At 58.5% G+C, this 44,270-nt stretch carries 36 protein-coding genes, 2 pseudogenes and 1 riboswitch (1 of these 39 only partly in view); of the genes and pseudogenes, 22 read left to right on the top strand and 16 right to left on the bottom strand.

Translation table 11 applies throughout. The annotated features are described in order from the left end of the window. Nucleotides 1–426 precede the first annotated feature (426 nt). The 8 genes from pnuC (at nucleotide 427) to ACZRMH_RS11530 (ending at nucleotide 6,657) form a co-directional block, all read left to right on the top strand. On the top strand, nucleotides 427–990 hold the full coding sequence (gene pnuC, locus ACZRMH_RS11565) for a nicotinamide riboside transporter PnuC (protein ID WP_464013482.1): 564 nt from the start codon (nucleotides 427–429) through the stop codon (nucleotides 988–990). After that, a complete protein-coding gene (locus tag ACZRMH_RS11560) occupies nucleotides 987–1,541 on the top strand; it encodes an AAA family ATPase (protein ID WP_464013481.1) in 555 nt (184 codons plus the stop codon). Before pnuC ends, ACZRMH_RS11560 begins: the two co-directional genes overlap by 4 nt. Nucleotides 1,542–1,902: 361 nt before the next feature. Further along, nucleotides 1,903–2,343: a hypothetical protein gene (locus ACZRMH_RS11555; protein ID WP_464013480.1), complete on the top strand. Its 441-nt coding sequence runs from the start codon at nucleotides 1,903–1,905 to the stop codon at nucleotides 2,341–2,343. Nucleotide 2,344: 1 nt separating this feature from the next. Continuing rightward, the gene (locus ACZRMH_RS11550) at nucleotides 2,345–2,920 is read left to right on the top strand and encodes an adhesin (protein ID WP_464013479.1); all 576 of its coding nucleotides are present in this window, start codon (nucleotides 2,345–2,347) and stop codon (nucleotides 2,918–2,920) included. A gap of 70 nt (nucleotides 2,921–2,990) precedes the next feature. Then, on the top strand, nucleotides 2,991–3,791 hold the full coding sequence (locus ACZRMH_RS11545) for a heme utilization protein (RefSeq protein WP_464013478.1): 801 nt from the start codon (nucleotides 2,991–2,993) through the stop codon (nucleotides 3,789–3,791). Nucleotides 3,792–3,854: 63 nt separating this feature from the next. Continuing rightward, a complete protein-coding gene (locus ACZRMH_RS11540; RefSeq protein ID WP_464013477.1) occupies nucleotides 3,855–4,535 on the top strand; it encodes a C39 family peptidase in 681 nt (226 codons plus the stop codon). Nucleotides 4,536–4,580: 45 nt separating this feature from the next. Next, the gene (locus tag ACZRMH_RS11535; RefSeq protein WP_464013476.1) at nucleotides 4,581–5,321 is read left to right on the top strand and encodes a hypothetical protein; all 741 of its coding nucleotides are present in this window, start codon (nucleotides 4,581–4,583) and stop codon (nucleotides 5,319–5,321) included. A 46-nt stretch (nucleotides 5,322–5,367) separates the two neighbouring features. Next, nucleotides 5,368–6,657, top strand: a complete 1,290-nt coding sequence (locus tag ACZRMH_RS11530; protein ID WP_464013475.1) for a hypothetical protein — start codon at nucleotides 5,368–5,370, stop codon at nucleotides 6,655–6,657. A gap of 47 nt (nucleotides 6,658–6,704) precedes the next feature. Here the strand turns inward: ACZRMH_RS11530 and ACZRMH_RS11525 are convergent, their stop codons facing one another. Then, nucleotides 6,705–8,030: a sigma-54 dependent transcriptional regulator gene (locus tag ACZRMH_RS11525; protein ID WP_464013474.1), complete on the bottom strand. Its 1,326-nt coding sequence runs from the start codon at nucleotides 8,028–8,030 to the stop codon at nucleotides 6,705–6,707. Nucleotides 8,031–8,363: 333 nt separating this feature from the next. On the opposite strand from ACZRMH_RS11525, the gene ACZRMH_RS11520 reads away from it, so the two are divergent. Beyond that, entirely contained in the window at nucleotides 8,364–8,630 is a 267-nt protein-coding gene (locus tag ACZRMH_RS11520) for a hypothetical protein (protein ID WP_464013473.1), read from the top strand. 119 nt (nucleotides 8,631–8,749) lie between these two features. Here the strand turns inward: ACZRMH_RS11520 and ACZRMH_RS11515 are convergent, their stop codons facing one another. From ACZRMH_RS11515 to cobW, 4 genes are all read right to left on the bottom strand, one after another. Then, nucleotides 8,750–9,316, bottom strand: coding sequence for a vWA domain-containing protein (locus tag ACZRMH_RS11515; RefSeq protein ID WP_464013472.1), 567 nt, complete (start codon nucleotides 9,314–9,316; stop codon nucleotides 8,750–8,752). Between the two features lie 98 nt (nucleotides 9,317–9,414). Next, a complete protein-coding gene (locus ACZRMH_RS11510; protein ID WP_464013471.1) occupies nucleotides 9,415–10,422 on the bottom strand; it encodes an ATP-binding protein in 1,008 nt (335 codons plus the stop codon). A gap of 92 nt (nucleotides 10,423–10,514) precedes the next feature. Beyond that, on the bottom strand, nucleotides 10,515–14,285 hold the full coding sequence (gene cobN / locus ACZRMH_RS11505) for a cobaltochelatase subunit CobN (protein WP_464013470.1): 3,771 nt from the start codon (nucleotides 14,283–14,285) through the stop codon (nucleotides 10,515–10,517). Nucleotides 14,286–14,288: 3 nt separating this feature from the next. Then, nucleotides 14,289–15,359 carry a cobalamin biosynthesis protein CobW gene (cobW, locus tag ACZRMH_RS11500; RefSeq protein ID WP_464013483.1) on the bottom strand — a complete coding sequence of 357 codons (1,071 nt, stop codon included), beginning with the start codon at nucleotides 15,357–15,359 and terminating at the stop codon, nucleotides 14,289–14,291. 94 nt (nucleotides 15,360–15,453) lie between these two features. Then, a riboswitch (cobalamin riboswitch) is annotated at nucleotides 15,454–15,633 on the bottom strand. Nucleotides 15,634–15,832: 199 nt separating this feature from the next. Between cobW and ACZRMH_RS11495 the strand changes: the two genes are divergently transcribed. Further along, entirely contained in the window at nucleotides 15,833–17,131 is a 1,299-nt protein-coding gene (locus ACZRMH_RS11495) for a glycosyltransferase (RefSeq protein ID WP_464013469.1), read from the top strand. A gap of 32 nt (nucleotides 17,132–17,163) precedes the next feature. Here ACZRMH_RS11495 and cobF read toward each other — a convergent pair whose 3' ends face one another. Beyond that, nucleotides 17,164–17,913: a precorrin-6A synthase (deacetylating) gene (gene cobF, locus ACZRMH_RS11490; RefSeq protein WP_464013468.1), complete on the bottom strand. Its 750-nt coding sequence runs from the start codon at nucleotides 17,911–17,913 to the stop codon at nucleotides 17,164–17,166. 80 nt (nucleotides 17,914–17,993) lie between these two features. Between cobF and ACZRMH_RS11485 the strand changes: the two genes are divergently transcribed. The 8 genes from ACZRMH_RS11485 (at nucleotide 17,994) to ACZRMH_RS11450 (ending at nucleotide 27,445) form a co-directional block, all read left to right on the top strand. Then, nucleotides 17,994–18,929 (top strand): AraC family transcriptional regulator, encoded by a 936-nt coding sequence (locus tag ACZRMH_RS11485; RefSeq protein ID WP_464013467.1) that lies wholly within the window; start codon nucleotides 17,994–17,996, stop codon nucleotides 18,927–18,929. 141 nt (nucleotides 18,930–19,070) lie between these two features. Next, entirely contained in the window at nucleotides 19,071–20,381 is a 1,311-nt protein-coding gene (locus ACZRMH_RS11480; RefSeq protein ID WP_464013466.1) for an ABC transporter substrate-binding protein, read from the top strand. A 149-nt stretch (nucleotides 20,382–20,530) separates the two neighbouring features. After that, entirely contained in the window at nucleotides 20,531–21,457 is a 927-nt protein-coding gene (locus ACZRMH_RS11475; RefSeq protein ID WP_464013465.1) for a carbohydrate ABC transporter permease, read from the top strand. Nucleotides 21,458–21,465: 8 nt separating this feature from the next. Beyond that, nucleotides 21,466–22,296, top strand: a complete 831-nt coding sequence (locus ACZRMH_RS11470) for a carbohydrate ABC transporter permease (protein ID WP_464013464.1) — start codon at nucleotides 21,466–21,468, stop codon at nucleotides 22,294–22,296. A gap of 22 nt (nucleotides 22,297–22,318) precedes the next feature. Continuing rightward, nucleotides 22,319–23,422 carry an ABC transporter ATP-binding protein gene (locus ACZRMH_RS11465; RefSeq protein WP_464013463.1) on the top strand — a complete coding sequence of 368 codons (1,104 nt, stop codon included), beginning with the start codon at nucleotides 22,319–22,321 and terminating at the stop codon, nucleotides 23,420–23,422. An 18-nt stretch (nucleotides 23,423–23,440) separates the two neighbouring features. Continuing rightward, the gene (locus tag ACZRMH_RS11460; protein WP_464013462.1) at nucleotides 23,441–24,922 is read left to right on the top strand and encodes a mannitol dehydrogenase family protein; all 1,482 of its coding nucleotides are present in this window, start codon (nucleotides 23,441–23,443) and stop codon (nucleotides 24,920–24,922) included. 106 nt (nucleotides 24,923–25,028) lie between these two features. Then, nucleotides 25,029–26,501, top strand: a complete 1,473-nt coding sequence (gene xylB / locus ACZRMH_RS11455; protein ID WP_464013461.1) for a xylulokinase — start codon at nucleotides 25,029–25,031, stop codon at nucleotides 26,499–26,501. A 5-nt stretch (nucleotides 26,502–26,506) separates the two neighbouring features. Continuing rightward, nucleotides 26,507–27,445: a carbohydrate kinase family protein gene (locus ACZRMH_RS11450; protein WP_464013460.1), complete on the top strand. Its 939-nt coding sequence runs from the start codon at nucleotides 26,507–26,509 to the stop codon at nucleotides 27,443–27,445. Nucleotides 27,446–27,738: 293 nt separating this feature from the next. On the opposite strand, the gene ACZRMH_RS11445 is transcribed toward ACZRMH_RS11450, so the two are convergent. Continuing rightward, a complete protein-coding gene (locus ACZRMH_RS11445) occupies nucleotides 27,739–29,040 on the bottom strand; it encodes an OprD family porin (RefSeq protein ID WP_464013459.1) in 1,302 nt (433 codons plus the stop codon). 165 nt (nucleotides 29,041–29,205) lie between these two features. Between ACZRMH_RS11445 and ACZRMH_RS11440 the strand changes: the two are divergent. After that, nucleotides 29,206–30,057, top strand: a pseudogene (locus ACZRMH_RS11440) (sensor histidine kinase); the annotation flags it as partial. Nucleotides 30,058–30,128: 71 nt separating this feature from the next. Continuing rightward, nucleotides 30,129–30,404, top strand: a complete 276-nt coding sequence (locus tag ACZRMH_RS11435) for a peptidylprolyl isomerase (RefSeq protein WP_083369510.1) — start codon at nucleotides 30,129–30,131, stop codon at nucleotides 30,402–30,404. 293 nt (nucleotides 30,405–30,697) lie between these two features. Here ACZRMH_RS11435 and ACZRMH_RS11430 read toward each other — a convergent pair whose 3' ends face one another. The 6 genes from ACZRMH_RS11430 to ACZRMH_RS11405 all read right to left on the bottom strand — a co-directional run bounded on the left by ACZRMH_RS11430 (nucleotide 30,698) and on the right by ACZRMH_RS11405 (nucleotide 39,233). Continuing rightward, the gene (locus ACZRMH_RS11430; protein ID WP_464013458.1) at nucleotides 30,698–31,909 is read right to left on the bottom strand and encodes an amino acid deaminase; all 1,212 of its coding nucleotides are present in this window, start codon (nucleotides 31,907–31,909) and stop codon (nucleotides 30,698–30,700) included. Nucleotides 31,910–31,920: 11 nt separating this feature from the next. After that, on the bottom strand, nucleotides 31,921–32,310 hold the full coding sequence (locus ACZRMH_RS11425; RefSeq protein ID WP_464013457.1) for a RidA family protein: 390 nt from the start codon (nucleotides 32,308–32,310) through the stop codon (nucleotides 31,921–31,923). Between the two features lie 70 nt (nucleotides 32,311–32,380). Next, nucleotides 32,381–34,633, bottom strand: coding sequence for an ATP-dependent DNA helicase (locus ACZRMH_RS11420; protein WP_464013456.1), 2,253 nt, complete (start codon nucleotides 34,631–34,633; stop codon nucleotides 32,381–32,383). Next, nucleotides 34,630–36,279 (bottom strand): VRR-NUC domain-containing protein, encoded by a 1,650-nt coding sequence (locus tag ACZRMH_RS11415; protein WP_464013455.1) that lies wholly within the window; start codon nucleotides 36,277–36,279, stop codon nucleotides 34,630–34,632. The genes ACZRMH_RS11420 and ACZRMH_RS11415 overlap by 4 nt, the downstream gene beginning before the upstream one ends. Nucleotides 36,280–36,420: 141 nt before the next feature. Then, nucleotides 36,421–37,860: a hypothetical protein gene (locus ACZRMH_RS11410; protein WP_464013454.1), complete on the bottom strand. Its 1,440-nt coding sequence runs from the start codon at nucleotides 37,858–37,860 to the stop codon at nucleotides 36,421–36,423. 350 nt (nucleotides 37,861–38,210) lie between these two features. Next, complete coding sequence (locus ACZRMH_RS11405) at nucleotides 38,211–39,233, bottom strand: zinc-dependent alcohol dehydrogenase family protein (protein ID WP_464013453.1); 1,023 nt, start codon at nucleotides 39,231–39,233, stop codon at nucleotides 38,211–38,213. Nucleotides 39,234–39,510: 277 nt separating this feature from the next. Here ACZRMH_RS11405 and ACZRMH_RS11400 point away from each other — a divergent pair, with 277 nt between their 5' ends. After that, nucleotides 39,511–40,425 (top strand): LysR family transcriptional regulator, encoded by a 915-nt coding sequence (locus tag ACZRMH_RS11400; RefSeq protein ID WP_464013452.1) that lies wholly within the window; start codon nucleotides 39,511–39,513, stop codon nucleotides 40,423–40,425. Between the two features lie 153 nt (nucleotides 40,426–40,578). Then, nucleotides 40,579–41,847 carry a tyrosine-type recombinase/integrase gene (locus tag ACZRMH_RS11395; RefSeq protein WP_102879468.1) on the top strand — a complete coding sequence of 423 codons (1,269 nt, stop codon included), beginning with the start codon at nucleotides 40,579–40,581 and terminating at the stop codon, nucleotides 41,845–41,847. A gap of 168 nt (nucleotides 41,848–42,015) precedes the next feature. Here the strand turns inward: ACZRMH_RS11395 and ACZRMH_RS11390 are convergent. From ACZRMH_RS11390 to ACZRMH_RS11380, 3 genes and pseudogenes are all read right to left on the bottom strand, one after another. Continuing rightward, nucleotides 42,016–42,573: pseudogene (locus ACZRMH_RS11390) on the bottom strand (zinc-binding alcohol dehydrogenase family protein); the annotation flags it as partial. Between the two features lie 135 nt (nucleotides 42,574–42,708). After that, nucleotides 42,709–43,773 carry an NADPH dehydrogenase NamA gene (namA, locus tag ACZRMH_RS11385; RefSeq protein WP_102879470.1) on the bottom strand — a complete coding sequence of 355 codons (1,065 nt, stop codon included), beginning with the start codon at nucleotides 43,771–43,773 and terminating at the stop codon, nucleotides 42,709–42,711. A 140-nt stretch (nucleotides 43,774–43,913) separates the two neighbouring features. Continuing rightward, nucleotides 43,914–44,270, bottom strand: partial view of a winged helix-turn-helix transcriptional regulator gene (locus ACZRMH_RS11380; protein ID WP_102879471.1) — the 3' portion only. The gene runs 66 nt beyond the window's last position; the window shows 357 of its 423 coding nt (coding positions 67–423); its start codon lies off the right edge, out of view; it ends in the stop codon at nucleotides 43,914–43,916.

Here is a 44,270-nt window from a genome sequence, read left to right as displayed (position 1 = left end):
CACCGCCTGCATCGCGAGCAAGCTCGCTCCCACAATGTTCCCTGCCAAGTTTGAATTTTGTAGATGCCACAAAACCTGTGGGAGCAGGCTTGCCTGCGATAGCATAACTGCGGTGCTTCAGGCAAACCGCACTGCCTGCATCGCGAGCAAGCCCGCTCCCACACTGTTCCCTGCCAAGTTTGAATTTTGTAGGTGCCACAAAACCTGTGGGAGCAGGCTTGCCTGCGATGGCAGCAACGCGGTGCTTCAGGCAAACCTCACTGCCTGTATCGCGAGCAAGCTCGCTCCCACAATGTTCCCTGCCAAGTTTGAATTTTGTGGGTGCCACAACAGCCGGCCTCCCATGTGTTGAAGTGCAGTCATGCAGGCGAAACATTGCGCCTGCAGGTACAATCCCCGCCCTTCTCCCTATTCCAAGGAATCCCAATGTCAGGGCTTGAACTGTTTGCCGCCGCGCTCGGCGTTATCGCCGTCTGGTTGACAGTCAAACAAAACCCCTGGTGCTGGCCCATTGGCCTGGTGATGGTGCTGCTCTACAGCTGGATCTTTTTCGAGATCAAACTGTATTCAGGCATGCTGCTGCAGGTGTTTTTTGCCCTTCTGCAAGTCTATGGCTGGTGGCAGTGGACTCGCGCCGGCACGCAGCACGAAGGCCGCGTAGTCACCCGCCTGAGTACCTCGCAAGTGCTTGCGGGCCTTGCTCTGGGGGCCTTGGGCAGCACAGCCCTGGGTGCCGCCATGGCCCACTGGACCGATTCCAGCTTCCCCTGGTCCGATGCCACGCTGACCGCTTTCAGCCTGGTCGCGCAATTGTGGATGGCGCAAAAACGCCTGCAATGCTGGGCGCTGTGGTGTGTGATCGATGTGCTCTATATCGGTTTTTTTGCCTGGCAGGACCTGTACTTCACCGCCGGTCTCTACGCGTTGTTTACCCTGATAGCCATCCAGGGCTGGCGTGACTGGCGCCGTGACCCGGCGCTGCGCACATGAAAGTGGTCGTACTGGCAGGGCCGGAGTCGAGCGGCAAGAGCTGGCTCGCAGCGTTACTGCAACAGCGTTTTGGTGGCATTCTGGTGGGCGAATACGTGCGCCACTTTATCGAGCAGAATCCTCGCGACACGTGTTTGGCGGACATTCCGGACATCGCCCGCGGCCAGCTGCAATGGGAAGATGAGGCACGTGCCAAACAACCCGAATTGCTGATTCTGGACACCCACCTGCTGAGCAATATCCTCTGGAGCCAGACCCTGTTTGGCGACTGCCCGCACTGGCTGGAAGCTGAACTGCTCAAGCGTCACTACGACCTGCATTTGCTGCTGTCCCCCGACGATGTGGAGTGGACCGCTGATGGCCAGCGCTGCCAGCCCTCGCTGGCTGAACGCCAGGTTTTTTTTGCCGCCAGCCAGCAATGGCTCACAGACCATCAACAACCCGTACAAGTCATAACAGGCGATTGGCAAGCGCGACAACAGCAAGCCTGTGCCGCAGTCGAACAATTAATCAGCTCTCGGGAAACTTATTCAGCAAGTGTTAGTCAGTAAGTTGTATTGCTCACAATAAAAGCTATCCAACATGCCACTTAATGGTTTCAGCTTTTGGCATATGTCCGTTGCTGATACATGAAAATTTCGTGAACCCGCTAAAGCTGCGGCCTGAAGCACGAATTGCGCAAATGTAAAGGTAATGAGACAGGCTATTTTTCCACGCCAGAAACAGTCAATACCTTATTCCACAAGAGGTTGCCCTGCGCCCGGCAATCTCAAATTCGTTACACTTGCCCCGCCACTAAACAGTCGACCGGCTGTGCACTGTTGTTTTCTAACATTAAATAAATAGTGGCACAGCCCATGCTCTCTCCTTAACACGCTGACCAGGTTCAGCGTAAACAAAGGGGACTCGGTCATGGGGCACTTTTATCGTGGTAATCATCACCTGCTGATGGCTTGCAGCCTGGGCGCCTTGATGAGTCTGTGCACTGTTGTACAGGCCGCTGGCAATGGTGAAATAGTGCTTACCCGTACCGTGCAACCCCATGCGGTAGGTAACCCGCCGATGCATCCCGATCCCGACCCGTTAACCGCCAATGCCAGCCCCTTGGTACAAGTTATGGGCGCGACCCGCGAACTGAGCGATGGTGATTTTGCCAGCGTCAGCAGTGGTGCCGCGATCACCCGCTCAATCATGCCCACTGGCAACACACTACCCGGTCTTAATACCAGCAACGGCTTGCCCGGCATGAGCAATGGCCATGACGGCGGTAGCGGCAGCAGCATTTCCGGCACGATTGGCAATAGCATCAGCCAGGGCATGCGCCCGCTCTCTGCTCTGAGTCAGGGGAAATAAGATGACGGCCTCTCGCCTGCCTGTGCTGATTGCCGCGCTCATTGCCACGTCGAGCGTACTCGCGGCCTCCGATAACAACGCCACGATCAACGACTCGGGTGCCAATTATCATGGCAACGTCTCCCTTAACCAGGCATCCGGCGACCAGCAACAACAAGTCAATATCCGCGCAATTGCCATCGGCACCGAGGCCCGCGCTGCTACCGCAGTCACCCAGAAACTCAATACACCCGCCGACCCCTCGCTCAATGCCAGGGCAACGATTGGCGGCAACTCATTCAGTAATGGCAGCGGCGTGATCGGTATCAACCAGTCCGCCGGGGCCAACAACCAGATGGTCAATGCAGTGCGGATCGGCATCAGTGCCCAGCCGCAAGGCATCGACGACAGCGCCCTGTCCCAGCAGAACGTGGCGTTGCTTCCAGACTCGGGAACCGCATCCCCCGCCAGCGGCAGTCGCCAGATTACTACCAGTGATCAGGCCTTCACCGGCAGCCGAGGGGTGGTGCAGTTGAACCAGAGTGCAGGGGTGGGGAACCGCATGGCTAACACCCTGAATATCCGGGTTGCTGACTGACCCGGAAACAACGAAGTGCAATTAGAAAGTGCCAACACTTAACTCAACTAATGAAGCACGGAGTATTACCATGAAACCGTCAATCGCTCTGAAGCCTCTGGCTTTCGCTCTGGCAACACTGGTGGCCGTATCTGCACACGCGACCCAACCTGGCAATAACAACAATAATAACAATAACAACACCCCACCGGCCTACACACTGGACCCTAATGCCGCCGCAGCCGCTGTTGTTATTGATGTGCAAAACAGTCACAACAACAAAGTGACCAACAAGGCAGTCGAGAACAACGCAACCATCAAAGACTCGATCAAGGGCTCTGAAGGCAACATGGGCGCCAACGCCGCCGCAGGCTCGGGCAACCAGCAAGACAATGCCGTAGCGATCGCCACTTCAGACGAAAGCTTTGTCTTCGGCACGGCCGCGTCTCTGACCAGCGCCACCCAGACCAACAGTCACAATGACTCGCACAACTATGGCGCACAAAACAATGCCACGATCAAAAGCTCCGCCAACGGCAGCGCGGGCAACGTCGGTATAAACGTGGCCTCGGGCGAGTTCAACCAACAGAAAAACAACCTGGCCATTGCCGTTTCCAACGGCCGTATTGCCAGTGCCGGTGCCACTGCCTCACAAACCTCGAACAACCTGTCAGTGATCAACGAGGCCGGTGCGTCTTACCTGAGCAATGTGAATACCTGGTCCCAAGGATCCAACTGGAACAACAACAAAACCCCGGTCGTAAACAACGCCACCATGGACCATTCGTTCAATGGCTATTCGGGTAATGGCGGCGCCAACATTGCGGCCGGTACTGGCAACCAGCAAAGCAATTCGCTGTCCATCGCTGCCGGCTGCAAAGTCTGCATGTAGTAGCGACGCTAAAGGAGGGTCTCGTTTACGAGACCCTTTTTCCTTATTCAAGGCGTATCAATCATGCGTATTGTCGCCCTCACCCTTATGCTCGGCTTGAGTGCCATGGCCCAGGCCGCACAAATGCCAATCGCTGCCATGCCTGGCGGCAATCTGGTGTTCAAGCAAGTACAGAGCATTCGTGAACGACGCTTTGCGGATATCGTTGAGCAAAAAACCGATTTCAGTTGTGGTGCGGCGGCACTTGCCACTGTGCTGCGTCAGGCCTACTGGCTGGATGTCAACGAAGACCAGATCATCAAGGGCATGTTGCAAAACGCCGACCAGGATCTGGTGCGTACCCAGGGCTTTTCAATGCTCGACATGAAGCGCTACGTCGAAAGCATCGGCATGCGCGCCCGGGGCTACCGGATTCCGCCTGAAAGCCTGGAGAGCGTGAATATTCCTGTTGTGGTGCTGCTGGACATCCGTGGCTACAAACACTTTGTGGTGCTGCAACGTGCACAGAAGGACTGGGTGTATATCGGTGACCCGGTTCTTGGCCACAAGCGCTACTCCCATGCAGATTTCCTCAAAGGCTGGAATGGCATTGTGTTTGCCATCATTGGTCCTGGCTACGACAAGACCAACGCGCTACTGACGCCCCCTGCTCCGCTGACCGCAAAAAACCAGCTCGACGGGTTCAGCCCGGTCAAGGACGCAGAACTCATGGATTTCGGGTTTATCCAAAGCGACTTTTTTTAGGTGCGCCAATCATGACTACGGGGCCCGACGCTCCTGGAGCCGTACATGAAAACTCCCTTTTGGCTGATTGCCGCATGCCTTGCGGCCAGCCTGCCCGCCCAGGCGGCATCGACCTTTAAGCCGGTCGAATTGAAAGACACGGAAATGGCCGAGCTGCGGGGCCGTTATGTGATGCCCGGGCGAATCATCAGTTTCGGTATCGTGATGAACAGTACCTGGACCAGCAGCAATGGCGGCGTTGTCGGCGCCAGTACGTCCATGTATGTGCAAAACACCATTGAGCCCAAGTTTTACGTCTCCACCTACAGCTCTGCCGGTAACGGCCCGCCGGGCTCTGCCGGCACCGGCTCGGTTACCGGTGGCGCAGGGCTGACCACCGGCCAGGGCGTCACCCAGAGCGTGCGGGCTGCGGGTGACAACAACAGCGCCTACAACAATGTCGATATCAATGTCAGCGAGGCCAATCTGGCGCCAGTGGTTAATCAACAAGGCGTTTTACTGACAGCCAATTCCCCCGTCACCCAGGCTGGCGGCGCAGGCAATCTGACCGTCTCTGCCAGCGGTGGCGGTATCCAACTGGCGATCCAGGCCAACAACAATCAGGGCAGTTCATTACAGCAAATTGCTCAGGGTGGTGTATTGCAAAGTACAACATTGTTGGGCGGCGGCAATAGGGTCAATAACATGACCCAACTCAATGTAGTGCTGCGTAACAACATGCCAAGCCCCGGTGCCCTCGACTGTAATCTCAGCCAGTTAAAAGGCCTTCGCAATATGGGATATTGAACTAGGCTCTGGTCTTACGACTTGGCTTAACGGGACGGTTTATTTCATGCATCGATCGTTTACCTTTCGCGCAGCTGTATGCATGAGCGCTTGCTTTCCATCAGCCCTGCTTTATGCAGCACCTGATGCAGACGTCGCTCTACTAAAACAAGAACTTATGGAGCTACGCCAGCGTTACGATCAACAGCAAAAAGCCTTGGCAGTACTTGAACAACGGGTTCGTGAAGTTGAAGACCAGCCAGCTACGCCCCAACCAAGACGCTTGGCAAAATCGCCGTCTGATATGAAAGGCAACCAGAATATTGCGGCCGCCGGTACTGGTGCTACCGCTGCTGGCGGCAGCTCGTACGGCGCCGCGCTCAAGGAGGATTCCGCTCCCGCCCAGAGCGTGGTCAACCTTTACGATGAAGCCAGCGGCTTTTTTGGCGGTGGCAAGTTCAGCCTGGAAACGGGTATTACCTATTCGCGCTACGACACCCGCCAACTGATCCTCAACGGCTTTCTGGCCCTGGATTCGATTTTTCTGGGCAACCTCAACCTGGACCGGATCAAGGCCGACAACTGGACCCTGGACCTGACGGGGCGCTATAACCTGGATAACCGCTGGCAGTTCGACGTCAACGTTCCAGTTGTATATCGCGAATCGACTTACCAGTCCGGCGGTGCCAACGGCGGTGATGCACAAGCCGCTTCGGAGCAAACAGTCACCCGCGACCCGACCATAGGCGACGTCAATTTCGGCGTGGCCTATAAGTTCCTCGACGAGTCGGTTAACACCCCGGATGCAGTGTTCAGCGTGCGGGTCAAGGCTCCCACCGGCAAGGACCCGTTCGGCATCAAGCTGGTCAGATCTACTGAAAACACCAACCTGTTTGCCCCTGAAGACCTGCCCACCGGTAACGGCGTATGGTCGATCAGCCCGGCCATTTCCCTGGTCAAGACCTTCGACCCCGCTGTTCTGTTCGCCAGCCTGTCGTATACCCACAACCTCGAAGAGTCATTCGACGACATCAGCTCCACGCAAAACCTCAAGCAGCCGGGCAAGGTCAAACTGGGTGACAGCTTCCAGATTGGCGCGGGTGTGGCCTTTGCCCTCAACGAAAAAATGAGTATGTCGTTTTCCGTGTCTGACCTGATTCAGAAAAAGAGCAAGCTCAAGGAAGATGGCGGCGACTGGCAAACAGTCACGACCAGTGATGCCAACGCCGGTTACTTCAACATCGGCATGACCGTAGCGGCAACTGACAACCTGACCATAGTGCCCAACCTGTCGATTGGCCTGACCGACGATGCGCCGGACTTCACCTTCAGCCTGAAATTCCCGTACTACTTCTGAACATCAAAAAGCCCGCTGCGTTTAAAGCGCTGCGGGCTTTTTGTTGCTCAGCGGATGTGATGCTTGTGCAGTAACCGGTAAAACGTCGGTCGTGAAACTCCCAGTACCTTGGCTGCCATGCTCAGGTTGTCGCTGTGGCGGTTCAATACCTCGCAAAGCGCCTGGCGTTCGGCACGGTCCTTGTATTCCTCCAGGGTGTTTATGGTACCGACAAACAATGGGCGCAACTCCAGGCCCAGATCATGTGCTTCGATCTGTCGCCCTTCGGCCAATACCAGCCCCCGGCGTACGCGGTTGGCCAGCTCACGCACATTGCCAGGCCAGTCATGATTGCCCATGGCAATCAATGCCTCGTCACTGAACGTACGCGGGCGACGGCCGGTTTCCAGACTATAGAAACGGGCAAAGTGACTGGCCAGCATGGCCAGGTCGCCATGACGCTCGCGCAAGGGTGAAGTTGTAACTTGCAACACGTTGAGCCGGTAGTACAAATCCTCGCGAAAAGTCCCGTTGGCAACTGCGGCCTCCAGATCGACATGAGTCGCCGCCAGTACCCGCACGTCAATGGCGATCGGCTGGTTGCCGCCGACCCTCTCGATATGTTTTTCCTGCAAAAAACGCAGCAGACTGGCTTGCAGCTCCAACGGCAGATCGCCGATCTCATCCAGAAACAGCGTACCGCCATTGGCTGCCTCAATACGTCCAACCCTGCGTTGATGGGCGCCGGTAAAGGAGCCCTTCTCATGGCCAAACAGTTCTGACTGGATCAAGTGATCCGGTATGGAGCCGCAATTGATAGCGATAAAGGGTTTGCCGTTGCGCTGGGATTGACGATGCAGCGTACGGGCGACCAGTTCCTTGCCCGTACCGCTTTCGCCCCGTATCAGGATAGGCGACTCGGTAGGCGCAAATTTGCTCACAATCATGCGCAGGTCGCGCATCGACCGGCTTTCGCCCAGCAGTTGATCTTCTTGTACCTCGAGCGGGGTTGCAACCTGGCCCCGCAAACACGCCATGCCAAACGCTCTGCCTAGCGTGACCTGGACCCGAGAGACATCAAAGGGCAAGGTGTGAAAGTCAAAAAACCACTCGCAGACAAAATCCCCCACGTTCCTCATTTGCAGAACATCAGGGGTCAGCGCCGCGATCCATTCGGTGCCGCTGCGGCTGATCATGTCTTTTACAGCTTCGGGTCGCTGCAGATGAAAAGGTTGCAGCCTGAACAGGCCAACGTCGCAAGAACGGTCGATAACAGTTGCCAATGTACAACTGTCTACCGCCCAACCTATGGTGCGCAGGCCGGGCAGCAACTCATGACAATCCTCGCAGGGATCAACCACCAGCAGACGTCGGGGAGAGGACAATGCAAGCATGACTGTTCCTTGGCGCCAGGAAAACATAAAACAGCTTAAAAAACAGTCCCTTGTTCTACTTACGCGTAACCTTAGCAAGCCAAAGGGCGCTTTCTGGATCGTTTCTTTATAAGGCTAATAGCCAATAAAACTGTACAGACTCAATCGATCAATAAAGGCCATCAGTACACGCACTGAAAATTGATCTGGATCAGTCATATAAAAAAACTTTTATAAAAATGACGAAAGTGTGTGACCTGAAGCCGGTCTGAAGTCATCAGTACAAGTAAGCAACCGAACGGTAAGCCCAGCCGACGGTTAATCACTTGATGGGCATACTGGAGAGAAAACCCTATGAACGCCCCGCTCCGTTTCAACGAAGCTCTTTTGATTGCCGGCCACGCCTTTGAACCTTTTCAATGCGTTGCCTGGGCTGCACAGGATGGTCACGGCGAATTGAGCCTGACTGTTATCGACCGCACCAATACCCGTATCGGCCGCAAACAGATCCCGCGCAGCGCCTGCGCAGACGCCGCGCAGCTTGAAAGCCTGCTGGCCCAGGCCCGTGCCGAGATCAGCAGAGAAGGTTACAAGCTGCAACCTTGGGTTATGCCAGCGTAATCTGCCGCACACCTAACATGTGGGAGCGGGCTTGCTGGCGATAGCATCAACGCGGCTATCCTGACTGAACCAGTTGCCTGCATCGCGAGCAAGCCCGCTTCCACAGTTGTTTTCAGTGCTTATGCGGGCTGCAAGCCATCAATATGCAGATACTCTGCTTTCAGCTCTGCCGCCATCTGGCGTGAGCGCCCCAGACGAATCGGGCCCCTCTCGATATCGATCAACAGCCCCGGGCAATCAATGGCGGGCAATGCAGACCAGGCTTTTAAACGGCCATCGGTCAACAGTAAAAAACGCTGCTGTTCTTCAGGAAACTGCTTGCGCCGCCTGCCTAGCCAGTTGGCAACTTCCTGCAATGCCTCCAGCAACGGCGTACCGCCACCAGCCCCCAGGCTCTGCAACCAGTCATTCAAGGCACCAGACGCCTTTGAACCACTGACCTGCCACTGCGGTGCAAGCCCGCTGGCCTTCATCACAGCCACCCGCGCACGCTGGCGATAGGCATCCTCGAACAGCTGGGCCAACAGCCCCTTGGCGTCACTCAGCGCCTGATGGCGACAGGTTGAAGCGGACGCATCCACCACCACCAGCCATAGCTCTTGCGCTGCACTTTGCCGGGTTTTCCAGGCCAGATCGGCGCGCAGGCGAGGACGGCCACCGAGCAGGGTTTGTACCCAGTCGACCATCCCGCTGTCGGCACTGTGGCTAGCGCCTTGCTTGCCCGCCGAGATGTTGCCTGTCCGGGGTCTGGCATCCGCCCCTGCTACAGAGCGGGGGGGGATGCCTAGGGCTTTTTTGGCCAGCTCGGCACTTCACGACGTGCGCCCATGGGCTGCGCTTGCGCAGGCAATTCGCCCCACTGACCCTGGCCGGATTGAGGCGAAGCGCTGCTGGCTTGAGGTGGCGACGGCGGTTGCTCAGGGGTTGGCGCCTGGGCTTTTTGCTCGCGACGACGATGACGCAAGGCAAACTCGGCCACCGCATCGATATCTTCCAGACTGATCGCCGTCACCCCACGCCATGCCGCGTGAGCCCGCGCAGCGCGAAGCCAGACCAGGTCGGCGCGCATGCCGTCTACTGCTGCGGCAAAACAGCGCTCGGTTACCACAGCCAGGGACTGATCATCCAGTGCGATGCTGCCGAGCCGTTCACGGGCCTGCTGACAGCGTTCGCGCAAGGCCGTTTGCGCTTGTTCCCATTGTGCGCAAAAACCCTGCGGGTCAGCGTCAAAGGCCAGGCGACGACGGATGATTTCGCCGCGCTCTGCAGGTTGCGGCTGGCCGCTCAGAACCACGTTCAGGCCAAAACGGTCAAGCAGCTGTGGGCGCAATTCGCCCTCTTCCGGGTTCATGGTGCCAATCAGTACAAAGCGTGCAGCATGGCGATGGGAGATGCCATCGCGCTCGACCACATTGGTACCGCTGGCCGCCACATCCAGCAGCACGTCCACCAGATGGTCGGCGAGCAGGTTCACTTCGTCCACATACAACACGCCGCCATCGGCCTTGGCCAGCACGCCGGGGGAAAACTGTGCCTTGCCCTGGCCCAGTGCTGCGTCGAGGTCGAGGGTGCCGATCAACCGCTCTTCAGTGGCGCCCAGGGGCAAGGTGACAAACTGGCCACTGGCGAGCAGATCGGCAAGACCGCGAGCCAGGGTGGATTTGGCCATGCCGCGCGGGCCTTCGATCAACACGCCGCCTATTTTCGGATCGATAGCCGTCAGGCACAGGGCTAGTTTCAATAAATCCGCGCCGACTACCGCCGATAACGGAAAATGCGGGGTGTCAGTCATGTTTTCGGGTTCCAAATCTTAGAATGTTGATAGAGCTCAAAGAGCCCCTCACCCTGGCCCTCCGGGAGAGGGCTGGGGTTAGGGTCGCTTTGTTACTCTTCTTCTATATCCAGCAGCAGGTTTTCCAGCGCCGCTTGATACTCCCCAGGTTCACTCCACAGCCCGCGTTGCTGAGCTTCAAGCAAACGCTCGGTCATATCGCGCAAGGCGTGCGGGTTGTGCTCGCGGACAAACTCGCGGGTATCCGGGTCCAGTAAATAGGCATCGGCCAGCAACGCGTACTGGTGGTCGTCAATCAAATGGGTAGTCGCATCAAAGGCAAACAGGTTGTCCAGGGTCGCGGCCATTTCGAACGCGCCTTTATAGCCGTGACGCTTGACCCCGTCGATCCATTTCGGATTGGCCGCCCGCGAGCGTATCACCCGGTTCAACTCTTCCTTGAGAGTGCGGATCTTCGGCAAATCCGGCTGACTGTGGTCACCGTGATAGCTGGCTGCAGCCTCCCCGCGCAAACTCTCTACCGCAGCCAGCATGCCGCCCTGGAACTGGTAATAGTCATTGGAGTCGAGCAGGTCGTGCTCGCGATTATCCTGGTTTTGCACCACCGCCTGCATCTGCCCCAACCGCCGGGCAAATTCACCGCGCGCCGCAGTACCTTCATCGGCGCCGCCATAGGCATAACCGCCCCAGTTCAGATACACCTCGGCCAGATCATCGCGGCTTTCCCACAAACGACCATCAATCGCGTTCTGCACCCCGGCGCCGTAAGCACCGGGCTTGGCACCGAATACACGCCAGCCGGCCTGTCGCGCCGCCAACTCGGGCGCAAGGCCGTCGCGCTCAAGCTGTTCGCGCTCGGCACGAACCTTGGCCGCCAGCGGGTTCAGATCATCCGGCTCATCCAGCGCCGCCACGGCTTGCACAGCGGCATCGAACAAACGGATCAGATTGGCAAAGGCATCACGGAAAAACCCCGACACGCGCAAGGTCACGTCCACTCGCGGGCGGTCCAGCAGGCTGACCGGGAGGATTTCAAAGTCATCCACTCGCTGGCTGCCGGTGGCCCACACCGGACGCACACCCATCAGGGCCATGGCCTGGGCGATATCATCACCGCCGGTGCGCATGGTCGCTGTGCCCCACACCGACAGGCCCAACTGGCGCAGATGGTCGCCGTGATCCTGCAAATGCCGTTCAAGGATCAAATTGGCCGACTGAAAACCGATCCGCCAGGCCGTGGTAGTGGGCAGGTTGCGCACATCCACGGAAAAGAAATTGCGCCCGGTGGGCAGTACATCCAGTCGCCCGCGGCTCGGAGCGCCACTGGGACCGGCCGGGACAAAACGCCCGGCAAGGGCATCAAGCAGACCCTGCATTTCGGCCGGGCCGCAGGCATCCAGACGCGGTGCGACCACTTCCAGCAACGCATCGAAAATCGACCGGACCTCAGCCCATTGCTCTGCATCAGACAATTGCAGCGTGCCCGCCAGTGCTTGTTCGATCAGTTGCGCAGCGTACAATTCAAGACGCTCACGGGTATCCCCCGCCGTGCGCCAAAGCTCATCACTGACACCTTGCAGTGCAGCAGGCCGACGCGCTGTCCAGGGTTCGGCCAAGGCACAGTCCAGAGGGTCAAACCCCAGCTCAAAGGCCTTGGCCAACGCCCGCAGCACGCTCGATTGCGCACCACGGCCATCGCCACGGGGGATACGCAGCAAGGCGAGCAAGGTGTCGATACGCAGGCGCCCGGCAGGCGACTCGCCAAAAATATGCAGTCCGTCGCGGATTTGCGACTCTTTCAGATCACACAGATAAGTGTCCAGGCGCGGCAACCAGATCGCCGCATCCGCATCGCTGTCGAGGTTGTCGTCCAGTTGCAGCTCACGGTCGATATGGGTATCGCGCACCAGCTTGAGAATATCGCGCTGCAACTCCCGGGCACGGCGCGGATCAAGCAACTGCGCTTCGTAATACTCGTCGGCCAGCAGTTCCAGATTGCGCAACGGGCCGTAGGTTTCAGCGCGCGTCAGCGGCGGCATCAAGTGATCGATGATCACCGCCTGGGTACGCCGCTTGGCCTGGGCGCCCTCGCCCGGATCGTTGACGATAAAGGGGTAGACGTTAGGCATGGGGCCCAGGATTGCGTCCGGCCAGCAGTTCTCCGATAACCCCACGCCCTTGCCCGGCAGCCACTCCAGATTGCCGTGTTTGCCCACATGCACCAGCGCATGGGCGCCGTAGGTGTGACGTAACCAGAAGTAGAACGCCAGATAAGCATGGGGCGGCACCAGGTCCGGGTCGTGGTACACGGCACTGGCATCCACCTGATACCCCCGCGCCGGTTGAATGCCGACAAAGGTCAGGCCAAATCGCAGCCCGGCGATCATCAACCGGCCGCTGCGAAACATCGGATCGTTTTGCGGCTCGCCCCAACGCTCGGTCACCGCCCGGCGATTGGCTTCGGGCAAGGCATTGAACATCGCCAGGTATTCATCCAGCGCCAGGCTTTGCATGCACGGGCGCAGGTCGAGGCTGTCGAGGTCATTGCTGACCCCGCCCAACAGGGCTTGAATCAGCGCTGTGCCGGATTCTGGCTGCTCGCAGTCCACGGGATAACCCTCAGCCTGCAAGGCGCGCAAAATATTCAGCGCCGCTGCCGGGGTATCCAGCCCTACACCGTTGCCGATCCGGCCATCGCGGGTCGGGTAGTTGGCCAGAATCAGCGCAATACGCTTTTGCGGGTTGGCCACCCGGCCCAACTCGACCCAACGCCGCGCCAGTTCTGCGACAAAATCCATGCGCTCGGGATGGGCGCGATAGCACACCACATCCGACTGACTGCGTTCACTGCGCCAGGCCAGATCCTTGAAGCTGATCGGGCGGCTGATAATGCGCCCGTCGAGTTCCGGCAAGGCGATATGCATGGCCAGGTCGCGGGGGCCCAGGCCCTGTTCACTGGCTTGCCAGCCGGGTTCGTTGTCCTGCGCGCAGATAGCCTGGATTACCGGGATATTGCGACGGAACGGGCGCAGATGCGGGGCTTCGGGGCTGGACTGGGCAAAGCCGGTGGTGTTGAGAATAACCCCGGCATCAACCTCGTCGAGCAAGTCCTGCACCACCGTCAGGCAACCCGGTTCCTTGAGGCTGGCCACGGCAATCGGCAACGGATTAAGACCCGCGGTCTGCATGCGCTGGCAGAACACATCGACAAACGCAGTGTTGGCCGCCTGCAAATGCGAGCGATAGAACAACAGTGCGGCAACCGCCTGTGCGGGCTGCCAGTCGGCCTGCCAGTGCTTGAGTTCGGCGCTGGAATGCTGCGGGTGATAAATAGCGGTGCGCGGCAGGGTTTGCGGCTCGTCCCAGCCATAGTCGCGGCCCAGCCATTGACTGGCCAGGCAACGATAAAGCTGCAAGGCGTTATGCCGCCCGCCCTGACGCAAAAAGTGCCACAGGCGCTCGCCCTGTTCGGCGGGCACTGTGCTCAACGCACTCAATTCCGGGTCCGGGCGATCATCGCCCGGCACCATAATCAACGTCACACCACGTTCGGCAAGTTGTACCAGCCGTTCGATGCCGTAACGCCAATAGCCAATACCGCCGTGTAATGACAGCAGGATCACCTTGGCGTGTTGCAGCACCTCGTCGATATACAAATCCACCGAACCGTGGTTTTGCACCTGCATCGGGTTGGCCAGACGCAGGCTTGGATAATCTTCAGGCAACTGCTGCGCCGCTTCGGCCAGCAGTGCCAGGCTTGAATCTCCGCTGCACAGGATCACCAGCTCGGCGGGGGTCTGGCCCAAATCGGCTATGTTGTCGTCCGATACAAAACCACCGGGCTGGGTCCTGAGCAAATGCATGGCTTATACGCTCAACGCTGTGCGCAAGGTGGACTCGAGCAGTGCCGCGTCCAGGTCCTGGCCGATCAGCACCAGTTTGGTGGTGCGTGCTTCGTCGCGGCCCCAGGCGCGGTCGAAGTGCTTGTCAAAGCGTGTGCCCACACCCTGGATCAGCAAGCGCATCGGCTTGCCCGGGATCGCGGCAAAGCCTTTGACCCGCAGGATGCCGTGCTTGACCACCAGTTGGGTCAGGGCGTCCATCAAAACGCGCTCTTCACCCTCAGGCAGCTCGATGGAGATCGAGTCAAAGGCATCATGGTCGTGATCGTCATGGTCATCATCGCCATCGTGGTGATGGTCATGGTGGCTGTGGCGGCCATCGATATGGTCTTCCGAGCCTGCGCCCAGCCCCAGCAATACGTCCAACGGCAGGCGGCCGCTGCTGGCTTCGATGATCTTCACCGCGGGCGGCAGTTCTTCAGCCACTTCAGCACGCACTTTGGCCAGGTCTTCAGGGCTGATCAGGTCAGCCTTGTTGAGAATCACCAGGTCGGCACTGGCCAGTTGGTCAGCAAACAGCTCGTGCAGTGGTGACTCGTGATCCAGGTTCGGGTCGAGCTTGCGCTGGGCATCCACCTGATCCGGGAATGCAGCAAAGGTGCCGGCCGCTACGGCCGGGCTATCGACCACAGTAATCACTGCGTCAACGGTGCAGGCGCTGCGGATTTCCGGCCACTGGAAAGCTTGCACCAGCGGTTTTGGCAGGGCCAGGCCCGAGGTTTCGATGAGGATATGGTCGATATCGCCACGACGGGCTACCAGTTCACGCATCACCGGGAAGAACTCTTCCTGCACGGTGCAGCACAGGCAGCCGTTGGCCAGCTCATAGACGCGGCCGTTGGCTTCTTCTTCGGTGCAACCAATGCTGCACTGCTTGAGGATTTCGCCGTCGATGCCCAGCTCGCCGAATTCATTGACGATCACCGCGATGCGGCGACCCTGGGCGTTGTCGAGCATATGCCGCAGCAAGGTGGTTTTGCCCGAACCGAGAAAGCCGGTAACGATAGTGACGGGGGTTTTGGCCAGTGTTTTCATCGGATGCCCTTTGGCAAAGCGGCGGGCATACGGGACGACGACCACAGGCAGAGCGCGGCCAGTCTTCGCCACCGGATCACCCCGCCCGGTTGAAGTAAGAATCTGTCACGAGGCAGGTCTCCTGGCTTACGGGTGATAACTACCCCGCGCCTTCCCGCCTATGGGCAGTGGCATTGCAGGGTCAAGAACCGTTTACAGTTGCGGGGGCAGCCGCGGCATACCGCGTTCCCTTCTTAGCTTCGCGTAGCGAAGAACCTCGAAGGCGCAAGGCTACGCAGTGCTTTGTTACAGGTCAATGCACAGCTGTGACACATCGACTGTGGGAGCGGGCTTGCTCGCGATGGCATCGACGCCGTTTGCCTGAAAACCGCGTCGCCTGAATCGCGAGCAAGCCCGCTCCCACAAAGGATTTTCTTTCCTGTTGTGGTTTAATTGCGGCCTTTTTTCCGCCGCCTTGCTTCAAGGATCTGCCCATGCCCACTACTGCCCCGACCCGCGTCCTGATTATTGGCTACGTGTGGCCCGAACCACGCTCCTCGGCGGCGGGCGGGCATATGATGCAAATCATCGAGGGTTTCTTGCAGCAAGGCTGGCAGATTACCTTCAGCAGCCCGGCCGGGATCGGTGAGCACAAGGCTGATCTGGCGACGCTGGGCATTGATGAGGTGACTATCGAGCTTAATAACAGCAGCTTCGATACCTTTATCAGCGAACTGGCCCCGGATATCGTGCTGTTTGACCGCTTCATGATGGAAGAGCAGTTCGGCTGGCGCGTCGAGAAGCATTGCCCGCAAGCCTTGCGCGTACTGGAAACCTCCGACCTGCAAAGCCTGCGCGACGCCCGCCAGCAACAGCTCAAGGCGCGGCTCAAGCACAGCAGCGAGCAGGACGACTTCAGCAGCCTGTTTGCCCCGGCGCAGCGCGAAACCTTTGAACAGATGGCCGATGCCGATCTGGCACAGCGGGAAATCGCCGCGATCTATCGCAGCGATCTCAACCTGATGATTTCCGAATACGAAATCGATTTGCTGGTCGAGCAGTTCAATGTGCCCAAGGCCATGCTGCACTGGTGCCCGCTGATGGTCGACAGCGTGCCCGCCGAGTTCGTGCCTTATGAACAGCGCCAGCACTTTCTGAGCATCGGCAACTTTCGCCATGCCCCCAACTGGGACGCGGTGCTATGGATGAAAACCCATATCTGGCCGCTGATCCGTCAGCAGCTGCCCGCAGCCCAGTTGCATATCTACGGTGCCTACACTCCGCCCAAGGCCACCGCGCTGCATAACCCGGCGCAGGGCTTTCATGTACTCAACTGGGCCGAAGACGCGCTAGCAGTAATGAGCAATGCGCGTATCTGCATGGCGCCGCTGCGCTTTGGTGCCGGGATCAAGGGCAAGATCGCCGATGCCATGCTCTGCGGCACCCCCAACGTCACCACTCCGGTGGGCGCCGAAGGCATGCACGGCGATATGCCGTGGGCCGGTGCCATCGAGCAGAGCGCCAGTGCGATTGCCGCGGCGGCGGTGGAGCTGTATCGCAACCCTGAAGCCTGGCACCAGGCCCAGCGCAATGGCCAGGCGCTGCTGGAAGCGCGTTACCTGCAAGGGGTACATGGTCCGGCGCTGGTACAACGCATCGAAGCCTGCCGCGCCGACCTTGAGCAGCATCGGCGCAACAACTTCACCGGGGCGATGCTGCGTCACCACCAGCACAAAAGCACTCAATATATGTCGCAGTGGATCGAGGCCAAGAACCGCACAAACGCCATTTGAAAACACCTGTTTGCCCTCTGTGGGAGCGGGCATTAACCTGTGCGTCTCAACAAATAGGTATCCATGATCCAGCCCTTGCGCTGGCGGGCTGCTTCACGCACCTGCTTGATCTGCTCGCAAACGTCGACCAGCTTGCCAGCAATCAGAATCTCGTCCGCAGTGCCGATATACGCGCCCCAGTAAATATCCAGCCCCTCATCAACAAAAGCCTGGAATGCACAATGGGCATCAAGCATCACCACCACATTGTCCAGATCCTCGGCCACCAGGCGCCGCCCCGTGGTGATCCGAATCGGCTGGCCGATATCGTTAAGCGGCACCCGATGACCCGCCGCCAGCGCCTGCACGCTGCTGATACCGGGGATCACCTGATAGTCGAAGCCCGTGCAACCATTGGCCCGTACCCGCTGCAGAATGCGCAGGGTGCTGTCATACAGCCCAGGCTCGCCCCACAATAGAAATGCCCCGCACTCGCCTTCCGCCAGTTCGTTTTCAATCAAGTGCGTAAACACCTCGGCCCGCTGCTCATGCCAGTTCTCAACCCCTGAAGTGTAAGAAGGATTCGAACTGTCGCGTTTCGGGTCGCTGACCTGCACCACGCGATAGCCCGGTTCGCGAATATAGCGCTCGCAGATTTCCAGACGCAGGCGTACCAGGTCTTCAGTGGTCTGGCCCTTGTCCAGCACAAAAAATACCGAGGCCCGGTTCAGCGCATTGATCGCCTGCACGGTGATGTGTTCGGGGTCTCCCGCGCCCATCCCTATCAACAACAGTGTTTTCATCGCGTTTTATCCTTGGCTGGCAGGAACCCTGAGAAGACGGCATCATCGGCGCAACAAGAAAAACTGAAACGGTTAACCCCATGACTCGACTCGCCAGAGCAACAGACCCGTCTTATGAGCTGATGGACGACCACAATGGCCTGTCGATCATTTATCGCCAGCATGGCTTCCCCTGCCACCTGGTGCGTTGGCACTTCCACAAGGAATACGAACTGCACCTGATCGTGGCCAGCAGCGGCAAAGTCTTTGTCGGCGACTATATCGGCAATTTCTACCCCGAGACATTGTTCCTTACCGGTCCCAACCTGCCCCACAACTGGATCAGCCAGATTGCCGAGGGCGAAGTGGTGAGCACCCGCGACATGCTGGTGAACTTTACTGATGAACTGCTCGAAGGTGCCGCCTCGGCATTTATCGAGCTCAAAACCCTGACGCCCATGCTGGAGCGAGCCCGCTACGGCATCGAGTTCCGCAACAAGGCCACCATCCGCAAGGCCGTGGACTTGATGCAGAGCATAGCCGGCGCCTCCGGCATTACCCGCCTGGGGCACTTTCTGATCCTGCTGGAGCTGCTGGCCGAGTGTGAGGACTATCAACTGCTGTCGGGCGTAACCGCCGGGCAACTGGCTGACGAGCAGACCATCGACCGCACCAACCGGGCCGTGGACTATATCTTCAGCCACTACGCCCGCGAGCTGCCACTTGATGAAGTGGCCGAGCATATGGGCATGAAACCCACCTACTTTTCCCGAGTGTTCAAGCAGGCCACCGGGCGCTGCTTTAGCGAATTCGTCAATCGCTTGCGTATCAGCAAGTCCTGCGAGCTGCTGGCCGACGGTGAGAAACCCGTGACCGACGTGTGTTTCGAGTCGGGTTTCAACAATATCTCCAACTTCAACCGCCGTTTTCAGCAGCTCAAAGGCATGACCCCGTCACACTATCGGCGTCTGGCGGTGCAGCGTTTGACCGAGCAAAACCAGGCGGGGCCGGGTGATCGCCTGCGCAGTGCAAAATAGTATCGGTTTGAGTGTGGCCAGTGATTTGTCACAACGGTGATTGAGGGCTGTAATCGGCCCAGGCGCTTGCCCCCGGGCGAGCCGCTATAAAAACAATAACCGTCCTTCAAAAGCCGTCTGGCCGATGAAGTGGAGTGCTCAATGAATATTCCTGTCAAAGCGTTATGTGTCGCCACGTGCATGACCCTCAGCGGCTTGAGCCTGGGCGCCCAGACCCTGACCATTGCCACGGTCAACAACAGCGACATGATCCGCATGCAAAAGCTGGCGAAAACCTTCGAGAGCGAGCACCCCGAGATCAAGCTCAACTGGGTGGTGCTGGAAGAAAACGTGCTGCGCCAGCGTCTGACCACCGACATTGCCACCCAGGGCGGGCAGTTCGATGTGCTGACCATCGGCATGTACGAAGCCGCACTCTGGGGCGCCAAGGGCTGGCTTGAGCCCATGACCGACCTGCCCGCCAGCTACGCCCTCGATGATGTTTTGCCCTCGGTACGCGACGGCCTGTCGGTCAAGGGCACGCTCTACGCCCTGCCGTTTTATGCCGAAAGCTCGATGACCTACTACCGTACCGACCTGTTCAAAGACGCGGGCCTGACCATGCCCGAACACCCGACCTGGGAGCAAATCGCCGGGTTCGCCAAAACCCTCAACAAACCTGCCCAGGAACAATACGGCATCTGCCTGCGCGGCAAGGCTGGCTGGGGTGAAAACATGGCGCTGGTCAGCACCATCGCCAACGCCTACGGAGCCCGCTGGTTCAATGAACAATGGCAACCGGAGTTCACCGGGCCGGAGTGGAAAGACGCCCTGAACTTTTATGTCAACACCATGAAAGAGTCCGGCCCGCCTGGAGCAACCAGCAACGGTTTCAATGAAAACCTGGCGCTGTTCAACAGCGGTAAATGCGCAATCTGGGTCGACGCCAGTGTCGCCGGTTCGTTTGTCACCGACAGCAGCCAGAGCAAAGTGGCCGATCACGTCGGCTTCACCTTCGCGCCCCATGCCGTGACCGATAAAGGCAGTGCCTGGCTCTATTCCTGGGCACTGGCCATTCCCACCAGTTCCAAAGCCAAGGAGGCGGCCAAAACCTTCAGTACCTGGGCGACATCCAAAGAATACGGCGCTTTGGTAGCGGCAAAAGACGGCATTGCCAATGTACCGCCAGGCACCCGTGCCTCGACCTATACCGACGCCTATTTGCAGGCTGCCCCCTTTGCCCGGGTCACCCTTGAATCCCTGAAGGTCGCCAACCCGCAGGAGCCCACCCTCAAACCCGTGCCCTATGTGGGCATCCAGTTGGTCACCATCCCCGAGTTCCAGGCGGTGGGCACCCAGGTCGGCAAACTGTTCAGTGCCGCGCTGATTGGCCAGACCACGGTGGACCAGGCGCTGGCCGCGGCCCAGCAAACCACCGAGCGCGAAATGAAACGGGCGGGTTATCCCAAATAACACGACCAACTGATCCCGTGTGGGAGCGGGCTTGCTCGCGATACAGGCGACGCGGTTCGACTGAAAGACCGCGTCGCCTGTATCGCGAGCAAGCCCGCTGCCACACGGGATCAGTTGCTCCCATATAAAGCAATTCAGGTGTGTTCACCATGACAACTTCGACTGTTATTGCAGCGCTCGACGCCCCGCCAACGGCGCAGCGAGCGCGCCTGTTCAACCCCGGCTGGTTTCTGGTCACGCCCTCCGTGGCGCTCCTGCTGCTGTGGATGATCGTACCGCTGGGCATGACCCTGTACTTCTCGCTGATCCGCTACAACTTGCTCTACCCCGGTGAAAATCAGTTTATCGGGCTGGAGAACTTCACCTATTTCCTCACCGACTCGGGCTTCTTGCCCGGAGCAACCAATACCCTGCTGCTGGTGGGCAGCGTGCTGCTGATCAGCGTGGTACTCGGCGTGCTGATCAGCGCATTGCTGGAAGCCAGTGAGTTTATGGGCCGCGGCATCGTGCGGGTGCTGTTGATCTCGCCGTTTTTCATCATGCCCACGGTGGGCGCACTGATCTGGAAAAACCTGATTTTCCACCCGGTGTCAGGCGTTCTGGCCGCCGTCTGGAAGCTGTTCGGCGCCCAGCCGGTGGACTGGCTGGCGCACTACCCGCTGTTGTCGATCATCATCATTGTGTCGTGGCAATGGCTGCCCTTCGCGATTCTGATCCTGATGACCGCCATGCAGTCCCTCGACCAGGAACAAAAAGAAGCCGCCCGCCTCGACGGTGCCGGGCCCATTTCGATTTTCTGGCACTTGACCCTGCCCCATCTGGCCCGCCCGATTGCCGTGGTGGTGATGATCGAAACCATCTTTCTGCTCTCGGTGTTTGCCGAAATCTTCACCACCACCAACGGTGGCCCCGGCTATGCGTCGACCAACCTGGCGTACCTGATCTACAACCAGGCCCTGGTGCAATTCGACGTGGGCATGGCCTCGGCCGGTGGCCTGATCGCGGTGGTCATCGCCAATATTGCCGCCATCATCCTGGTGCGCATGCTCGGCAAAAACCTGACAGACAAAGCCTGAGGCCCGCCATGACTCTTCAACAATCCCGCCGCCTGCAAAGCCTGCTGCTCGGCACCCTGGCCTGGGCCATCGCGATCCTGATTTTCTTTCCGATCTTCTGGATGGTGCTCACCAGCTTTAAAACCGAGCTGGATGCGTTTGCCACACCGCCGCAATTTATCTTTACCCCAACCCTGGAGAATTACCTGCATATCGAGGAGCGCAGCGGTTACTTCCACTTTGCCTGGAACTCGGTGGTGATCTCGTTTACCGCCACCGCCCTGTGCATGCTGATCGCAATCCCTGCCGCCTATTCGATGGCGTTCTATGAGACCAAGCGCACCAAGGGCACGCTGCTGTGGATGCTGTCCACCAAGATGCTGCCGCCGGTGGGCGTGCTGATGCCAATCTATCTGCTGGCCAAGTCCTTCGGCCTGCTGGATACCCGTACCGCGCTGATCATTATCTACACCCTGATCAATCTGCCGATTGTGGTGTGGATGATTTACACCTACTTCAAGGATATCCCCAAGGACATCCTCGAAGCCGCCCGCCTGGACGGTGCCACCCTGTGGCAAGAGGTGGTGCGTGTGCTGCTGCCTATCAGCAAGGGCGGCCTGGCCTCGACCCTGCTGCTGTCATTGATCCTGTGCTGGAACGAAGCATTCTGGTCGCTGAACCTGACGTCCTCCAGTGCAGCGCCGCTGACCGCATTGATCGCATCCTACTCAAGCCCCGAAGGCCTGTTCTGGGCCAAGTTATCCGCTGTTTCGACCCTGGCCTGCGCACCCATCCTGATTTTCGGCTGGATCAGCCAGAAGCAACTGGTACGCGGTTTGTCTTTCGGCGCGGTTAAATAAAAACAATGACTGGAGGCCCATCATGGCCAACCTGAAAATCAAGAATCTGCAAAAGGGTTTCGAAGGCTTTTCCATCATCAAGGGTATTGACCTTGAAGTGCATGACCGCGAGTTCGTGGTGTTTGTCGGGCCTTCGGGCTGCGGCAAATCTACCCTGCTGCGCCTGATTGCCGGGCTGGAAGAAGTGACTGACGGCACCATCGAGCTGGACGGTCGCGATATCACTGAAGTCAGCCCGGCCAAGCGTGACCTGGCGATGGTGTTCCAGACCTATGCTCTGTACCCGCATATGAGTGTGCGCAAAAACATGTCGTTTGCCCTCGACCTGGCGGGTGTACCCAAGGCCGAAGTGGAGAAAAAGGTCAACGAAGCCGCGCGCATCCTGGAACTGGCGCCCTTGCTTGAGCGCAAGCCCAAGCACTTGTCCGGTGGCCAGCGTCAGCGCGTGGCGATTGGCCGGGCGATTGTGCGTAACCCGAAAATCTTCCTGTTCGACGAGCCGCTGTCCAACCTTGATGCCGCCCTGCGGGTGCAGATGCGCCTGGAACTGGCGCGTCTGCATCAGGAACTGCAAGCGACGATGATTTACGTGACCCACGATCAGGTCGAAGCCATGACCCTGGCCGATAAGGTGGTGGTGCTCAATGGCGGCAAAATCGAACAGGTCGGCTCGCCGCTGGATCTGTACCACCAGCCGGCCAACCTGTTTGTTGCGGGTTTCCTCGGCACACCGAAGATGGGTTTTTTGAAAGGCCGGATCAACCGCCTCGACGGCCAGGGCTGCGAGGTCGAACTGGACGCCGGTACCCGCATCCAGCTACCCCTGAGCGGTGCCTCGCTGAGCCTGGGCAGCCCGGTCACCCTGGGCATCCGCCCGGAGCACCTGAACCTGGCCAAACCCGGCGACTGCACCCTGACCGTGACCGCCGATGTCGGCGAACGCCTGGGCAGCGACACCTACTGCCACGTCAATACCGCCAGCGGCGAACCGCTGACCATGCGCGTGCGTGGCGATATGGCCAGCCGCTACGGCGAGCAGTTGCACCTGCACCTGGACAGTGAACATTGCCATTTATTCGATGCTGACGGCCTGGCCCTGACCCGACCATTGCGCGCAGCTGCCTGAACCCACGAGATTGCCCCCATGAAACTCAATCGCCGAAACCTCGACAATCTCACCCACCAAGTGGCCAAGCCGACCTATCTTGCCAGCGATACGCAACAGGGCATTGCCCATATCGGCGTGGGCGGCTTTCATCGCGCCCACCAGGCGTATTACACCGATGCCCTGATGAATCGCGGCCGCGATCTGGACTGGAGCATCTGCGGTATCGGCCTGCGCGCCGAGGACCGCAAGGTACGCGACGATCTGGCCGACCAGGATTACCTCTATACCCTGTTCGAACTGGGCGACAGCGCAGACACGCAAAGCCGCATTATCGGCGCCATCAGCGACATGCTGCTGGCCGAGGACGGGGTTGGCGCACTGATCGACAAGCTGGCCAGCCCGGCCATTCGCATCGTCTCGCTGACCATCACCGAAGGCGGCTATTGCATAGACGACAGCAGTGGCGAGTTTATGCTCGGGTTGCCGCAAATCCAGCACGACCTGGCTCACCCCGAAGCACCGACTACCGTATTTGGCGTGCTCTGCGCGGCGCTGGCTCAACGCCGGGCCAATGGCACCCGGGCCTTTACCCTAATGTCCTGCGATAACCTGCCGCACAATGGCGCCGTGGCGCGCAAGGCCCTGCTGGCTTTTGCCGCGCTGAGCGATGCTGATTTACATGACTGGATCGCAGCCAATGTCAGCTTCCCCAATGCCATGGTCGACCGCATCACGCCCATGACCAGCAATGCCCATCGCCTGCAACTGCACGATCAACTGGGTATCGACGATGCCTGGCCAGTGGTGTGCGAGCCGTTTGTCCAGTGGGTGCTGGAAGACAAGTTCAGCGATGGCCGCCCGGCCTGGGAGACCGTCGGCGTGCAGCTTACCGACGACGTGACGCCCTATGAAGAAATGAAAATCAAACTGCTCAATGGCAGCCATCTGGCCCTGACTTACCTGGGCTTTCTCAAGGGCTATCGTTTTGTCCACGAAACCATGAACGATCCGCTGTTTGTGGCCTATATGCGCGCCTATATGGACCTGGACGTCACCCCGCAACTGGCGCCGGTGCCCGGCATTGACCTTGGGGCCTACAAAAATACCCTGGTGCAGCGTTTCTCCAACCAGGCCATTGCCGACCAGTTGGAGCGCGTGTGTTCGGATGGTTCTTCGAAGTTTCCCAAGTTCACCATCCCCACCATCAACCGGCTGATCAGCGAGGGTGGCGAGTTGAAGCGTGCCGCGCTGGTGGTGGCGGCATGGGCGTTGTACCTCAAGGGTGTTGATGAAAATGGGCAGACTTATGCCATCCCCGACCCGCGGGCCGAGTTTTGTCAGGCGCTGGTGGCGGATGATGCGCTGATCGTGCAGCGGCTGTTGGGCGTGGAAGAAATCTTTGGCAGCACGATCCCCCGGTCAGCGGAGTTTGTCGCGGCGTTTGAGTGGTGCCTGAACAGCTTGCGTGAGGTGGGGGTGAGTAAAACCCTCGAGCAAGTGCTAGCCCGTGTCGCCTGAATCGCGAGCAAGCCCTCTCCCACAGGTGCAGCGCTGTCTTTGTGGGAGCGGGCTTGCTCGCGATGGCAGCACCGCTCGTTACCTGATTTAACCGAGGCTTCCAATAATGTACCTAGGCATCGATTGCGGCACCCAGGGTACCAAGGCCCTGATTCTCGACAGCGAGTCCGGCCAGACACTGGGGCTGGGCGCCGCACCCCATACCCTGATTCAGGGTGAACACGGGCGCCGCGAGCAAGACACCGGGCAATGGCTGCACGCGCTGCAAGAGGCCACCCGCCAGGCCCTGACTCAAGCCGGAGTCAGCGGCCAGCAGATTCGAGGTATCGGCGTCAGCGGCCAGCAACACGGGCTGGTACTGCTGGACCAGCACGGCGAAGTACTGCGCCCGGCCAAGCTGTGGTGCGATACCGAGTCCTCGCCTGAAAACCTCCAGCTGCTGGCATGGCTGGGAGGCGAAGCCGGCTCCCTGGAGCGGCTGGGGCTGGTGATTGCGCCAGGTTACACCGTCTCCAAGCTGCTCTGGACGAAAAACCATCATCCCGAAATCTTCGAGCAAATCGCCCATATCCTGCTGCCCCATGACTACTTGAATTACTGGCTGACGGGCCGCTGTTGCAGCGAATACAGCGATGCTTCGGGCACCGGTTACTTCAATGTGCGCACCCGCCAGTGGGATTTTGATGTTCTGCGCCATATCGATCCTGAAGGCCGCCTTGAGCGCGCATTGCCCACATTGATCGAGTCCCGTCAGCCCGTCGGCAGCCTGCGCCCGGAAATTGCCCGCCTGCTGGGCCTCAACCCGGCGGCAGTCGTGTCCAGCGGTGGCGGCGACAATATGCTGGGCGCCATCGGCACCGGCAATATCGAATCCGGGATCATCACCATGAGCCTGGGGTCATCGGGCACCGTGTATGCCTTTGACCCGCAACCCCAGGCCAGTCAGGACCCGGCGGTGGCCAATTTCTGTTCCTCCAGCGGCGGCTGGCTGCCGCTGATCTGCACCCTCAACCTGACCAATGTCACCGGTGCCGTACGCGAATTGCTCGGGCTGGAACTGAGCGAATTCAATCAATTGGCCGAAACTGCAGCCATTGGCGCTGCCGGAGTCAGCCTGCTGCCCTTTCTCAATGGCGAGCGGGTCCCCTCCCTGCCCAATGCCAGCGGCAGTTTTCAGGGGCTGACCCTGACCAATATGACCCGGGCCAATCTGTGCCGCGCCGCCCTCGAAGGCACCACCTATGGCTTGCGTTATGGCCTCGACCTGCTGCGCCGCAACGGCTTGCAAAGCCGAACCATACGATTGGTGGGTGGGGGCTCGAAAAGCCCGCTGTGGCGCCAGATGGTCGCCGATATCATGGCCACCCCGGTGGTGTGTACCGAGCAAAGCGAAGCGGCGGCACTGGGTGCGGCCATCCAGGCGGCATGGTGTACTGGCCCGCAAACCCTGGCCGAACTGTGCCGACGTTGCGTGCGCCTTGACCCGGCTGGCGAAACCCGACCCGACGCCGATAACGTAATAGCCTACGAACACTTTTATCAACGCTACCGACAACAGGTCGCGGCCCTGAGCGAGTAATTGTTATGTACCTGATATGCGGCGAAGCGCTGTTTGATTTTTTTGCGCAAGCGGACAGCAGTGCAACAGCGAACAAAGTAGAATTCAAAGCCATTGCCGGCGGCTCACCGTTTAACGTGGCCGTTGGCTTGCAGCGTCTGGGCATCGACACCGCACTGTTTGCCGGGCTCTCCACGGACTATCTGGGTCAGCGTCTCAAGCAGGTGCTGCTGGACGAAGGCATCAGCAGCCGCTACCTGCTGGAAATGGCCGCGCCGACCACCCTGGCCATGGTCGCCCTGGATGCCAACGGCTCGCCCGCCTACAGCTTTCGCGGCGCAGGCTGCGCCGACCGGCAATTGCAGCCCCATCACTTGCCCCAACTGGGTGATGACGTACGGGGATTGCATGTGGGGTCTTTTTCGCTGGTGGTGCAGCCGATCGGCGACACCCTGCTGGCTCTGGTCAAGCGTGAAAGCGGGCGGCGCCTGATCAGCCTCGATCCCAATGTGCGCCTTAACCCCGAGCCGGATATTGAAGTGTGGCGCCAGAGGATCAACGAACTGATCCCCTATGCCGATATGATCAAGGTCAGTGATGAAGACCTTGAACTGCTCTACCCGGGGCAAGACCCGCAGCAGATTGCCAGTTCATGGCTGGGCCAGCGTTGCCAGCTGGTGTTTCTGACCCGTGGCAGCCAGGGTGCCAGCGTGTTCAGCCGCGAACATGGCCAGCGCACAGCCCCGGCCAGCAGGGTCAAGGTCGCGGACACCGTGGGTGCGGGCGATACCTTCCAGGCCGCGTTGATTGCCTGGCTGACCGAGCATGAGCTGGATTCGTTCGAAGGGTTGCGACAGCTGAGCGCAGCGCAGCTGGACGCCATGCTCGACTTCGCCACCCGCGCTGCGGCCCTGACCTGCAGCAAAACCGGCCCTGACTTGCCGTATCGCGCGCAGTTGAATTGAACAACGCCCGCTTCCACAAATGATCTTGCAAATACCGGACTGGGGAACACCACAAAACCTGTGGAAGCTGGCTTGCCTGCGATGCAGATGACACGGTCTGTCAGGCAAGCCGAGGAGATGCCATCGCGAGCAAGCCCGCTCCCACATGGCCCCTGCAAGCTTCAAGTTTTGTGTACGCCGCAAAACCTGTGGGAGCTGGCTTGCCTGCGATGCAGATGACACGGTCTATCAGGCAAGCCGAGGAGATGCCATCGCAAGCAAGCCCGCTCCCACAGGAGGCTCCTGTTTGTTGTTTACCAGATCGACAGGTTATAGCTGACGATCAAACGGGTTTCGTCCACGTCACGGGCGAACTGGGCGTAGTTGGTGCGATAGGTAGCATTACGCAAGCGCAGGCTGACGTCCTTGAACGTACCGCTCTGCACGATGTATTTCAGCTCGCTGTCGCGCTCCCACTCTTTACCTTCTTCGCTGCTGCCGACCACCTTGATATGGTCGCCATTGACATAACGGGTCAGGAACGACAGGCCGTCAATGCCAATGGCTTTGAAGTCATAGTCGTAACGCAACTGCCAGGAACGCTCCTGGGCATTGGCAAAGTCGTTGACCTGCAGATAGTTGACCAGATACGGGTTGCTGCCATCCAGGTACGGCATCGACGTCTCGCCGTTCATGCGCTGCCAGCCGGCGCTGACTTTATGCCCGCCCAGCGAGTAGCCGAGCATGGCGCCCAAGGCACGGTTGTCGATAGTGGTAGCCTTGGCCGAACCTGCATCATCACTTTTGAGCAAGCGCACATCGGCCGAAAGCACACCCGGGCCAACCGGCTGACTGGCCAGTAAACCGACGAACTGCTGACGATAGATATCCTGCAGTTCTGCGTAGTGATATTGCGCGGTCAGGCGATCATTAACCTTGTAGTCCAACCCGTACATAGTGAAATGATCGGCGGTGATATTGCAGCCATAGCGCTTGTTCTTGCAGTTCAGGCGCAGGTCCTGAGAGTCAGTGGAGTCCCGGGCGGTATAGCGATCAAGGCGCGAGGCGATGAACTTGAGGTCCTTGATTTCCTGGGACACCAGCATGGCGCCATTGAACATGTTCGGCAGCAGACGGCCATCGTTATACTTGAGCAACGGCAGGTCAGGCAGCAGCGCGCCATACTTGAGCACGGTCTGCGACACGCGCATCTTGGCGGTCAGGCCGAACTTGGCATACTGATCCTTGGAACGACGGGGATCGCTGCCGGTCGAAGGCAACAGACCGCTGTTGCTGTCGGCGGGGCTGGAGTCCAGTTTCACACCCAGCATGCCCAATGCATCGAGACCAAAGCCGACAGTACCTTCGGTGTAACCCGATTGCACATTGAGGATAAAGCCCTGCGCGGTTTCCTCACGCTTGGAGGCGCCCTGGGGGCTGGAGCTGCTGCCATCGCGAAAATCGCGATTGAAGTACACCGTACGCGCTTCCAGTTTGGCGCTGCTGTCTTCAATAAAACCGCCAGCCTGTGACGGCGCGGCAAAGCCAGCACACACTGCCAGCGCGCCCAAGCGTGTTACCCGGCTCTGCGCCAACCATGAAAAAGGAACAACCATGTACAAGCTCCAGCAACCAAGCAAAAAAAGGGGCGCAATTGTACGAAAGGCTAAGCTTGCGCCTCATTGGACCTTAGTCGCACTGTAGAATTTGCCGATTCACTTTCAGGACATACCATGGCAATCAAGAGTTCAAGGCGGCGCCAACGCCTGCAGGCCAGCGCCACCGAGCAAGCCCTGCTTGAGCTGAACGAAACCCTTGAGGAGCGTGTAGCCGAGCGCACCCGGGAATTGGCCGAGGCCAACCTGCAACTGCAGCGTGAAATGCTGGAGCGTGAACGCGCCGAAGAGGCCCTGCGGCATGCGCAGAAAATGGAAGCCGTGGGCCAGTTGACCGGCGGTATTGCCCACGATTTCAATAATATGCTGACGGGAATCATTGCCAGCCTGGACTTGATGAAGCGTTATATCGCCGCGGGTCGCATTGATGAAGTGGAGCGCTTCACCGATGCTGCCGTCAACTCTGCGCAGCGCGCTGCGGCGCTGACCAACCGTTTGCTGACCTTCTCCCGGCGCCAGTCACTGGACCGCAAACCGCTGGACCCCAACCAACTGGTCAGGTCGCTGCAAGCGCTGTTCAGCAGCACCAAGGGCGTACATATCGACCTGATCCTGGAACTGGGCCAGAACATCTGGCCGGTCAACACCGACACCGGCCAGCTTGAAAGCGCCCTGCTCAACCTGATGATCAACGCCCGGGATGCGATGCCCGACGGCGGCACGCTGGTGGTCAAGACTGCCAATCACTACCTTGATGCCAGCGACCTCGGTACTCTGGAGTCGGTCAGTTCGGGGGACTATGTGATGCTTGAGGTCAGTGACAACGGCACCGGCATGAGCCCGCAGATTCTGGCCAAGGCCTTTGACCCCTTTTTCACCACCAAGCCGGTGGGTCAGGGGACGGGGCTTGGGCTGTCGATGATTTACGGCTTTGCCCAGCAGTCTGGCGGCCATGTCAGTATCAGCAGCAAGAGTGGCTGTGGCACCCGTGTATGCCTGTACCTGCCGCGCCATCATCACCTCAAGGTCAAAACTCAGGCATAATCCGCGCCCGCGCACTATGCCCCACAGTTCCAAGGTAAAGACTCATGAAAGCTCAAGCACGCCATATCCTGGTGAAAACCGCCGAAGAGGCCGAATCACTCAAGCAACGCATCGCCAAGGGCGAAGCCTTCGATGTGCTGGCGAAAAAATTCTCCACCTGCCCTTCGGGCAAGCGCGGCGGAGACCTGGGGGAAGTGCGGCCGGGGCAGATGGTCGGCATTATCGACCAGATCATCTTTAAAAAACCGTTGCGGGTGGTGCATGGCCCGGTCAAGAGCAAGTTCGGCTATCACCTGGTGCAGGTGTTTTACCGCGACTGAATACCGCAGCTCCCACAATTGACTTGTCGGGATCAGATCTGGCGGCCACTGCAATTCCTGTGGGAGCTGGCTTGCCTGCGATGGGTCACCTCGGTTTGCCTGGCAGACTTCACCGCCTGCATCGCGGGCAAGCCCGCTCCCACAATAGTCCCTGCAATGCTCCGGTTTTGTGTTCAGCGCAAACTTGTGGGAGCTGGCTTGCCTGCGATGCAAGCACCACGGTATGTCAGGCATATTATGCTGATCCCATCGCGAGCAAGCCCGCTCCCACAGGTTATGCGCCCTGCCGTAAATTAGAACTCAATCGCAAAGCTCTCGACCACATTGAACTGCTTATCCACCAAACACCCCATACGCCACTTGTCGAAGGTCAGGCAAGGGTGCGAAGTGCCAAAACTGATAATGTCGCCGATACGCAACTCAACACCCTCGGCAATGCTCATAAAAGCATGTTGATCCATCACTGCCGTGACCTTGCAGCCACTGACATCATCCCCCACCGCTGGCACTACACCCTCCTGATAACGCATTAGCGGCAGCGGCAGGCCCGCATCAAAGGCCACGTCACGCTTGCCCAGGGCAATCAGCGCAAACCCCGGCTCGGGCAACGACTGCACATGAGCCCAGACTTCCAGCGCCGGGCGCAACCCTTCATGCAGATCACTGCGCCGCTCCAGCACACAGCACTGCGCATCCCTGTAGATACCGTGGTCATGCACCACATAACTGCCGGGGCGCAACACACTGAGAAAACGCCCGCTGGCAGCCTCGGCCTCGAAACCTTCGGCAATCAGGTCATACCAGGCCGAGCCCGACGCGGTGATAATCGGCTTATCCAGGGCAAAGGCCCCTTCGCCTTGCAGACGCAGGGCAAGACGTACCAGGGAAGCAGCAAACTGGCGAATCCCGCTAACCGCCTGCTCGCCATGAATCACCCCTTCATAACCTTCGATGCCGGTCAGGGCCAACGCCGGTTGCGCCTTGATCGCAGCCGCCAGGGTCATGACTTCGTCTTCGCTGCGGCAACCGCAGCGCCCGCCCACAACACCGTATTCGATCATCACATTCAGGCGCTGACCGCGTTCAGCGAAATACGCGCCCAATGCCGTCACGTTGTCCGGGTGATCGACCATGCAGTGAAACTCGAATGCCGGGTCTGCCTGCAGATCAGCGATCAACGCCATATTGGCCCGGCCCACCAACTGGTTGGCCATCAGCACCCGACGCACGCCACCGGCATAGGCAGCGCAGGTTTGCACGGCGGTGGCCAGGGTCAGGCCCCAAGCGCCCTGCTCCAGCTGACGGCGAAACAGCGCCGGGGCCATACTGGTTTTGCCGTGGGGCGCCAGCACTGCACCGCTACGGGTAACGAAGTCCTGCATCCAGCGAATATTGTGCTCCAGCGCATCACGCTGGATCACCAGTGCAGGCAGGCTGACGTCACGTAGCAGATTGTCGCCGGGGTTGGCGGCGCCTTTGTGGACCTGTGCATTCGACACACTCAACTCCTCAACGCTCAGCCTTTGGCTTTATAGGCAATACAGTCGATCTCGACCTTGCAATCGACCATCATCATCGCCTGCACACAGGCGCGGGCCGGGGCATGTTCGCTCTTGAAGTAAGAAGCGAAGACTTTGTTGAAACTCCAGAAATCGCGGGGATCTTGCAGCCATACCCCGGCACGCACCACATCTTCGAGGCCATAACCGGCTTCTTCGAGGATGGCGATCAGGTTTTGCATGGTCTTGTGGGTCTGCTCGACAATCCCGCCGTTGATCACTTCACCGTTTTCCATGGCAATCTGCCCGGATACATGCAGCCAGCCATCGGCCTCGACAGCACGGGCGAAGGGTAATGGCTGACCGCCTGCGCCCATTGCGCCGGTACCAAAACGTTTGATGCTCATAGGGGGACTCCACTGTACATAAGGCGCCTTCTGCGCCGCAGGGCCAACAGTGTGCCACAACGTCGCAGCCTCAACCCAATCGCCACCAGCGCGGCAGCAGTTGCTGCACCTTGTGCTCGGCAAAACGGTCATCGATCAGGAACAGCGTGCCTTGATCGCTCTGGGTACGGATCACTCGCCCGGCGGCCTGCACCACTTTCTGCACACCGGGGTACAGATAGGTGTAGTCATAGCCGGCACCAAACAGTGCGGCCATGCGCTGCTTTATCTGTTCATTGACCGGATTCAACTGCGCCAGCCCCAGGGTCGCAACAAAGGCGCCGATCAAGCGCGCGCCGGGTAAATCAATACCCTCGCCGAATGCCCCGCCCAGCACGGCAAAGCCGACGCCCTGGCTCGACAGGGTGAACTGATCAAGAAATCCCTGGCGCGCTGCTTCATCCATGCGCCGCGCTTGCAGCCACATGGGGATATGGGGGTAGCGTTCGGCGAGCAGTTCGGCAACCTGTTGCAGGTAGTCAAAGCTGCTGAAAAACGCCAGGTAGTTGCCCGCACGCGTCTCGAACTGACGGGCGATCAGCTCGACAATCGGCGCCAGTGAGGCTTGACGGTGGACAAAACGGGTGGATATCTGGCTCACCACCTGCACCTGCAGTTGCTCGGACTGAAACGGCGATTCCACATCCATCCACACCGTGTCCGCGGGCAAGCCGAGCAGGTTGGCGTAATAGGTTTGCGGGCTCAGGGTGGCCGAGAACAACACATTGCTCTGCGCGCTGGCCAGACGCGGCCCGATAAAACCGGCAGGCACGATATTGCGCAGGTTAAGCCGCGACAGGCGCCGTTTGCCGTCTTCACGCACGCTGATATCAAACAGAAAATGCCCGTCGAACAGCTCCGCTACCCGATTGAATTGCAGGGCTTCGAAGTAGAACGCCTGCAGGTTGCCGCTCAATCCCTGAGGGTGATCGTTAAGGTAATCGCCGATGGCGGTGATACAACCCGACAAGGCAGTCAACCATTTTGCCGGCAGTTGCGAGTGAACCTGATAGGGCCCCACCTGCTCCTTGTGCAGGGCATTCCATTCACGGTTCAGGCGTTTGAAAGGCTTGTCCAGCGGTGCCGGGGCCGAATGCCGCACATTGTTCAGGGTTTGCTGGTCCAGGCTGGCGCTGTACATCTGCCGCGCCCGCTCAACCAGGTTGTGCGCTTCGTCCACCAGGGTCGCGACTCGCCACTGGTTGGCCTGGCCCAAACTATAGAGCAAAGCCGTAAAGTCGAAGTAATAGTTGTAATCGGCAATCACCACATCCGCCCAGCGCGCCATCTCCTGACTCAAGTAGTAGGGGCACACCTCATGGGCCTGGGCGACGCTGCGCAGGGTCTGCTGATCCAGCGGCGAGCGGGCCACAGCGGCCAGGCGTGCTGCAGGCAAGCGATCATAAAAGCCTCTGGCCAGCGGGCAGGAATCACCATTGCAGGCGTATTCGGGGTATTCACAAGCCTTGTCCCGCGCCACCAGTTCCAATACCCGCAACGGTGCATTTTGCCCCGCAGGATAGAGCACCTGCGCCGCATCGAGCGCCAGCTTGCGCCCCGGGGTCTTGGCAGTCAGGAACAACAGCTTGTCGAGTTGCTGGCCCGGCATGGCCTTGAGCAACGGAAACAGGGTACCTATGGTTTTACCTATCCCGGTCGGCGCCTGGGCCATCAGACAGCGCCCGGTGCTGGCGGTTTTGTACACCGCCTCGGCCAGCGCCCGTTGCCCGGTACGAAACTGCTGATGGGGAAAGGCCAGGGTGCGGGCGGCTTCATCGCGTGCCTGACGATGGGCCATCTCCTGTTCGGCCCAGGCCAGGAACAGCCCGCATTGTTGTTCGAAAAACTGCTGCAGATCTACTGCAGACCAGGTTTCCTGCAGGCGGGTTTCCTTTTCGCTGACGATATCGAAATACACCAGCGCCAGATCGACCTGCGCCAGTTGCAGGCTCTGGCATAGCAACCAGCCATAGACCCGGGCCTGAGCCCAGTGCAATTGGCGGTGGTTGGCCGGGATTGCGGTGAAATCGCCACGAAAGGTCTTTACCTCCTCCAGCACATTGGCCACAGGATCATAGCCGTCGGCCCTGCCGCGCACGGTCAGGTCGCCGTACTGGCCCTCCAGGCTCAGCTCGGCCTGATACTGCGCATTGCGCCGCGAAGCCACCGTACGATGCCCGGCAATCCCCTGCTGCGCCGTGGGCGACGGAGTAAAGCGCAAATCGAGATCGCCAGCCTTGGCGGTGAACTCGCACAGGGCACGCACTGCAACGTGATAGCTCACGCCTGGGGTTCCTGCCATTGCACATAACACACCGTCACCGGCATCTGATGCGCCTCGCAAAAGGCCAGCCAGCGCAGTTGATTGTCTTGCAGGCGATCACCCGGGCCCTTGACCTCGATCATGCGGTAGGTTTTCTGCGCCGGATACAACTGGATCAGGTCAGGCATGCCGCTGCGATTGGCCCTGATATCCAGCAGCAAACGTCGGAACCACAGCTTTAAATGCGCAGGGGGCAAGCACAGCAGCGCGTCTTCAAGCAGGCTGTGGTGCAGGTAATTCCAGGCAACAAAGGGCGATTGCACACCATTTTTGGCAGTGAAGGTCTGACGAATAGTGCTCAGATAGCGGCCATCATCCAGTTGCGCCAGGCAACTTTCGAACACCTCGGCACGCTGCTGGTAGAAATCGTCTTCATGCAGGTCCGCGGGGCCGACCTGATACGGGTGAAAGAACGCCCCCGGCAGTGGTGCAAAAATCGCCGGCCAGCACAGCAAGCCGAACAGGCCATTGATCAGGGTGTTTTCCACATAATGCACGGGCGCTGCGGGTGCGTGCAGATGCGCCATCACCATCAGTTCTACGCTGCTGACAGCGTCCCGTGGCAGGCACAGGTCGAGGCGCTCGGGGGCGTTTGGCTTGACCACCGCCAGGGCTGCCAGCCCGAGTTTGCGCCGCAGCCGCGGGATAATCCGCAATAGGTGCTGATGTTCTGCATCGTTGAGCGGCATCTGTTGCGCAACTTCTGCCAGACTCAGCGCCGTCTGATAGTGCTCCTGACGCTCAAGCACGCGAATGCTGCGCTGGCGTGCTTCAGGGTGACGGCTTTGCTGGTACAGCTGCAATGCCCGGCCCAACTCCCCTGCCCGCTCCAGATGCTGACCAAGCTGAAACAGCAAACGTGCGCGACGGCGTTGCAACCAGCGGTTATCCGCCTCGTAGTCGAGCACCTGTTGCAACACGGCCTCGGCATCGCCATTGAGTTCGAACTGCTCACGACAAGCGTAAAGATGCAGGTAACCCTCAATATCAGCCCGGCAGCGCAACGCCCTGGATTCATGGCTGAAATCGACCTTTTCATAGGTAAACAGGCCAAGATCGGCCAGTACCAGGTCCGACCAGCTCTGCCCAAGGTTGCCAAAAAACATCAGCCGCAGGCGATCGCATAACGCCCGGTGATTGAGGGTATACAGTGGCTCGTCCAGTTGGGGGTGCCATTGCGCCAGGCTTTGCTGCTCGGTGAAAACGGCGCTCAGTTGTTCAAGCCAGTCAGTTTTTTTGCCTTTGGGACGAGTGATATGCGCACCGAAGCAAGCCAGGATTTCCGGCTTTTGCAGCACGTCGAAAACCCCGCTCAAGGCCAAAGGCGCTTGATCATCCAGCCAGCCCGCTTCCAGCAAGGCCGTCGCAGCCCGGGTAGCATCGCCGATCTCAGGGTAGTTGAGCTTGCTGGCGCGAAAGTGCTCGCCCTTGCGCATCACCATCCGCACCCACAATGCTTGCGAGGGGCCGGGCAGTTGAGCAAAACCTGCGATAAAACGCTGCTCGTCGAGGTTCAATACATCGTCATAACGGGCGGCAATCCAGTCGAGCACATGCTGGAAATTTTTCAGGTAATAAAACGGGTCTTCGAGGGGATTGGAAATCACTGGCAACACGAACCACTGGCTTTTGATACTGGATATGCGTACAGATATCAGTTTGCCCGGTACTCTGGCAAATCCTATTGGATGAGCGGTTTACAGGCTCATGGCCCGTCAGGCGGCTGACGGGCATGCCTTGAGTGAGTATCAGCCCGTCGGTGCCGTCTGCCAGGGCTTTTTGCTCGGGTCATGAGCGGCCAGGTTGGCGATCAGTGAATCACATTGCTGGAAATCGATTTTCTTCATCTGATACAGCGCCTGCAATGACGCCAGTGGCAGGCCGCTCACTGACTCAAGCCAGCTGAAATCAACCTGCGACGATGCAGTGGGCGCCATTAAAATCTGTCTGAATTCGTCGATAAAACGCAGCTTTTCGGGGTGGCAATTATGTAAAAAGGCTTCCAGGTCCCGGGCCTGATTAATAAAAGGCGAACAGATAGAACATCCCAGTTGCTCATCGTTGACACCGTGTAACTCGCTCAAGTATTGCGTTGCCACGCCATGCAACTTGTTTATTCTTTTTGGCGTATTAAACGTTTCACCCAGCTGCTTTATCAGTTGGCCTTTAAATCGCTCATTGGACTGATTTTCAAGCGAGGCGCGACGCAAGTAAGCATCCACACCCACGTTGTATTCCAGACCATATTGGCAGGTACCGCGCAATCCATGCACGTGCGCGGCCAATAATACCACAGCAGCCTGCGGCTCTTCGATATCAAGCGCCCTGACATTCCAGGGCCCCTCCACAAACATCAACACTTGCGAGCGTAAGACATCCATTTCCTGGCACAGGCAATCAAATACATTAATCACGTTTATATCGTTGTTGGCCTCGCTGGCAACAGCCTCTTCACGACCCGGCGCCGCTGGCAGATGCAATAACTGCTTATAGTCATCATCCAGCTGGATGCACAATTTGACCGCACTTTCAAAACTTTGTCGCTGGGCCCCTTTGGGCGAATGCCCCTGCCGGTGGGCGACCTCCTGAATCCAGGTCACGTACTGCCCAAGATGGCTCGGCGGACGCCTGTCAATCAGCGCGTCTACCTTGCCCCCCCACTCACAGGCATGGTGATATAGCTTGGCCCGTGCCAGCAGATCCGCATAAAAGAACGTTGCCCGGGCATCACCTTGAGTCAGGTGCCCCGACATCAATACCTGCGTTCGATTCATGGCCGACGCCAGGCTCTCGAATGCAGCCGGTTTATGTAGCCTGCTCAGGCCCTTGTCATCCACCAGCAGTAACTCCACGCGACTATCGTCATAAATAAACAACTCGCTGCATTGGGTTTGAATGCGCTCCATCACGTTGGCGGTCATCCGCGGCTGACGCAGTATTGCAATGCGCAAAATGAAGGTATGGGGCGAGCGCCCGGCAATACTGAGTTGTGCAGCTCGTAAGAACGCCAAGGTATAAGCGCATTCCTTGCCACCCTCATGAACAACCATCACCCGATAGTGCCCTATACGCTCAATACCCCCCGCGGCCACAATTAAACGCTGAATCAACAACTGCAATGCAATGCGCTCGGGGCGGCTGAAAAAACCCAGGAGCCGGTGAAGTACTTGTTGATAGACAAAGCTCATGGCTTGTTCATGAAAGTTATTCATGGGTTATTCCTCCATATCGAGAGCCTTATTATTAGCAGCCCGATTTAACGCGCCCACATTTACCTCCGCCCGCCAGACCAGAACAGACGAGGCGCACGTACGCACAGGAATAAGCCTACAAGAAAACATTCAAAAAAATACATATCGCTATATATGACAACTTTATGAATTGATTTCGTTCTTTCCTCCCACACTGCAATGTACTCCTCGGCTCTTGCCTTCCCGAGGCTCACATGCAGCAAAAAACGGTTTTCCCGAGCACAAAAAAAACGCCCCTGAACACTATGTTCAGGGGCGCGTTTATTACCCGGCGCTCACGGCTGCGTTTACACCGTAGCCAACTGCAGCGCCACGCGCCCACGACACGGGCAATCGTCCATATAACGATGGGCTTCCACAAAGTTTTCAAAAGGGAAGACCTTGATCTCCAACGGCAACAGCACCCGGTCGGCGGTCAACTGATTGATATCACGCAGGGCGCGCTTCATCGCCTCTTCATCCTGGGCAATGCCCAACTCCGGTTTACCGGTGAAGTTGCCGATGCAATGGACGAAAAACTTGATGTTCTTCTGAAAGCACGCACAGCCCGGGAATCCCGTTTGATTACCACCCTGCAAGCCATAGAGCACCAGGCTGCCACGGGGTGCCAGCACGTCACCCAGCACCGACATCTGCGGACCGCCAAGGCCATCGAGGACAACGTCCACACCCTTGTTGTCGGTGATCTTGTTGACCTGCATCAGCAAGTCCTGCTCCTCGGTCACAATGACCTTGTCGGCCCCCAGGCTCAGCAGGCACTCGCGCTCCTCGGCATCCTTGGTCGCAGCAATCACCTTAAGGCCCAGGGCCTTGCCCAACTGAACGAAGGATGGCCCGGCACAATGGCTGGCATCGGTAATCAGTACGGTTTGCCCCGGCTTGACCTGCGCCAGATCAACATAGGCAAAGTAGGCCATAAGCAAAGGTGTGTAATGCACACTGGCTTGAACCGCAGACAATACGTCCGGGTAGCGGGTCAGCGTGGAGCGCGGCATCAAAATCAGCTCGCCATAGGTCGGGTAGTCATTGGCGCTCTGCCCGGGAAAGCTGGCGACCTTGTCGCCAATGGCCAGATCGTCCACACCTGCACCGACAGCAGTGACAATACCCGCCATTTCATGGCCGATACCGGCAGGCAGCCGAGCCTGGCTGGGCGCCAGATTCTGGCGCCACAGCACGTCATACCAGCTGATGCCAATGGCTTCGACACGGACCTGTACTTCGCCAGGTGCAGGCGCGGCGACTTCGTGCTCTTCGCACTTGAGCACCTCGGCCGGACCAAACTTGTGAAAACGGATCGTGCGCGACATTACCAACCTCGCCTAATTAATCGCTAATACCACGGGACTTTATCCGGGCTTTGTGCGCAAGACTAACAGACAGCATTAATAGTCGACATGCCTGGCATTGATCCGCAGACAGGTTACACGCCGTCTCTAGCCCGGAAAACACGGGCAAACCGCTGTAAACCGGTGGTAAAGCACCTGTATGCAAGCAAGAAAGAAAATCTACCGAGTGACGGAAAATCAGTTTTGCCAGTAAGATCCGTTACTTGACTACCTGTTGAACCCCAGCGAAGCCTGCCTGATGAACCGTAACGACTTGCGTCGCGTCGATCTGAATTTGCTGATCGTCTTTGAAACCTTGATGCATGAACGCAGTGTGACCCGCGCAGCCGAGAAGCTATTTCTGGGGCAGCCGGCAATCAGTGCGGCATTGTCACGCCTGCGCAATTTGTTCGACGACCCGCTTTTCGTGCGTACCGGGCGCAGCATGGAGCCCACGGCGCGGGCAATCGAGATTTTTGCCTTGTTGTCACCTGCCCTGGACTCGATCTCCACGGCAGTGAGCCGTGCGTCCGAGTTCAACCCGGCCACCAGCACCTCGGTGTTTCGCATTGGCCTGTCGGACGATGTCGAGTTCGCCCTGCTGCCCCTGCTGCTCAAGCGCTTGCGCGCAGAAGCGCCGGGCATCGTCCTGGTGGTGCGGCGGGTCAACTACATCCTGATGCCGCCACTGCTGGCCTCCGGCGAAATTTCGGTAGGTGTCAGCTACACCAGCGACCTGCCCGCCAACGCCAAACGCAAGGTATTGCGCCGCAGCCGGCCGAAACTGCTTCGCGCCGACACCATGCCTGGCTCACTGAGCCTGGACGACTTCTGCGAACGGCCCCATGCCCTGGTGTCCTTTGCCGGAGACCTGAGCGGGTTTATCGACACCGAACTGGAAAAAATGGGTCGCAAGCGCCACGTAGTCCTGGCAGTGCCGCAGTTCAATGGCCTGAGCACCCTGCTGGCGGGCACCGACATCATCGCCACCGTCCCCGACTACACCGCCGAAGCCCTGACTGCGGCAGGCGGCGTACGCGCCGAAGATCCGCCACTGGACGTGCAAAGTTTTGAACTGCATATGGCCTGGCGCGGCGCCCAGGACAACGACCCCGGCGAACGCTGGTTGAGGTCACGGATTCAGATGTTTTTTGGGGACCCCGATAGCTTGTAATGGAGTTCCACTGTATTCCATAAAATCCTTAAATAACAACTACTTGAAGGAAAAATCAATCCACCGCCGCCTGTCTAAATCCAGTGGATTCCAGAGCTCATGGGGGCATAATTGGGGGCAAATTTCGGTTCCTTAAAAAGGATGCCCCCACCGATGCCGCCAGATATTGCTACTGCTTTCAAACGAAAACTCAGCGATGCCTTCATCCGCTCGCTGACTGAGCCCGGCAAGCACGCCGACGGCGAAGTCCCTGGCCTCTACTTGGAGGTAAGGGCGTCGAGCAGGGCCGGTAAATCCCCGTCCAAATTCTGGCGCTTGAAGTATCGGCTGCATGGTAAGGAAAACCGCTTCTCCATTGGCGCTTACCCTGACATCAGTCTGAAGGAGGCACGCGACATTGCCCGCGGCGCACGCCGCGACGTAGCCAACCACATTGCTCCCCTCAAAGCCAAGACCGCGAAGATCGAGGCACAGCTGCTCAACGAAGAGCGCACCTTCGCGTATGTGGCCAAACAATGGTTAGCATTTAAGTCTGCGGAACTGGTGCCCAAATCCATCTCGGGGTTTAGTGGCGCGCTGAATAACCACATCTTGCCCGCTATCGGCAATAAACCGGTCAGCGAGATCAAGTTGGAACACATCACTACGATCATCACTGAGTTGCGCCGCCAGCGCACCATGGCCATGGCCCGGCGCGTGCGCACCATCATACGTGCCGTTCTGGGCTTTGCCGAAGGTCGCGGCTGGGTGGAGCGCAACGTGGCGCTCAGCAACATTGAGGAGTTGAAGATTCGCCACATTGTGACCAGCAACCCGGCGATCGAAAGGCCATCCGACCTGGGCAGGTTTCTTCTACGCCTTGATGACTGCAGCGACGGCAGCGTTGCCGCGGCAATGCGCCTGCTGGTCATATTGCCCGTCCGCCCAGGCGAACTGGTGCAGATGCGATGGGAAGATGTCGACTTGGTGGGCGCCGATTGGCGTTATGTGGTGAGCAAGACCAAGCATCTGGACAAGAGCAAACACATCGTGCCGTTGCCTGAGCAAGCCTTGATTCTGTTACGCGAGCTACATAGAACCCGCGTGGTGGATGAAGAAGGCAAAGGCTGGGTGTTCGTCTCGCCGGTCTATCCGGGTCGCCCCATCAATCCGACCTCCATGCTCAAGTCCTTTCAGCGTATCTGGCCGGAGTACAACATTACTGCCCACGGCTTTCGCGCGACCTACAGAACCATTGCCCACGAGCACTTGGGTATCGATCCAATCGTGCTCGAACTTTCGTTATCTCACCGAATGCCGGGTGCGCTCGGGGCAGTGTATGCACGGGCTCAATTGCTGGCGCAACGCCGAGAGGCTGCCCAACAATGGGCGAACTACCTAGATCAGTTGCGTCAAAACGCGGCGCGAATAACCACAGATTGACGATACAGCGAATACAAATCAGGAGATTGTAGCGGGAAACGAGACTCGCATCTAGCGTCCTACCCATTGAAATCTAAGGGGTTTCCCTTCTTGCCGAAGTAGGAAATGATCAAAATCGAAGAGGCAGAGACGCCTGAAGGATGGCTCGTGTGGATGGATGCATGGTGCGTTCGTTTCAGACCGTGAAGCTGTTCCAATAACTGTCATTTTGGTTAGCTTGCGAGCCAATTGGACGAGGATTGAGCCCACTCCGCCCCCAGCCCCCATGATGAGTAAACTGTTCCCCTCTCCACCCCCTTCAGCAACGCCAAGGCGGTCAAAGAGCAACTCCCAAGCGGTAATAGACGTGAGAGGTAATGCTGCTGCTTGAGCTGCATTGATGGTTTTAGGCTTATGACCAACGAGACGCTCATCCACGCAGTGAAATTCGCTGTAGCTACCAGGACGCAAAATAGAGCCTGCGTAGAAGACCTCGTCGCCGACTTTGAACAGCGTTACATCAGCGCCGATCTCACGGACTACTCCCACTGCGTCCCAACCCAGCACCTTGGGTTCAGTAGTCGCGGAGCCTGCCCTGATCTTGGTGTCGACAGGATTGACTGAGATGGCCTGCACCTCCACCAATAGATCACGCGAGCCTGGAGTTGGCCTTGGCAGATCCATGTCCATCAGCGAATTGGGGTCTTCGATTGGCAGACCATGTTGAGTGAATGCAATGGCTTTCATGTTATTCCTTCAAGTCGGTAAGGAGCCGCTTCAACAAAGAAAACGACCTGGATAAATTCGGATGGAGAAAACCCCTGAACGCTGCGTGGCGCATCAGGGGTAAATTGGATCAAGCCTGTTGTACTTGTGGGCAGATCAGCTTTCGGTCATTGGTGCTGATGGCACCGGCGGTTGGCTGCGCTGCCATACCGATCCATAACGGGTGTATTGCGGAGGAACCGGGATAGCCGTTCGCAATTCGTCTGCGGCGGTGCGGGCCCAGAAGGGGTCTCGCAGCATGTCACGGCCAACCAGAACAATGTCTGCCCGACCGTTCTGTACGATTTCTTCAGCCTGGCGGCCGCTTTCGATCAGACCGACGGCGCCTGTCATGATCCCAAGCTCACGACGCAGCAATTCAGCCGCTGGAACTTGGTAGGCAGGGAAAGCCTTTACCTTCACCATAGCGATACCGCCTGACGAACAGTCGATGAGGTCTACGCCCTGCTCCTTCATCCATTTGCCGTAGATGAGGAAGTCTTCAGGTGTGTTACCGCCTTCGGTGTAGTCGGTGGACGAGATCCGGACGAACAATGGGCCTTTCCACTCGGAGCGAACGGCATCGATCACTTCACGGACGATGCGATAGCGGTTCTCATGGCTGCCACCGTATTCGTCGGTGCGATGGTTCGCGAGTGGCGAGAGAAACTCATTGAGCAGATATCCGTGGGCAGTGTGCACTTCCACTACGTCGAAGCCCGCCTCATGAGCACGGCGTGCGCCTTGTCGGAAAGCCTCTACCACCTGCTTGATTCCTGCCAGATCGAGTGCCTGCGGCACAGGTGAATCGGCAGTGAACGAGATGGCCGAAGGTGCGATGGATGGGCCTGGGACACCCAACTGACGGCCTGCATGCCCCAACTGGCAGCCTGCTTTCGCCCCAAACCGCTGAATAGTTTTGACCAGCTCGGCTAACCCTGGAACTTGGACGTCGTCCCAGATCCCAATATCGCCAGGGCCAATCATTCCATTACTCATAATGGCAGTGGTTTCCAGAAATACGAGACCTGCGCCACCAAGGGCTCGAGCACCGTAGTGCACGGTATGGAAATCCGTAACGCATCCATCATCGGCTGAGTGCATGCACATTGGTGACATCGCAATCCGGTTGCGAAGTGTCAAGCCACCGATGGTTACTGGTTCAAAAAGTTTTGCGGACAAAATCAATCCTCCGAGGGTTGTTCAGGGCTAGGCTGGAGTTCTCGATCCAGTCAAATGCCCGTTTGCAAACAAGCCTATCGGAGTGGGCAGAAACGTAAATACTGCGAAAATTTGCATATAGTACGCTTAAGCGTACTGCCCTACCCTTGCTCTTCAGCTAAGCACGGTGCATCTGATTTCAGCCCTGCAGCATCCTCGTCCGCTCTCATCTGCGCTGCTGTGGTCATACCCCGACGTTTCAACCAGGCATCTCCCCAACCGCATAATCCCAAGATGAAAGGCTCAAGGCTCCGACCTTCGTCGCTTAGCGAGTATTCAACTTTAGGTGGTACCACTGGGTAGACCTTGCGTACCACAAGTCCATCCTCTTCCATATCCCGAAGCTGCTTGATCAACAATCTCGGCGGTACGCCGGTAAGGCGCCGTTGTAGCTCATTGAATCGATGCGTGCCATCCAGCAGCAGGTGGTAAAGGATGACCCCCTTCCACTTGCCGCC

It is taken from the genome of Pseudomonas sp. B414 (assembly GCF_055408445.1).
The sequence above is the reverse complement of the archived record's forward strand: the minus strand, read 5'-3'. Positions and strand labels throughout refer to the sequence as shown.

Bases quoted from the DNA above. Each gene is read 5' to 3' on its own strand.
- pnuC (WP_464013482.1), top strand. From the start codon at position 427: ATGTCAGGGCTTGAACTGTTTGCCGCCGCGCTCGGCGTTATCGCCGTC.
- ACZRMH_RS11560 (WP_464013481.1), top strand. From the start codon at position 987: ATGAAAGTGGTCGTACTGGCAGGGCCGGAGTCGAGCGGCAAGAGCTGG.
- ACZRMH_RS11555 (WP_464013480.1), top strand. From the start codon at position 1,903: ATGGGGCACTTTTATCGTGGTAATCATCACCTGCTGATGGCTTGCAGC.
- ACZRMH_RS11550 (WP_464013479.1), top strand. From the start codon at position 2,345: ATGACGGCCTCTCGCCTGCCTGTGCTGATTGCCGCGCTCATTGCCACG.
- ACZRMH_RS11545 (WP_464013478.1), top strand. From the start codon at position 2,991: ATGAAACCGTCAATCGCTCTGAAGCCTCTGGCTTTCGCTCTGGCAACA.
- ACZRMH_RS11540 (WP_464013477.1), top strand. From the start codon at position 3,855: ATGCGTATTGTCGCCCTCACCCTTATGCTCGGCTTGAGTGCCATGGCC.
- ACZRMH_RS11535 (WP_464013476.1), top strand. From the start codon at position 4,581: ATGAAAACTCCCTTTTGGCTGATTGCCGCATGCCTTGCGGCCAGCCTG.
- ACZRMH_RS11530 (WP_464013475.1), top strand. From the start codon at position 5,368: ATGCATCGATCGTTTACCTTTCGCGCAGCTGTATGCATGAGCGCTTGC.
- ACZRMH_RS11525 (WP_464013474.1), bottom strand. From the start codon at position 8,030: ATGCTTGCATTGTCCTCTCCCCGACGTCTGCTGGTGGTTGATCCCTGC.
- ACZRMH_RS11520 (WP_464013473.1), top strand. From the start codon at position 8,364: ATGAACGCCCCGCTCCGTTTCAACGAAGCTCTTTTGATTGCCGGCCAC.
- ACZRMH_RS11515 (WP_464013472.1), bottom strand. From the start codon at position 9,316: ATGGTCGACTGGGTACAAACCCTGCTCGGTGGCCGTCCTCGCCTGCGC.
- ACZRMH_RS11510 (WP_464013471.1), bottom strand. From the start codon at position 10,422: ATGACTGACACCCCGCATTTTCCGTTATCGGCGGTAGTCGGCGCGGAT.
- cobN (WP_464013470.1), bottom strand. From the start codon at position 14,285: ATGCATTTGCTCAGGACCCAGCCCGGTGGTTTTGTATCGGACGACAAC.
- cobW (WP_464013483.1), bottom strand. From the start codon at position 15,359: ATGAAAACACTGGCCAAAACCCCCGTCACTATCGTTACCGGCTTTCTC.
- ACZRMH_RS11495 (WP_464013469.1), top strand. From the start codon at position 15,833: ATGCCCACTACTGCCCCGACCCGCGTCCTGATTATTGGCTACGTGTGG.
- cobF (WP_464013468.1), bottom strand. From the start codon at position 17,913: ATGAAAACACTGTTGTTGATAGGGATGGGCGCGGGAGACCCCGAACAC.
- ACZRMH_RS11485 (WP_464013467.1), top strand. From the start codon at position 17,994: ATGACTCGACTCGCCAGAGCAACAGACCCGTCTTATGAGCTGATGGAC.
- ACZRMH_RS11480 (WP_464013466.1), top strand. From the start codon at position 19,071: ATGAATATTCCTGTCAAAGCGTTATGTGTCGCCACGTGCATGACCCTC.
- ACZRMH_RS11475 (WP_464013465.1), top strand. From the start codon at position 20,531: ATGACAACTTCGACTGTTATTGCAGCGCTCGACGCCCCGCCAACGGCG.
- ACZRMH_RS11470 (WP_464013464.1), top strand. From the start codon at position 21,466: ATGACTCTTCAACAATCCCGCCGCCTGCAAAGCCTGCTGCTCGGCACC.
- ACZRMH_RS11465 (WP_464013463.1), top strand. From the start codon at position 22,319: ATGGCCAACCTGAAAATCAAGAATCTGCAAAAGGGTTTCGAAGGCTTT.
- ACZRMH_RS11460 (WP_464013462.1), top strand. From the start codon at position 23,441: ATGAAACTCAATCGCCGAAACCTCGACAATCTCACCCACCAAGTGGCC.
- xylB (WP_464013461.1), top strand. From the start codon at position 25,029: ATGTACCTAGGCATCGATTGCGGCACCCAGGGTACCAAGGCCCTGATT.
- ACZRMH_RS11450 (WP_464013460.1), top strand. From the start codon at position 26,507: ATGTACCTGATATGCGGCGAAGCGCTGTTTGATTTTTTTGCGCAAGCG.
- ACZRMH_RS11445 (WP_464013459.1), bottom strand. From the start codon at position 29,040: ATGGTTGTTCCTTTTTCATGGTTGGCGCAGAGCCGGGTAACACGCTTG.
- ACZRMH_RS11435 (WP_083369510.1), top strand. From the start codon at position 30,129: ATGAAAGCTCAAGCACGCCATATCCTGGTGAAAACCGCCGAAGAGGCC.
- ACZRMH_RS11425 (WP_464013457.1), bottom strand. From the start codon at position 32,310: ATGAGCATCAAACGTTTTGGTACCGGCGCAATGGGCGCAGGCGGTCAG.
- ACZRMH_RS11410 (WP_464013454.1), bottom strand. From the start codon at position 37,860: ATGAGCTTTGTCTATCAACAAGTACTTCACCGGCTCCTGGGTTTTTTC.
- ACZRMH_RS11405 (WP_464013453.1), bottom strand. From the start codon at position 39,233: ATGTCGCGCACGATCCGTTTTCACAAGTTTGGTCCGGCCGAGGTGCTC.
- ACZRMH_RS11400 (WP_464013452.1), top strand. From the start codon at position 39,511: ATGAACCGTAACGACTTGCGTCGCGTCGATCTGAATTTGCTGATCGTC.
- ACZRMH_RS11395 (WP_102879468.1), top strand. From the start codon at position 40,579: ATGCCGCCAGATATTGCTACTGCTTTCAAACGAAAACTCAGCGATGCC.